The following is a 54,253-nucleotide window of genomic DNA, read 5'->3' as shown; positions in this document are numbered from 1 at the left end:
GGCGGTGGAAGTGGCGCCTGCGGTGCGTGGCTGATGGTCTGACCTGACGGCTTGACAAAAGCAGACGATCCCCTGGCGAATGCTGGGGGATTTTCTTGTTGTTTCCCTGGCGGCAACAGTGAAGTTGCATCCATAGCCGTTTCAGTTTAGGGCGAGATGCCTGGGCTGCCAAGAAAGGCCCCACGATCAGGTGCATTCAAGGCCTTAGGTGTGGGTAGAGCAGGCAGGGTACACCGGCCAGGTAGTGGGGTTGGATGTGGGTCTGGCCAGCTTCTACACCGACAGCAATGGGCAAGTGGTGTCACATCCCCTCGCGACAGCGGGACGGAGTCCTTGGTTTCCGCTCAAACTAGGACACTGCACCCGCACCCAAAACGTTGAATTCATAGAGCCAGAAGGCTTCTCTCAATGGCCTGGGCGTCTCACCCTAACCTGAAGCGACTATAACTCAATTATCCAGACTCCATTATCTAGGCAGACATACCCCAGTTGCTTGAGGATTTGCAACTACTAAAATGTAGTTGCCCCAATCCTGATCCCCGCCAGAATTGACCGCGTTCCCCTATCCTACACATAACGGCTAATGTCTTCCCCCCGTTCTGCCAGAAACGACAAAGCCCGGAAGCGCAGCCCTACCACCTGGTCGTAGAAGGGGTTAAGTTTGCACATGGGCGGAATATGCATCACCTTGTGGCCAAACAACACCACATCTCGCTCGAAGGGACAGCGGGCCGGGATCCACCGGCAAAGGAAGTGGGCCAAGCGGGGATCGCGGATGCTAAAGTTATCCATAGCCGATTGAATGGGACGCAACGGAGCCTGCAACCAGTCGCGCAGGCGACCCGTGGACTTGAAAAGCACAGAAGTCATGGAACCAGGCAGCTCCTGAGGAGCTTTGCGAGCACGTTGCCAAGAAATCGTTGTGGAACCCATAAGCTTTCACCTCAACCTTTGAAGAAGCAGCAGCCTTTGGTCGGTTACGGCGCGCAAAATTACTAGCCATCGACAATTCTCTGTGTCGAGCTTGTATTCAGGGAAACATTAGCCATCTCTCTTCCCTCTGTTAGTCTGCCTTCTCCAACGGAAAGCTTGCTTCTGTAAACAAGAATCTCTGCTCAACGTTGTAGAGCTACATGTTTTGTCTCCAAAAGTTAACATGTAACGAAAAATACAAAAACTCCTCTGCTCTTGTCCACCAGCCGATTCCCTGTCAGGATCCCTGAAGTTCCTCAGCTTGGGCTCTGGAGCCAGATGGGTATCCATCGCTCCTATTTCTAGGATGGAACAAGCCCTTTGGGCGGAGTAGAGGGATCCCCGTAATTGCAGTTGCCTTGTCGTGGTTGTTTTTCTTTTGATCGAGTTTGCCTTGAGAGCATCTGAGTTGGGAGTTAAGGACGATAACGGTCAAGGGATCCCGGCTGCTGGGCGTTCTACAATTCCAGGAGAGATGCCCAGCGGGTGCGCATCCGGCGGTGGATTGGGATCACCGATCTTGTCCTTGTCTTTTTTTATTTGATGAGAGGCTGCCCATGAAATTGGCCTACTGGATGTACGCTGGCCCTGCCCATATCGGCACGCTGCGGGTGGCCAGTTCTTTCAAAAATGTTCACAGCATCATGCACGCCCCCCTTGGGGACGACTACTTCAACGTGATGCGTTCCATGTTGGAGCGAGAGCGGGATTTTACTCCGGTAACCACCAGCGTCGTTGACCGGCAGGTGTTGGCGCGGGGATCCGACGAAAAGGTGATTCGCAACATCGTCCGCAAAGACGGCGAGGAGCAGCCGGATCTGATCGTCGTCACCCCCACCTGCACCTCTAGCATTTTGCAGGAAGATCTGCATCACTTTGTCCGGCAGGCCCAGTTGGCCAGTCGCTGCGATGTGGTGCTGGCAGATGTCAACCACTACCGGGTTAACGAATTGCAGGCAGCGGATCGCACCCTGCAGCAGATTGTGGAGTTCTATATCACCAAAGCTCGCAAAAGCGGGGAGTTAGACGGCCTGCCCCAAAAGACGGAGCGGCCTTCCTGTAACATCCTTGGCATTTCCACCCTAGGGTTTCACAATGCCCATGATCTGCGGGAGCTGAAGGTGCTGCTGCGGGATCTGGATATCGATCTCAATCTGGTGATCCCCCAGGGAGCCAGCGTCCACGATCTCAAGCACCTGGGGCGGGCCTGGTTTAATGTGGTGCCCTATCGGGAGCTGGGGCTGATGACAGCTCGCTACTTGCAGGAGGAGTTTGGCACGCCTTCCATCGAGATCACCCCGATGGGGGTGGTGGAAACGGCCCGCTTCATCCGCCAGATCCAGAAGATCCTGAATGAGCAAGGGATCCCTGTCGATTACGAAGCCTACATCCAGGAGCAAACCCTGCACATTTCCCAAGCGGCCTGGTTTTCCCGCTCCATCGACTGCCAAAACCTAACCGGCAAAAAAGCGGTGGTCTTCGGGGATTCCACCCACGCGGCGGCCATCACCAAAATCCTGGCCCGCGAGATGGGGATCCACGTGGTGTGGGCGGGCAGCTATTGCACCTACGATGGAGAGTGGTTCCAGGCAGAGGTGGGAGGGTATTGCGATCAGGTCTTGATGACGGAGGACCACACCCGCGTGGCGGATGCGATTGCCCAGGCGGAACCTGCTGCGATTTTCGGCACCCAGATGGAGCGGCATGTGGGCAAACGGCTGCGGATCCCTTGTGGGGTCATCTCGGCCCCCATCCACGTACAGGATTTCCCTATCGGCTACCGGCCCTTTTTGGGCTACGAGGGCGCCAACCAAATTGTGGACTTGATCTACAACTCCTTTACCCTGGGCATGGAAGATCACCTGTTGGAGATCTTCGGTGGCCACGACACCAAAGAGGCAATCCACAAGAGCCTGAGCGCCGATTCCGACCTCGTCTGGACGCGGGAAGCCCAGGCGGAGCTGAACAAGGTGCCCGGCTTTGTGCGCGGCAAGGTTAAACGCAACACCGAAAAATTTGCCCGCGAACGAGGCTTGACCGAGATCAGTGTGGAGGTCATGTACGCCGCCAAAGAAGCTTTTGGAGCTTGAAGGGATCCCGTTGACAACCTTTACCCTGGGTGGGATCTTCCATCTGACGTTTGCCTATGCGTCTCCTGGTTACCGGCGGGGCGGGCTACATCGGCAGCCACACCTGCAAAGCTCTGGCGGCCTCTGGCCATCTGCCCATCACTTACGACAACTTGGTTTACGGGCACCCCTGGGCAGTTCGCTGGGGGCCGTTGGAGATTGGGGATCTCGCCGACCGCCAGCGGCTTGATCAAGTCATCCAGCACTATCGCCCAGAAGGGGTGATTCACTTTGCTGCCTATGCCTATGTGGGCGAGTCGGTCAAGGATCCCGGCAAATACTACCGCAACAACGTGGCCGGATCCCTGAGTTTGTTGGAGGCCATGCGGGATCACGGGATCCCTTACATAGTGTTCTCCAGCACCTGTGCCACTTATGGGGTGCCAGAGCGGATTCCCATTCCCGAAAGTCATCCGCAACGTCCCATCAACCCCTACGGCCAGAGCAAGCTAATGGTGGAGCAGATCTTGCAAGATTTCCAGGTTGCCCACGGGATCCGATCCATTAGCCTGCGCTACTTCAATGCCGCCGGAGCCGATCCCGATGGTGAAATTGGGGAGGCCCATGACCCGGAAACCCACCTGATCCCCTTGGTGTTGGAGGCCGCCGGCGGCCAACGTCCTCACATCACGGTTTTTGGAGATGACTACGATACCCCCGATGGCACCTGTATCCGCGACTACATTCACGTCACCGACCTGGCTCAAGCCCACGTGTTGGCGGTAGAAGCGCTGGCCTCTGGCCGACCCGTACCAGCAGCCTACAACCTGGGCAATGGCCAAGGCTTTTCCGTCAAAGAGGTCATTGCCACCGCAGCAGCCGTGACCGGAAAGCGGATCCCGGTGCAAATGGGAGCACGTCGACCTGGGGATCCCCCGCGCTTGGTGGGCGATGCCGGCGCCATCCTTCGCGATCTCAACTGGAAACCTCTCTACACCGACCTGGCCGAGATCATTCAAACTGCCTGGCGCTGGCACCAGAAGCGGCCCTATTTCGGCAAATCTAGGCCCCCGTTGAGCTAGGAGCGTCTAACTTGGCGGGCGATAGGATAGGGAGGAACCGCTTGGTTAACCACTGCCCCGCATGGACGATAAGACCACACCCGATACCCTCGCGGTTGTCATGACCACAGTGGGATCCGAAGCCGAGGCCCATCGCTTGGCTCATACCTTGGTGGCCGAACGTTATGTGGCCTGTGCCCAGGTCTTGCCCGGGATCACGTCCTACTATCGTTGGCAGGGATCCCTGCAGGCCGATGCCGAGTTCCTCATCCTGCTCAAATTGCCCGCAACTGCCTACCCCCGCCTGGAACAACGGCTGCGAGAGCTGCACCCCTACGCTGAGCCCGAGATCCTGGCCCTGACGGCCAACTTGGTGAGCACAACCTATTTGGCGTGGGCCCGCGACCAGGTAGGCTAGGGAATAGTGCACAGTTGGCCATGATCGCCCTCTACCCCGGCAGCTTTGACCCCATTACCCTTGGGCATCTCGATGTTATCGAGCGGGCCAGCCGTCTTTTTTCCAAGGTAATCGTCGCCGTCTTGAAAAACCCCAACAAAACCCCTCTGTTCAGCCCCGAGCAGCGGCAGGCCCAGATTAGCCTGTCCACAGCCCATCTCAAAAATGTTGAAGTTGATACGTTTTCAGGTCTGACGGTGGCCTATGCCCGCCAACGGGGGGCAAAGGTGATCGTGCGCGGCTTGCGAGTCTTGTCGGACTTCGATGTGGAGCTGCAAATGGCCCACACCAACAAGCTTTTGGCTCCCGAACTGGAAACCTTGTTCCTTGCCACCGCCAGCGAGCACAGTTTTGTCAGCAGCAGCCTGGTGAAGGAAGTCGCCAAGCTGGGCGGCCCCATCGATCACCTGGTGCCCGCTCCGGTGATTCGAGATTTGCGGGAGCGCTTTCCCCCGGCCTGAGGGCTCAGGGATCCCCTCTCCTTCCCCAATCAAAATTCAAAGGGCTGCATCCCTGCCGTCACCGGATCAAACCCCACCGGGAAGCAGGTGCTGTGATTGTAGAGGGATCCCCTCAAATTGGCCCCTTCCAAGCAGGCTCCCTCAAGGTCGGCATAGCGCAGGTCGGCACAGCGCAGATCAGCCTTCGCCAGATTGCTGCCCCGCAGGTTGGCGTAGCGCAGGTTAGCCCCATGCAAATCGGATCCCTCGAGATTGGCCCCTCGCAGATCGGCCCCCCTCAAGAAGGCATACTCCAAGCAGGACTGGGGAAAATGGCGCTCTCCCTGCCGGTAGCGGCTGAGCAACTCTGAGGCCCCTTGTAGAGCACACTGGGCAATGGTTTGAGTCATGGTACTGCTCCCAAATCAGACTGGATGCCTTATCTCTATCCTCATCCCTATCATCGGGTTGACCAGGTTTTGATCATCCCTGCTTAACAAATAATTTCAGTTTTTGAGTGGATCGTTGCCCCCAAGTCTTTTTGATTGAAAAGATCTATCCTCAGAGATATCGAAGGCTTTCCTAATCGGCAGCTTGTGCGGCAATGTTTCTTAATTCTTTTTGTGAAGAATACTTAACGGCTGGGCTTGATCGCCAACCCCAAACCCCACCGGGAACGCAAGCTGACCTGATCTTGCTGGGCTGTATGGATCCCTCAATTTCTTCTTTTTCAGCACTCCCCCAACCAGAAGGTGTTTCTCCAGAGCTGATTGAACCAAGATAATTGGGATAATGATCGACTGGATCACATCCGTAGTTTGCGATTGAGTAGGGATTCTCTGCAAGCGATATAGACCCTTATCTCTGTTCAGGATGTTCACCTTTCTTTAACTAGAGCTCTATGCCCAAACGTAAGCGAATCGGGATCCTCACCAGCGGCGGCGATTGTGGCGGCCTCAACGCCGTGATTCGAGCGGTGGTGCGGCGGGCCCGCGACTACGACATGGAAGTTTATGGCATCAAAGATGCGACGGCAGGGCTCATGGCTCGACCGGTGGAGGCGGAGCTGCTGGATGTGAAGCGGGTTTCCGGCATTTTGCGCTACGGCGGCACCATCTTGGGTACCGTGAACAAAGGCAACCCCTTCGCCTACCCTATGCCCGATGGCAGCTTGGTGGATCGCTCGGCAGAGGTGATCACCGGCTACCACCGGCTTGGGTTGGATGCGCTGATCGGGGTGGGGGGGGATGGCAGCTTGGCCATTCTCCGGCAACTGGCCCTGCAGGGGGATTGGAACTTTGTCGGGATCCCCAAGACCATCGACAACGATGTCGGTGCCACCGAGTATTCGGTGGGGTTCAACACAGCTCTGAGCGTGGCTGTGGAAGCCCTAGATCAGCTCACCTACACGGCCATCAGCCACAGCCGAGTCATGGTCATGGAGGTGATGGGGCGGGATGCTGGCCACATTGCCATCAGCGCTGGCATTGCCGGGGGGGCGCATGTGATTTTGATCCCGGAAATTCCCTACAAGCTGGAGAATGTCTGCAAAAGAATCCGCGACCGCAAAGAGCGAGGCAATAACTTCAGCATTGTGGTGGTGGCAGAGGCGGTTCGCACCGAGTCGGGGGAGCCGGTGACCCACACCAACAGCCTGGGGCAGTCTCTCTACGGCGGCATTGGCCATTACATCGGCAATGAGATCGCCCTGCGCACCGGCATCGAAACCCGGGTTATGGTTTTGGGCCACCTGCAGCGGGGAGGTACGCCTTCTCCTCTGGATCGCCTGCTGGGAGCAGCCTTTGGGGTGGCTGCTGTGGACTTGATCGCCCAAGGCAAATACGACCGCATGGTGGCCTGGCAAAATCGGCGGGTGGTGGATGTGCCCCTGGCAGAGGCCATCTCCCAGTATCGGCGGGTGGAGGTGGATGGGGCTTTGATCGCCACGGCCATTGGGCTGAATACCTACGTGGGCGAGGTGGATCCGCAGCTTTTGCGCAGCATTTCCCCCTGATCTTCCGGCAAAAAGGACACGTGGGCAGAGACGATCTTCCAGCCGATATCGGGGAACCTGTACCACATCTGGCTTTGGCGGCCCAAGCGAGGGATCCCGTTCACCAGGCGGCGAAACTCTAGGGTGACCGAGCCGCAATCTTCCCCAAAGGTGACTACCTGCAAACGCAGCATCTCGCGGGCCAAATTCGTGGGAGGACGCCGTTGGCGAAAAGCCTTGATCTCGTCTCCCCCGTAGAGATTTTCCCCCACACCAAAGCGCACCACCTGGGGGCCATCCCAAAACAGGCGGTTCAGGGTGGGCACATCATTGCTCGTCAGGGCAGCTTCGTACTGATGGTAGAGTTCGGTTAGCTCTGCCACCACCTCGGGGCGATTGACCAGAGTCATGGGCCAGGCTCTTATGCAGTCGAAATGGGCCTTGCCATCTTATCGGCTCAAGGAGCAGCAGGAGGTTCTAAAAGAACAGCGGGATCCCCCACCTTGCTCTGTCAGACAGCAGACAGCGGCAAGACATCTCCGGGTAGTCGGATCCAAGTCTAGGGGCTGAGAACGGCTTGCAAAGACCGCACATCGCAGTAGTACACCTGATGGCGGTGGGCATACCCCTTCAGCTCCACAGCCTGATGGGAGAAGCAGGCGGCTGCCTGCCCCAGCTGTTTGGCCAAGCAGGTATAGGTGTCCTGGCTGACCGCCAGGTCGGCGTTGAGGGTGCGGGTAGCGCTCTCGATGCGAAAGGCCAAATTCACCGTATCTCCCAGAGCCGTATATTCTTGGCGGGTGTTGTTGCCCACCTGGCGCACGATTGCCGAGCCTGTGTTGACCCCTGCCCCCAGACGAATGGGAGAAGGCAGCGGAAACTCACCGTTCAGCTGCTCGGTCATTTGAAACAGCTTCGCTATGGCCTGCAAAACCGACTTCACATCGAGGTGAATTCCCGGCACTTCCGTGCCCAGAGAAGCAGTGTTGGCTTGGGGCACATGGAACCAAACGGCCATAATCGCATCGCCAATGTATTTATCGACAGTGCCCCCGTACTGCTGAATGATATCCCCACCCCGCCGGAACCAATCGCCCATCACCTGGGAAAGCAGGCGCTCGTCCAGTTGTTGAGTCAGTTGTCCGTAACCTCGCACATCCACCACCGCCACCGAGATCAGCCAGCGGGTTTGTAAAACCAGGGTGTCCGAAGGTTTGGCCGCAGGGCTGGGTTCCGAGCTGGCCAGGGATCCGCTGTGGAACTCCAGCTGGGATTGTCCAAGGGTGAGGTGATCCCCATCCTGCAGCAGGGTGGGAATGCTGACGCGGCGATTGTTGACAAACGAGCCGTTGCGGCTGCCCAGATCGATGAGATAGATGCTGTTGTTGTCGAGGTATTGCAGCAGGGCATGTTGGCGGGAAACGCTGGGATCGCTCAAGACGATGGCGTTGTCCTCATCACGGCCTAGGGTCCAAGCGGTCGCTCCCGAGAGAACGTGTTTTCTTTGGCTGCCATCCGGCTCTTTTAAGACTACATAGGGTGCGGCAGTGGCGGCAGATTCGCTCGTGACGCTCATGATGGGATAAGTTGTAGACGCGACCACACTTCAATAAATACGATACCCCGCTCCCCTTCGGTTGATCGGGAAGATGCCTGGGCTGGATTTCTAGGCTGTCTTCGTCGAGAGATGGAGGTCTGAGGATAGGCTTGGCGGGGGGCCAACCCGACCGATATCATTTTGTGTAGATACGTTAAGGTCTATGCTGGATCCCTTCCATCCCATTCCCGCTGAGCAACAGCCGCTCCGGCAATATGCAGAGCTGAGGGAAGCCTTTCCTTTTTCCTGGCCTGCTTTGGGGTGGATCCCTTACTTAAAACGAATCTTTGGGGTTTGGGGAGCTGTTGTGCTGGCGGTTTCCCCGCTGGTTTGGAGCAGCTTTGCCGGAGATTGGGGCCACTTTGTCTCTGGGTCGGTGCTGGGGGCCAATGTCTTGCTCGGCCTGGTGTTGCTCCATCTCTACTTGGGATGGGCTTATGTGCGGCGGCGCTTGGTACAAGCCCAGATTCCCTATGAAGAAAGTGGCTGGTACGATGGGGCGATGTATGCCAAGTCAGAAGAGGAGCTGGCTCAGCATCGGCTGATCGTCAGCTATCAGATCGACCCTGTGTTGCAGCGCCTGCGACGGAGCTTGTGGGGCGTGGTGGGCCTGAGTGGGTTGGTGGCCCTGCTGTGGCCTCTGGGGTAGGCAGTTGGTTGGCTGTTTTTAGGATCCCGGACAGTGCACATCACTTCTGATCTGGCTCAAACCTTGCGACCCACCGCTGTGGCCATCGGGAACTTCGATGGCTTGCATCTGGGCCATCAGAAGGTGCTGCAGCCGATTCGAGATTCTCTTCAGGGGGTACGTACTGTCCTCACCTTTCATCCCCATCCCCAGGAAGTCTTGACGAGGCGGCCTCAGCTGTTGCTCACTCCCCCTGCCGAAAAGCTGGATCTGTTGGCGCAAATGGGCTTTGAGCAGGTGGTACTGCTCCCCTTCACCCCTGCATTTGCCTGCCAGCCCCCCCAAGAGTTTATCCAAACGGTACTTGAACAGGGCCTGCGCGTTCGCCATCTCAGCGTCGGTTGGGATTTTTGCTTTGGTCACCGTCGCTCCGGCAACGCCCAAACGCTCCAGGCTTGGGGATCCGAGCGCTGCATTCCGGTGGAGGTGATCCCGGAGGCGAAACTGAACGGGGAACGGGTGAGCAGCTCTCGCATTCGAGCTGCCTTGGCGACTGGGGAGGTGTCCACCGCCGAAGCGCTCTTGGGTCGTCCTTACCGGCTAACGGGAGAAGTGGTGCAAGGGGATCAGCGGGGCCGACAACTGGGCTTTCCCACCGCCAACCTCCGCTTGCCTCCGGAGAAGTTTTTGCCCCGCGATGGGGTGTACAGCGTTTGGGTGGATGTGCCTGCTGCTGCGGCAGCTCTACCTGGGGTGATGAACATTGGCCATCGGCCCACGTTTGCCGGTTTACAGCACACCGTCGAGGTGCATCTATTGGATTGGACAGGAGATCTCTACGGGCAAGAGGTGCGGGTGGCGCTACGGGGCTTTATCCGCCCAGAGCGGAGATTTCCCACGGTGGCAGATTTGATTCAGCAAATTCAGCAAGATTGCCAAACAGCCCGCCAGCAATTGGGTTTGGCTGAGCAAGTGGGTATGGTGTAGGGGGATCTATGCCGAAGAGAGCTCGCAAGCGCCAAGGCTCACCCAGGCGCTGGTGCCATCTCGCCAGTATTCTTTTTTCCAGATGGGGGCGTTGTGCTTGAGGGTGTCGATGGCAAATTGGCAGGCAGCAAACCCTTCGGCCCGATGAGGGGTGCCCACCGCCACCAAGACGCTGATCTCGCCAATGCGCAGCTTGCCGATGCGGTGGTGGATGACCACACTGTTGGCATCTGGCCAGCGCTGCTGAATTTGTCGGGCAATATCGGCGAAGACCTTCAGAGCCATGGGCTCGTAGGCTTGGTATTCCAGGTAATCGACAGGGCGGCCATTGGTGTTGTCTCGAACAGTGCCGCTCATCACCACCACAGCTCCATTGCCCGGATGGGAGGCCTCTTGGTGGACACGGTCGATGGATAGGGGAGCCAGGGTAATCTGGAAGGAAGTCCTCAGGACGGTCAGGAGATTCATGATGGCCCGATGAGAGATCCCCACAGCAATGCTATCGCTTCTGACCATTCCACCGTAGCTCCGTAGGTATCGCCCGTGTGTCCTCCCAACTGGCGGTAGATCCAGTAGCCCACGGCCCAAGCCCCCAGAGCGGATCCCAGCGTCCAGAGCAGCAAAGGGGGCCAAGCCAAGAGCCCGACCCAGCCCAACCCCCCGGTGATGGCCAGCAAAAGCAGAGTGCCCGGCCACAGGGATCCCGGCAAGGAGGTGGAGTCCTTGAGGAAGCGGGCGGATCCCTGCTCGCGCAGGTAGGGGTACAGGGCAATGGCGAGCAACTGGCCCCAACGCCCCCAAGCAGGCACCAGCAGCAAGAGGGGCCAAGCTCGAACGCTGCTCAGGGCAGCAAATTTCAGCAGCAGCAGCAGCACCAAGGCCAGTACCCCATAGGCCCCGGTGTGGCTATCGCTCATCACCTGCAGACGGCGACGGGATCCCTGCAAGTCAGATTTTTGCCCATCCTCAGTTGACCGTTCCGGATCCCCTTTGTAAGGATTCTTGTGGACATTGATCGCCAAGCCATCGGCAGTATCGGCCACCCCGTCCAGGTGCAGTCCACCGGTCAAGAGAACCCACAGGGCCAAGAGCAAAGCGGCCCGCACCGGATTGGGGAAAACCTGCAGCAGGATCCCGGCCAGGGAGAGGATCCCGCCCAGCAACACACCTACCCCTGGCAGCCAGGCGGCAATGCCCTCAAACGGCAAGTCTCCGACCCACCCCAGAGGCAGGGCCGTGTAGAAAGTCAAGGCTGCCCAGAAGCGCCGCAATCGCTCAGTCCTTGAGTCTGTGTAAAGGGATCCGCCAATCCAGCCCTCTGGGAGAGAAAATAGGAATCCTTGCGAACGGTGCGCCCCACCACAATGGTGAGCTTGACAATGGTGAGCTTGGCCACCAAAGCTCCGATGGCGCCCACCGCGGCCAACACCAGAAAGAGGGCTGCTTTTTCAGAAAGACTGGGATCCGCGGAGTCTGGTTCGAGTTCATGCTGAAGATCCTCCATCGCGCGGGTTGGCAGTTCCAACTCAGTCTGCCTTAGGGGGCCGGGAACTCTCTTGGATCCCTTGCCCCGGCTCTCCCTGAGAGCTAGAAGGAATGGGCCCCAGAGTCACCGGATGTATTCCTTCAACACGCTGTTGCGGTTGGGGTGGCGCAGCTTGCGCAGGGCTTTGGCCTCGATCTGCCGGATCCGCTCGCGGGTGACATTAAAGATCTGGCCGATCTCCTCCAGCGTTTTCATGCGGCCATCATCCAAGCCGTAGCGCAACTTCAACACATCCCGTTCGCGAGCGGTGAGGGTTTCCAAAACGCTTTCCAGATCTTCTCTGAGCAAGACTTTGGCCACCCGATCCTCCGGCGTCTCCCCATCCGACTCGATAAAGTCTCCCAGCCGAGAATCCTCTTCCTTGCCGATGGGGGTTTCCAAAGAGATGGGAAGCTGGGCCGACTTGGCGATAAAGCGCAACTTCTCGATGGTGATCTCCATGCGGGTGGCGATCTCCTCTTCGGTGGGCTTGCGGCCCAATTCCTGGGAAAGCAACTTGGTTACCTTTTTGATGCGGGAGATCGTCTCGTAGAGGTGGACAGGCAGGCGAATGGTGCGGGATTGGTCGGCAATGGCGCGGGTGATGGCCTGTCGAATCCACCACGTCGCATAGGTGGAGAACTTGTAGCCCTTCTCGTGGTCGAATTTCTCGGCTGCCCGGATCAGGCCCAGGGATCCCTCCTGAATCAAATCCTGAAAAGACAGGCCCCGGTTCATGTACTTTTTGGCGATGGACACCACCAAACGCAGATTAGACTGCACCATCTTTTCTTTGGCCCGCCGCCCCCGATGCAACCGCCGCCGAAATTCCGGCAAGGACATCTTGACCTCTTCTGCCCAGAGGGTGTCCGGCACCTCTTCTGGGTCTGACCAGAGGCCCATACGCTGAAAAACGGCCTCGCGAGCGCGCTCTAGCTCCAGCAGATCGGCAATTTTTCGGGCTAGCTCGATTTCTTCATCGGCCCGCAGCAGCCGGATACGCCCAATTTCTTGCAAATAGACCCGGATAGAGTCGTCGGTGTAGGGCTTTTTCTTACTGGCCGCCTTGCGCTTTGAGCGACCTTTGGCACCGGCGGCGGCAGTCTCTCCATCCTCCTCTGCTGCCTCTTCGTCGTCGTCATCCTCATCAAAAGCATCAGTGTCACCGGTATCCAGTTCGCTCTCGAGGGTATCTGTCTCGGTGTCCAACTCCAGGGCGCTGGAAGGTGGATTTTCCAGATCCGATTCGAGAAGAGCTGTTTGACCAGATTTCACCAATTCCTTTGCTTGAGCCATGCTGAGTTCCTCGTGATCCTAATCACAGACAACTAAAGGTGACTAAGGGAGCTTAGACGCCAAAGGGAGAGGAGCAAGTTGCAGCCCTGCTGCATCCCACAACGCCAGAGTGAGGGAGCCGATATCCGCAAGCCAAAGCCTGAGTTGCCCTAGGCAAGCCTGCCCGCTTCTGGATAACCGATTGCTCGGGTCAATCTGGAAGCAGATATCGCTCATGGGGCTCAACTGAACTGGCGCAAGACCCGTCATCTTGGTGGGCGGAACCTCTCAAGATGGCGAGAGGTGGATCTTTCTCTTCGCCAATCCTGCGACGGGGTGCGAGGCACTTCACTGGGGGGGCGGAACATTCAGCACCTTAACCACTCCAACCCGCGAGGAGAAGATCGCTCTACAGCAGGCGGCAAGTGACCCTGGGAGGAACACTTGCGAGCAACTGTAGCCGTTCACACCAAAACGTCTTCCCTAAATTAGCCCGACCTGGGGGAAACAGCAACGGGGCAGGCAAAGAAAATGTTAAATTCACCTCAACAATGGCCAAGATGGGATCCCTGGCCCCTCGGTCTAGTCCGGGCAAATGGCTCGATGCTAACTTAAATCAGACTCTAGGTCGATGACACCCTGCCTGTCTTTGACTTCTATGACCCATCCCTTCCTGCACTGTCTCCAGGAACGTGTAATTGTCTTCGATGGGGCGATGGGATCCTCCCTCCAGGCCCAGAACCTGACGGCAGCGGATTTTGGTGGGCCGGAACTGGAGGGCTGCAATGAGATGCTGGTGCTGACCAAGCCGGAGGCGGTGGAACAGGTGCACCGGGGCTTTCTGGAGGTGGGGGCAGACGTCATCGAGACCAATACCTTTGGGGCTACCTCCATTGTTTTGGCCGAATATGGGATCCCGGAAAAAGCCTACGAGCTGAACGTGGCAGCAGCCCGTTTGGCCAAGCGGGTAGCAGCCGAGTTTTCGACGCCGGAAAAGCCCCGTTTCGTGGCCGGCTCCATCGGCCCCACCACCAAGCTGCCCACCCTGGGGCACATCAGCTTTGACGACATGCGCTCCAGCTTTGCCGAGCAGGTGCGGGGGTTGATCGACGGCGGGGTGGATCTGCTCATCATCGAGACCTGTCAGGACATTTTGCAGACCAAGGCGGCCCTGGTGGCCGTGCAGCAGGAGTTTGCCCGACGCGGGATCCGCCTGCCGGTGGTGGTGTCCCTGACCTTTGAGGTGCAGGGGACAATGCTGGTGGGCACGGAGATCGGGGCGGCCCTGGCCATCCTGGAGCCCTATCCCATCGATGTGCTGGGCCTCAACTGCGCCACCGGCCCCGACAAAATGGTGGACCACATCCGCTACCTCTCTCGGCATTCCCCCTTTCCCATCTCCTGCATTCCCAACGCCGGCCTGCCGGAAAACATCGGCGGCAAAGCCCACTACAAGCTCACGCCGGAGCAGTTGCGCTTCCACCTGGAGCACTTTGTGCGGGATCTGGGGGTGGCAGTGGTGGGAGGCTGCTGTGGCACCCGTCCGGAGCACATCGCCGCCTTGGTGGAAGCCGTGCAGGGGTTGCGGCCCAAACGTCGTAGCATCGAACGGATCCAGGCTGCTGCCTCGATTTATGCCCCTCAGCCCTACCTGCAGGAGAACTCTTTTTTGATCATCGGCGAGCGGCTGAATGCCAGCGGCTCCAAAAAGATGCGGGAGCTGCTTAATGCCGAAGACTGGGATGGCCTGGTGGCCCTGGCCCGCGAGCAGGTGCGGGAGGGATCCCATGTGTTGGATGTCAACGTGGACTATGTGGGCCGGGATGGGGTGCGGGATATGCGGGAGCTGGTGTCCCGGCTGGTCACCCAAATCCAAATCCCCCTGATGCTGGACTCCACCGATTGGCAAAAGATGGAGGCGGGCCTCAAGGTGGCGGGAGGCAAATGTCTGCTCAACTCCACCAACTACGAGGATGGGGAAGAACGTTTCCTAAAGGTGCTGGAGCTGGCCAAAACCTACGGCGCCGGGGTGGTCATCGGCACCATCGACGAAGAGGGCATGGCCCGCACCGCCGACAAGAAGTTCCAGATTGCCGAGCGGGCCTATCGCCAGGCGGTTGAGTACGGGATCCCGCCCTACGAGATTTTCTTTGACCCTTTGGCCTTGCCCATTTCCACCGGCATCGAGGAAGACCGTAGCAACGGAGCAGCCACCCTGGAAGGGATCCGCCGTATCCGCCAGGCTTTCCCGGAGACCCACATTCTCTTGGGCATTTCCAACATCTCCTTTGGGCTCTCGCCGGCAGCCCGCGTGGTGTTGAACTCGGTGTTTTTGCACGAGTGCCGCGAGGCCGGCCTGGATGCCGCTATCGTCAGTGCCGCCAAGATCCTGCCCCTGAACAAGATCCCCGAAGAGCAGCAGCAGGTGTGTCGGGATCTGATCTGGGATCGGCGGCAGTTTAACGCCGTTCGCGTTAGCGGGACGGAGTCCTCGGGCATTTGCACCTACGATCCTCTGGCGCGGCTGACGGAGCTGTTTGCGGGCGTTTCCGGGAAGGAACTGCGCTCTGGCGGATCTTTTGCAGATTTACCCCTGGAGGAGCGGCTGCGGCGGCACATCATCGACGGCGAGCGGATTGGCCTGGAAGAAACCTTGGCAGAGGCGCTGCAGAACTATCCCCCCCTGGAGATCATCAACACCTTTTTGCTGGATGGCATGAAAGAGGTGGGGGAGCTGTTCGGTGCCGGCAAGATGCAACTGCCCTTTGTGCTGCAATCGGCAGAAACCATGAAAGCGGCGGTGAAATACCTGGAGCCCTTCATGGAAAAGGTGGAGGGGGGAGTGTGCAAGGGCACCTTCTTGATCGCCACCGTCAAGGGGGATGTCCACGACATCGGCAAAAACTTGGTGGACATCATCCTCACCAACAACGGCTACAAAGTCATCAACCTGGGCATCAAGCAGCCGGTGGAGAACATCATCGAAGCCTATGAAAAGAGCAAGGCCGACTGCATTGCCATGAGCGGCCTGTTGGTAAAATCCACCGCCTTTATGAAGGAGAACTTGGAGGTGTTTAACGAGCGGGGCATCACGGTTCCCGTCATTTTGGGAGGGGCTGCCCTCACCCGCCGCTTTGTGGAAGAAGACTGCCGCAAGACCTACAAAGGCCAGGTGATCTATGGCCGCGACGCCTTCGTCGATCTCCACTTTATGGATCGGCTGATGCAGGCCAAAGCTGCCGGACGCTGGGACGACCGGCTGGGTTTTCTGGATGACTTGGAGCAGGGATCCCCCTCTGCCAATGGCCAGAAAGAGGCTTCTTGGGTTCCAGAGGAAACGGATCCCAGCCTGCCCCCTGCGGAGACCACCGTGGGAGCTGCTCCCGCCCTCACCCTCTCCGAGTCCCAAGACACCCGCCGCTCTGAAGCCGTTGCCCTGGAGACCGAGCGACCCATCCCGCCTTTCTGGGGATCCCAGGTTCTCACCTCAGATCAGATCCCTTGGCCGGAAGTCTTCTTCTACATCGACAAGCAAGCCCTGGTGGCCGGACAATGGCAGATTCGCAAGCCCCGCGACCAGTCGGCAGAGGAGTTTGCCGAGTTTATCGCCACCCAGGTGGATCCGGTGATCGAGCGCTGGAAAGAGCGGATCCTGGCAGAAGATCTGCTGCACCCCCAAGTGGTCTACGGCTATTTCCCGGCCCAGGCAGAGGGGAACACTTTGATCCTCTTCGACCCGGCCAGCTTCCCCGAGCTGTTTTCCCTGGAGCCAGGCTCCACCACCTATTTCCAACTGCCCACGGTGGAGCGCCCGCAACTCTCTCCAGGGGTGCGGGAATTGGCCCGCTTCACCTTCCCCCGCCAAAAAACCGGCCACCGCTACTGTATCGCTGACTTCTTTGCCGATCGCTCCACTGGCCTAGTAGATGTCTTCCCCATGCAGGCGGTCACGGTAGGGGCAGAAGCCACCGCCTATGCCCAGCGCCTCTTTGCCGAGGGCCAGTACACCGACTACCTGTATTTCCACGGCCTGGCTGTGACCCTGGCGGAAGCCCTGGCGGAATGGTGCCATGCCCGCATCCGGCGGGAGCTGGGGTTTGGCCACGAAGATAGCCCCGACATCCGCAAGATCCTGCATCAGGGCTATCGGGGATCCCGCTACAGCTTCGGCTATCCCGCCTGCCCCAACATCGCCGACCAACGGGTTCTGCTGCAGGTGCTCCAGGCCGAGCGCATTGGCCTCACCATGGACGAAAGCGATCAATTGGATCCGGAACAGTCCACCACCGCCATCGTTGCTTACCATCCGGCAGCCCGCTACTTCAACACTTAGGCTTAGGCCCTCATCTCCAACCTCTCTCAGGGGGAGAGGGGGAACTGTCGAGAACGGCTAGCGGGATCCCAGGCGGGAGCGGCTGTTCGCGTCAGCGGTGCGGAGCACTCCGCAGGGGGAAGCCCACGACCAAGATCAAGGTAACCAGAATGATCAAGGTGGAGAGGGCATTGATTTCCGGGGTAACTCCTCGTCGCGCCGTGCTGTAGATCAAAATTGGCAAGGTCAGGCTCTCCGGCCCACTGGTAAAAAAGGAGATGACAAAATCATCTATCGAAAGGGTAAAAGCCAGCAAAGCGGCAGCTTGGATCCCTGGCATGGCCAAGGGCAAGGTGACATAGCGTAGCTTTTGCCAGGTGTTTGCATAGAGGTCATAGGCGGCTTCCTCCAACGCAGGATCCAAAAGTTGGAGACGGCTGCGCACCACAATAGCCACAAAAGCAATCTGAAACGTAATGTGGGCCAAGATCATCGTCCCCAAGCCCAGCTCAAAGAGGCCCGTGTAAAAGCGCACAAACTGGTAGAACAGCAGCAGCGCGATGGCCATCACAATATCGGGGACGATCACCGGCAACAGCATCAGCCCCTGCAGGATCTTTTTACCGGGGAAGCGATAGCGATACAGCCCATAGCCCAGCAGGGATCCCAGCAGCGTGCTGACCAGCGTGCTGACCAACGCCAGGACGAGGGTATTTTGCGTGGCCTGCCAGACCAGGGCATTCTGAAACAGGGAAAGGTACCAATCGAAGGTAAAACCTGTCCACGCCAGCCCAAAGCGGGCGCGGTTAAAGGAATAGACCGCAATAAGCAGAATTGGCAGGTAGAGAAAACCATAGATGGCGTAGCTCACGCCCCGCAGCCAGCTAGGTATCCTTGCCAACATTCGCGTGTGCTATCTCAGTTGCGTCTATCCCACTGTAGAGCAGACCGCCAAAATTGCAGCAACTCCCTAGGCTTTATACACCCGCCTACAACCCTGTCCGTCACGCTAAAGTCCGTTATCAATGGGATATCAATGTGAGGTTATCTGTGGCTGGATTTGTTGAATTGATGATGGGATCCCTGAAGCTGTAAAGACGGCAATCAAAGAACGTGAGCCAAACGAAATGTTTTGCTGTTCGCGTTAGGGGGACGGAGTCCTTGCCTTATTCGGGCAACCCGATACCTGTGACTGGGAAATTGGCAGCACAGGCATTCCCCAACGCCGGCAGTGGGCACTTCCGCGAGGATTGCTAAACTTAGGCTCGGAGTGGTGTGAAAAAGCTGCAACCCATGCCCAAAAGCAGTTCTGGTCGTCTTCGAGAAAAACAAAATCCAGAGGAACCGCACGCGAAAACCAAGGGTATGTCTCGGCCTGTCGGTCGCGTCAGCGGGACGGAGTCCAAACCGTTGCGGTGGGGCAATACGGCCTACTGGGAGGCGGCTGGGCTGATGTTGCTAGGGATCCTGCTGATCGTCTATCGCTGGCGGGGCACCCTGCTGATGTTGATCAATCCCGGCTATGTGAATGTGGCGTTGTTGGCTGGGCTATGTCTGTTGGGCTTGGGGATTGGCCGTTGGCGAGGAGCCAAAGTTGCCTCTTCTGAAGTCCATGCCTCACTATTGGGGCCGCGGCTGGGCGCAGGACTGTTGATCCTGACGGCCCTGCTGGGGTTTTGGGTCGAGCCACGCCCGCTCTCCAGCCAAACTGCCCTCAACCGAGGGGTATCTCCCTATCTGGGGGTATCTCGTAGCCAGCCGCAGGCTTTTCGCCCCAAGCTCGACCCGCGTCAGCGTACTCTGCTGGACTGGGTGCGCACCTTGGATGTTTACCCGGATCCCTACACCTATGAAGACCAGCCGGTGCGGGTGCAGGGGTTCGTCATTCCCGACAAGCAACCCGACCATTTTGTTATTGCCCGGTTTTTGGTTAGCTGCTGTGCTGCCGATGCTTACCCTGTGGGCTTGCCGGTGCGCTGGCCAGAGGCAGAGCAGTTAACTGCCGACAGTTGGCTGCGTCTGGAGGGGCGCATGGCCGTGGAGCAGCGGGATGGCCAATCTCAGTTGGTAATCGCTGCCGAGCAGGTGGAGCCGATACCGGTGCCGGCCAATCCCTACGCCGACGAATAAGAGCAGGCGCTTAGATATCGGTTTAGATATCGGTTTCGCTCAGCTTGGCGCTCAGGTAATCGAAGGGCTCGGCCACAAAGCTGTAGTCTTCGCCAGAGCCAAGCAGCTCCAGGGTGCGGGTTTTCATGTTTTGGATCCCAATCACCGTCGGGGCGATGGGCACGCCGAGGGAGTTGTAGGTCTCCCGCAAGCCGGCCAAGACTCGCTCATCCAGAATGCTGTTATCGGCAGCCACCAGCGCGTAGGAAGCGTAGCGCAAGAAGTAGTCCATATCCCGCAAACAGGTGGCGTAGCGGCGGGTGGTGTAGGCGTTGCCTCCCGGACGAATGAGATCTGGCACCTGGGCGAACATGGCCGCAGCAGCCGTTTTGACGATATCCACCGAGTTGAGATTGATCACGTTCACGGCCTTGATGCGCCGCAGCCCCGAGTCATAAAAAGCCTTGAGCGCATCCATTGCCTCCCGATCCAAGTAGCGGCCCGTCAGGTCGTAGGTTTTGATCAGTGTGGTTACGGCATCCCGCATATCCCCAGCTCCATTCTTGTGACTTTATTTTGTAAAGTAGCTTGAGATGAAAAAATGAGAAGAGATTTTGCCGGACAACATCCAAAGGTCAACCTTGGAAAATCGAGCCAGAGCCCGGCAACGGCAACGCTTCAGGCTCCCCTTCGCCCTCAGAAGTTTAGCATGCGGGGGTTTCTTTCCCACTTCCCTCTGAGACAATGGCCAATGTTGTTACAAAAATGTAACCTTTCTGCAACACTCTAGGGATCCGGCGACAACACCCGCAGCGGCTTGAGCTGACCTGCCTGACTGTACCCCAAGCCCAAAAACTTGCCCTCCTCATCCAGCACCCGCAAAGTAGGGGCACCGATAATGGGCCGGTCGAGGGGAATGGCCTGACCCTGCAGCCACTGCTTCGCTTCGGCGGAAGAGAGCTGTACCGCACCCCAATCGGCAAATCCCCACTCAATGGGCAACAGGGCGGCAGCGGGATCCCCGGATCCCCGCCATTTCTCCAGGGGCAGGCTTTCTGCGATGCGAAAGGGGCCACTTTGCAGCCGTCGCAGCCGGCTCATCAGCCCTCCACAGCCCAATTTTTCCCCCACATCGCGGGCAAGGGCACGAATGTAGGTGCCGGGGCCACAGGCAACTTCCAGATCCACTTCCGGAAAGTCTCCGGCTCGCCAGCCCAGGATGCGCAGTTGCCGAATGACCACCCGCCGCGGCTCCAACTGGAGTTCCGCAGCCTCCACGCCGGCACGGGCCAACTGGTAGAGCTTTTTCCCCTGGCGCTTAAGGGCGCTGTAGAGGGGCGGCACCTGCCAGATCTCGCCGGTAAACTCCCGCAAGCACTGCTCTACCTGCTCGCGACTCAACCCAGGACAAGGGGATCCCACCCGGATCTGCCCTTCGGCATCGTCGGTGTCGCTGCGCTGTCCCAATCGGAAGGTTGCTTGATACACCTTATCCCCCGACAAAAACGACAAAAAGCGTGTTGCCCGTCCCACCGCAATCGGCAAAACCCCCGTTGCCGCCGGATCCAAGGTGCCCCCATGCCCCACCTTGCGGGTGCGCAAGACCCGCCGCACCACTGCCACACAGTCGTGGGAGGTGAGCCCCGCCGGCTTGTCCAGGTTGAGAAAGCCCTCCAGGGATTCCATGCCAGGCATAATATGCATCAACAGTTAAGATTTGTAACTGAGCTGCCCCAGCGCTTAACATGGGGTTAACTTCCGTCTCCAAGTTTGAAGCACCTATGGCTCAGTCTGACCTGTTCTTTCAGCCTATCTGGCAACGCCTCCTGATGATTGCCCCCTTTTTCCTGTGGGGCTCGGCGATGGTGGTGATGCGAGATGCCCTCTCCGAGACCACCCCCCTCTTCATTGCCATTCTGCGGTTGCTGCCGGCAGGGATCCTGGTTCTGGCCTTTCGGCTCTGGCAGGGGCGGGGTTCTGCGTCTCACGCATGGCATCCCAGAGGGCTGCGCGGCTGGCTATGGGTGTTGGCGTTTGCGCTGGTGGATGGCACATGTTTTCAGGGATTTTTGGCCCAAGGGCTGAAAGAGACAGGGGCGGGCCTGGGATCCGTGCTCATTGACTCGCAGCCGCTGGCGGTGGCTTTGATGGCCACCTGGTTTTACCGCGAGCGGATGGGATCCCTAGGCTGGCTGAGCCTGGGGCTGGGAGTTTTCGGCATTGGCCTCATCGGCCTATCCGGCGAGCGATCCCTGCAGTTGGGGGCCGGCGTCGTTTGGATGTTGATGGCCTCCCTGTCGATGGCCATCGGCACCGTGATGATGCCCAAGGTGGCGGAGGTGGCGGATCCGGTGCTGGCGACGGGCTGGCACATGGTGTTGGGCAGCCTGCCCTTGATCCTGCTGTCGGGACTGACGGAGACTCAGCAATGGCAACACCTGAGCGGAACCCACTGGCTGGGCCTTCTCTACGCTTCGGTGATGGGGAGCGCCTTGGCCTATGCCCTCTTCTTCTATTTCGCCTCCCAGGAAAACCTCACCGAGTTCAGTTCCCTGACCTTCCTCACCCCCATCTTTGCCCTGCTGTTTGGCAGCACCTTTCTGGGGGAATCGCTGACGCGGCTGCAATGGCTGGGAGTGGGCATCACTCTGGTCTGTGTGTACTTGATTAACCACCGGCAAGAATGGCAGGAGCGCCTGCGCCTGGGCTGGAAAGGGATCCTCTCGGAGCTGGGTTTAGACTGGCTGGTGAGCGCCTTCAGCACCGTCGAGATCCGCGATGGCAACCCCGACTGATCAAAGCTTGGGCAGGGATCCCTTAGGGGGGCAAGAACCCCATGGCCTCTCTCACCCTTTGTAGCGTTTGCTCGGCGATGGCCCGGGCCTTAGCGGCATTCTCCCGAATCAGAACGAGCAGGTGGTCGGGGTTGCTCCACAGTTCCCGGTAGCGCTGCTGAATGGGCTCCAGGGCAGCGATGATGCTGTCGGCGAGGAGGGGCTTGAACTGTCCCCACCCCATCTCGGCACACTCAGCCGCCACCGCCTCCTTGCTTTTGCCGGAGGTGAGCATGTAAATCGTCAACAAATTGTGGGCTTCGGGACGAGCCGGATCGTCAAAAGTAATGCCCCGAATGGGGTCGGTCTTGCATTTTTGGATCTTCTTGCGGATGGTATCTGGGTCATCCAGCAGATGGATACGGCTGAAATCCGAGGGATCCGACTTGGACATCTTGCGCGTACCATCGGTCAAGCTCATTACCCGCGCCCCCTCCGGACGAATCAGGGCCTCCGGGATCAGAAACACCTCTCCAAAACGGTCATTGAAGCGGCGGGCAATATCCCGACACAGCTCAATATGCTGCCGCTGATCCTCCCCCACCGGCACATACTTGGGCTGGTAGAGCAAAATATCCGCCGCCTGCAAAATCGGGTAGCTGAACAAGCCAACGCTGGTCTCCTCTCCCTGTTTTTCTTTCTTCTCCTTGTATTGGATCATGCGCTCCGCCCAGTTCATGGGGGTGATGGTGTTGAACAGCCAGGCCAGCTCCGTATGGGCAGGCACGTGGGACTGGACGAATAGCACGCAATGCTCCAGGCTGAGGCCGCAGGCCAAATAAAGGGCAAACAGCGAACGGGTTCGCTCCCTCAGCAGCTTAGGATCCTGAGGGACGGTGATGGCGTGTTGATCGACGATGCAAAAAAAGTTCTCGTAGTGCTCCTGCTCGGCCACCCAGTTTTTAATTGCCCCCAAGTAGTTGCCCAAATGCAGTTCGCCAGAGGGCTGAATGCCAGAGAGGGTGCGCGGCTTGGCCATAGGGAAAGCAAATCTCAAACGCCAACAAGACGGAGGACAAGAGCAAGGAAAGTCTTTTTCAGGATATCAAGAGAGGCGCAACCCGTTGGTTCATGATGGAAAAAAGACGCCCAACCCCACACCATGTTAGACTCAGAACCCGAACTGTTACGTGCTGCCAACCACTATGTGCTGCTGATCCCGGGCTTGCCGGAGCAATTTCTCAGCCCTGAGGAATTGCAGGAGTTTCTCGTGCGGCTGTTGCAGGAACATCCCCACCTGGTGGATGCAGATCTGGCCCGCTATCCCACCCCTCAAGCGCAGGCACAGCGGCTGATCGACACCGCCTGTGAGCTCGAGGTTTGCCCCGGCGAAACTGTGCAGTGGCATCCTGTGCGCCTGAGCAAGCGCTCTTCGACACAGTCTTGACAGGTCGGAAGTTCCTTGACAAGGCCGTTTGTGGCCTCGTCGCGACAGCGTTGCAGTTCCCCTGCCGTAGCCTGAGACAGAGCCCTCATGGAGTTGTGTTTCGGATCCCGCCTTGGGCGTGATACAACGCAAGAAAGAAATCCTGAGTTCTAAGTTCTAAAAGAGGTCAGCCATGCCGCGCAGCATGAAGAACGACAACTTCATTGACAAGACCTTCACCGTCATGGCCGATCTAATTCTGAAACTGCTGCCAGGGGTGAGTTCCGAGGAAAAGAAAGCCTTTGCCTACTACCGGGATGGCATGGCCGCTCAGAGCGAAGGAGAATACGCCGAGGCCCTAGAAAACTACAGAGAAGCCCTCGCCCTCGAGCAAGGGGAAGAAGACCGCAGCTACATCCTCTACAACATGGGCCTGATCTACCAGAGCAACGGCGAACTGGACAAGGCTCTGGAGTACTATCACCAAGCTCTGGAGTTGAACCCAAGACTTTGCTCTGCCCTGAACAACATTGCCGTATTGCTGCACCACAAGGGCGAGCTGAGCCTGCAAGCCGGGGATGAGGAAACAGCAGAGTCCCTGTTCGACGAGGCTGCCCAGTACTGGATTCGGGCCATTCGCATTGCCCCCAACAACTACATCGAGGCCCAAAACTGGCTGAAAACCACCGGGCGCGCCAACCTGGAAGTGTACTGAGCCTTCCTGCAGAAGGACTCCGTTCTGTTAACGCGAACGGTTGATCTCGGCTACCCTGGGCTAAGTCAAGTCGATAATCTGGGAGCCAGAGGAGAGGATGCTGAAACGGGAAGAAGTCCAACATGTTGCTCACTTGGCTCGTCTGGAGCTGACCGAGGAGGAAGAGATCCAGTTCACAGAGCAGCTAGCAGACATCTTGGCCTACGTGGAGCAACTGAAGGAGCTGGACACGGAGGGGGTAGAGCCCACCTTTCACGTCCTGGACATGGAACTGCCCACCCGCCCCGATGAAGTCGAGCCCTACCCGGATATCGAAGGGATCCTGGCCAACGCCCCTGACCGGGCAGACATGTTCTTCAAGGTGCCCCGCATTTTGGAAGGGGAAGACTGACATGGGTCGGCAGGGATTCGAACCCTGGGCCAATCGGTTAAAAGCCGAGTGCTCTACCGCTGAGCTACCGACCCAAGTTTGCAGCTTTGTCATATTAGCAAAGCTTCTGTCACATTCGCAAAGGTTCTGGCCGTATCCCCAAAAATCTTGCTATGCTGGACTCAAGTCAACCCTGGGGCTGTAACGGTTTCGACGGGGTGGCGAACATGGGTTCATGAGGCAGGTCGGGATTGAGCTTATCCCGTTACCACCAGGCTCAAAAAAGTACGTGCGAACAACGTCGTACCCTTTGCTCGTAAAGCGGCTGCTTTGGCTGCCTAAGGCTCAGTAACCGAAAACTTACTCTGAGCTCGAGGATCTGCTCACGACCCCGTTAAGTGGGCGGATCACAACCCCAACGGGTGCAGCTCTCTACTCCGGCTCCGTCGAGGGAGAGACCAAGATCAGGCGGAGAACTCCCATCGCCGGGATCCAAACGGCGATCCCCGCCTCGAGGGTCAAAGAGGCTAAACCTGTGAATGAGTGATCCCTCAGTACCCATCTCGGACACGGGTTCGACTCCCGTCAGCTCCATTTCCCAAAGTTGAACAATGCCCAGAAGTTCCTACACAGCAAGGCTTCTGGGCTTTTTGATATTCTTGACAGCCCACCCAAATCCGTTGGATCCCGATTCGGTCAGCGCGATGAGGGACAGGGGGTGGATATGGCGCTCACTGCTGGTTGGAATGACTCAAGCTGCAGCAGCCTTTGATCTTTGGCGGAGGCGGGGGCACATCCAAAGCCGGGTTGCACTCAAAGAAGCCTAGGGGCTTGAGCATAAAGCCGATGTAGCTAACCGGCATCACCGGCCAGTCTTCGGTGCGGGGGAAGTGATTGCAGCCAAAGCTATACCAGAGCACCAGACGGGTGTTTTCCAGGGATCGGTTCGCTTGCGTCCATTTCACCAGCCCTTCGCCACCGGGGTGTTGGTTGGGGTAGTCCCCTGCTGGGAACTTCTCGCCGGGATGGTAGGGCGTGGCCCAGAGGTGGTGGGCCAGATAGCCCGCCCGTCGGTGCAGCCAAGAGTTGGGGTGGGCCAAAAGCTGGACATTGTCCCCCGGCATCAGTTTGTAGGCCACCGGCTGTCCCAGGCGGTTGTGGCGATTGGGGTTGACAATCTTCCAGTAGCGACCTCGCAAGGGATCCACCGTTTGCTTAGCCTCCTGCTCGGTTTTGAGCAGGGTGGAGCGGGCGCGAAAGGCGTTGCCATGGGGGTTATCTGGCCCCAGAGGCAGAGGTTCTGCATGCACTTCGTAGAGGGAATTGCACGGCCCATCCACTGCCATATCCAGGCGAACGGTGAAAAAGTGCTGGTGGTTGAGGCCGAACAATTGGGGTGCCACCAAGACGCCGAACTCCGGCTCTTCCCCCGGCAACGTAGCGCAAGTGTTGATAATGCCGGTGAGCTTGGCTTCAAACTCCAGCGTGCCGTCTTGGTAGAAATACCAGAAAAAGCCGTAGTCGTAGTTGCCAATGGTGGTGAAAAAGGAAAGCACCAGCCGCCGCGAGCGCCGCACCTGCGCCCGTTCCGTGCGCCAGTCGGTGTGCTTCCAAAGGATGCCAAAATCCTCCTCGTGCATGCAGACGGCATTTTTCAAAAGCATGGGCTCACCGCTGTTGGTGGGCAGCCAGGCATCGAAGTAGTAGATTTCCCCCAGACAGTCGCAGCCCAGCCGCAGGGAGTTGGCCTGCATGCCAATGCCGTATTCCCCCACATCGAAGGCATTTTTGCGGAAGTGGGGATCCCGCGGATCCCCGTAGGGCACCACCATCTCGGCTACCGAGGCGCGGTAGAGAATGGGGCGAAGGCGGCCTTGATCCTCGTAGCTCACCTGGTGGAGGACGAGCCCCTCTCGCGGGTTAAAGCTGATGCGCAGATCCCACTTCTGCCAGCGGATGTGGTGGCCGTCCACCTGGAAGCTCACCCCTTGGGGCTGAGTGATTTCTAGCGGCTTCAAGTCTTGGCGAAAATCTTTGAAAAACAGCTCGTCGAAGTTACCGGACTCCGGCGGCAAGGGCCACAGACCCCGATCCTCCACCTTGACAACTTGCATGCGGTTGAGGTCAATCCAGGGGTAGAGCCCCTCGATGGGGCGGGCATAGCCGTTGTCGCAAGGGGAAGTACGTAGGAAACAAAAGCCTCGCACCAGCCGCCGCCCTTCTTCTTCCGGGATCCCGAAGTAGCCCACCGTCCAGTAGTCCACCATCACCAAATCCACATCGGCAATCCCCCGCCGCTGCAGAGCCGCCAAAAATTGGGGATCCTCCTTGAGCAGGCGGTCGCAGGCGTACACCTCATCGTCGAGCAGAGGGGGCTGCACGCCCGGAACGAGCTGCCAAGAGCGCACCTGCTGTGTTGACAGAGAGACCACGGCTTCGTAGGTGTTGCCACTGGCCGGATCCAACAGCACCACGAAAGCCTGCCGATCCCACGGCTGCCCCGGCTGCCACGCTTCCATCCAAGGCCGCTCCGGCTCTTGTAGCTGGATGGTTACAAAGCGCCACTGAGAACTGAGGGGCCGTTGCCGGCGCAGGATCTGCACCACCTGCCGCATTTCCTCGGCGCTAAGGGGATCCAAGGGGTGGCCTTGGGGCAATGAAGCCTGGCCAAGCAAAGCAGATTCACTCGACTGGCTATGTCGATCCAAACTGGGAGAAACTTTACAAACCACAGCAATAACCTTGAATTCTTCGGTTGGAAAATGATTGAGTTGAGCTAGGAAAAAATAGGGAGAAGTCTGCTGAGAAAGGTCAAAGGGATCCCTTCGCTCGCCATGCCGCGGGCCAGCCCATCAACCCAACTCAGAGAATCCAGAAAACCTAACAGCAGGCTAAACAGACTATCCTGTTGCCATCGCCAACATCGGGCAACTTTGCAAGAGATACCCGGGGAAAGGAAAACTTAAGCCAAAGCCCAAGGAAGTGAAGACAACCTCGGCCCTGCTAATTGTCCAGATCTAGCAATCTTCTGTTTCCCCGTCCGCTAACCAAATGAAGAGGGCAACGGCACCTTGAGAAGCCGCGCCAGGGCGAACAGGAAACCGTCAACCCATCGGGAAAATCTGAATACAGGTCTTACTACAGATAAACCCAAACTCGAGAGCAGGAGAAGTTTTCTGTGATTAAACGTCAGGCTTAACGTTGCACAGGAAAGCATAAAAAAGAGAAAACGCTTCACGCAGGCTAAGGGCAGGATCACACCGAGAAAGCTCAACGCAACGTCAACTCTCGCAAGAGCGCAAAGACATCTTGAAGCCTGCCCTGACCCTACCTGCCAGGGGGATCCCACCACTTGGGATCCGAAATGCAACTGACGATACTATAGCAGAGGCACCCCCCTTTCCCACAAGCCCGGCCCAAAGCCTCCCGGTCGCATCAGCAGGGTGTGACCCTAGGCCTTCTCCCCGTGAAGTTGAAGTCCAGCTCAAGTTGAAGGTTTGGTGTCGGAGAACACATGTCTAAGAGTTACCCTGGAGCCATGCTTAAGGTTAGGAATTTCTAACAGTTCGAATAGTAGGATCCCTCACGTCTCCTGAAAATCGTCCACAATGAGGCAGGGCTCATAGAATCTGGTGAGGGAGATGGCTTCAACTCGATACCGCCTGGTGCCGGTGCGGCCAGGAGACGGCAGCTTTTATCCAGAGCATCTCTATTTGGCCTTAGAAGCCACCCAACTGGGCTATTGGCAACTGGATTTGCGCACCTGGGAGTTGATTGCCTCTCCCCAATGCAAGGCCAAATACGGGCTGGATCCCGGCCAAGATTTCACCCTGGAAGTGTTTTTGCAGCACGTTCACCCGGAAGATCGCCAAAGGGTGAAAGAAGCTTTGCAGACGGCTGGGCCCAGGGCGGTAGAGGGGGATCCCAACTTTTCGGTGGAATATCGGGTTTACCAGGCCGACAGCCAGATGCGCTGGCAGCTTTCCCAGGGGATTGTGCTCTTGGGGCCGAAAGGGGATCCCGGCCAGGTTGTCGGCGTGACCCTGGACATCAGCGAGCGCAAGCAATTAGAGATCACCTTGGCCGAGCGAGAGCGTCGCCATCGCCAGCTCCTGGAAGCCCTGCCCGACATGCTGCTTCGTCTGGATCGCCAGGGCCGATGTCTGGAGTTCAAGCCGCCCAGCCATTTTTCTGTCCCCCATCCCCCTGCCTACTATTTGGGCAAAACCCTTGAAGAGCTGTTTCCTGAGGTCGCCTGCGCCGGTGCGGCAGAGCCCACAGCCCAAGCCATTCGCGAGCATCTGGAGCTGGCCCTAGCAACCCGGCAAGCTCAAGAGATCGAGTACCCCTGCCCAGAGGGATCCCCTCAGCCCCAATATCGGCAGGCTCGCATCGTCCCCTATGGGGAAGATCAAGTCCTGATGATCATTAGAAACATCACCCCTCGTAAGCAAGCTGAGCTGAAACTGCAGCGGCAATTGCAGCGAGAAAGACTGTTTAATCAGCTCATTCAGGCCATCAACACCTCTCTGGACTTACCCACCCTATTTGATGTGGCGGTGCGGGAAGTGGGGGCAGTGTTACAGGCAGCACGGGTTACCCTTTACCAGTACCTGCCGGCTGAGGCTGTATGGTTAGGTGTTGCCAGCTACGTCCAATCGCCTGATCTGCCCACTGCCCTTCACCTGCACATCCCGGATAGTCCAGACATTGTGGCCATCCAATACTTGAAGCAGCTGCAAGTTTTTCATGCGCCGGATCCCGAGCAAGTTTTGGATCCCTTTGCTATCCATGAAAAGCGAGAATACCACCTGGGCCCTTGGTTGGTGATCCCAGTGGCTTGCCAGGGAAAAGTGTGGGGTGCCCTGTCCCTGGGGCGCCTGACCTCAGATCCGGATTGGCAAACCGATGAGATCGAGTTGGCCAAGGCCATTGGGGATCACCTGGCGGTGGCCATTCAGCAGGCAGAGCTTTATCAAAAGCTGCAACAGACCAATGCCGAATTGGATTACCAAGTACGGGTGCGCAATGCAGAACTCCGGCAAGCCTATGACTACGAAGCTCTGTTGCAGCTTATCACCGAAGAAATTCGATCCACCTTGGACGAACAAAAAATCTTGGAAACGGTGGCCCGAGAATTGGCCCTCAGCTTGAACCTATCCAATTGCGCCATTGCCCTGTATGACCCAGAGCGGCAGGTCAGCGTTTTGGCGGTGGACTATTTGGCCGGAGAAGGGATCCGGCGCTTCCCCCTGGAGGTTTCGTTTGCGGATTTCGCCCATGTGCTTCGTCAGCTCCAGCGCGGACAGCTCTGCCAATTGAGCAACTTCCATCACCCCTGCTGGCCCAACCACGACCGCTACACCCTGATCATCGCTCCCATTTGCGACAAAAGGGATCTGACAGCTCAACACGAGGAACTGCTTGTTTTGGGGAATATTTGTGGATCCCGTCCACCGGGGCAGATATTTACCGAGCGGGAACAACAGCTCATCCAACGGGTAGCCGGCCAATGTGCCATCGCCATTCGCCAAGCACGTCTTTATCAAACGATCCAGCGTCAGGTGCAGCAGTTGCAGGAGCTCAACCAACTCAAAGATGAGTTTCTGCACATGGTCTCCCACGAAATGCGCACACCTCTCACCAACATGAAGCTGGCTATTGGGTTTCTATCTAAAGCCAACCTAACTGAGCGGGAAAGGCGCTACTTTCAAATTTTGGAGATGGAGACCAACCGCGAGCTGGAGTTGATCAACGACTTATTGGAATTGCAAGCCATCGAGTCCGGAAACAAAGTCCTCAGACTTACCTGTTTATCTCCCCAGGAATGGATCCCCAATCTTGCCGAGCCCTTCCGGCTGCGAGCTGCCCAACAGGGCCAACAGTTTCAGGTGGAATGGGATCCCGACCTTTGGCCCCTCTGCACGGATGAGAGCCTCTTGTCGCGGGTGGTCAGCGAGCTTTTAAACAATGCGTGTAAGTACACCCCCACTGGGGAAAGCATCTATTTGAGTGTGAGCCAGGCTAACTCCAATGGCCGTCCCGGCTGGCTGATCACGGTGCGCAATACAGGGGTAGAAATCCCTGCAGAAGCGTTGCCCCGCCTTTTTGAAAAGTTCTATCGCCTCCCCCAGTTGGATTGCCGCAACGCCGGGGGAACGGGCTTGGGTCTATCGCTGGTTCAAAAGGCAGTGGAGCTGCTGCAGGGATCCCTGCGGGTAGAAAGCCACTCTCGGCAGGTGATGGTTCAGATGTGGTGCCCCCATCAGGGCAGCTTGTCGGAAACCCCAAGCAAGGCTTAGAGGGCAAGGCCAGCGCCTTGCGCAGGACTCGAACCTGCAACCATCGACTTAGAAGGTCGGTGCTCTATCCTTTGAGCTAGCAAGGCCGAAGAAAAGGGTGCAGAGCCATTATATCCCCGACCCAGTTCCCATTCTCTGACCCCGACCAACCTGCCTCTGACCTTGAGTTCTGCATTGTTGCTTGGGCAAATTGCGCGGTTTGACTTAGGGAGCCAGGGCGGGACCCTTCACCATGGGAATGTTGGTTTTCGCTCAGGATATGAACGTCAAAGAGATCGTCTGCCAAGCTCTTGGAACGGGACGTCTGGGCGTCTCTCAGGAAACTTGACTGTACGGATAAGGAAGACTTGCAGACGGCAGATGCTTTGAGCAGATGCTTTGATCAGTGCCTTTTTGGATGGCGCTGTGCAGCGGGAGAGCCACAACTGGGCTCCCTGTGCATCGATCCCTTAAAATGGGCGAGCCGAAAGCAGAAAAGTACTCGTTTGAGTTCGAGGATCCCATGCAACCGAGCTATTGCGTCGGAGATAAGTCCAAAATGGGTGTTGAGGTGTCGAAAATTGGGATCCCCATGCCCTTGCTCCCTGATCCTGGCTCAGCTGCGGAAAAGAAAGCTGCCTCTGGCACTCAAGCTCTGTCTCCGGCAGCCAAGCGCCTGTTGCGCCTCTACCACGGCGGTAGCTTCATCTTTCTGGGCCTGCTGTGGCTGGTAGTCGGGATCCCTAGCCTTTGGGCTTTGCGAGCGGATATAGCCCGCCTGTGGGATTACTTTACTTGGACGGGCCTGCGATATGCCTTGTTTCACCGCCCAGGATGGCCGACTTTGGGGTTGTTGCTCTGTGTCAGCTTCACGATGGGGATCCTGATTGCCCAAAGCCGCTATGAGCTGTTCGGCCTGTATCCGGTGGAGCGTCTCATGCTGGAGCAGCAATCCCGCTGGATCCTATCCTTGCCGGTGTGGCATCCGCTGCGGCGCTGGTTGGTGCACAGGTTGGATACTCAAGATTAGGTTTTGGCTGCTACTTGGGATCCCTGCCGGCACCGAGGCAAAATCTCGTTTGCGTGCGGCTGAAATCCCGCACAAGCACCACTTCCGAAGCAGCAGGAGAAGTCAATCACGCCCACCCAAAGCCTCAGCCTGGGATTTTTCCGAGGAAGCCACGGATAGCTTCACAATCCGGGCCAGCCGAGCCTTACGACGAGCGGCTGTGTTTTTGTGCAGAACGCCGGTTTTGGCAGCTTTATCAATGCGGCTGAAAGCAGCACTCATAGCCGCCTGGATTTCCTGCAGAGTTTCTTGCTGTGGGTTGGCAGCGTAGGCAGCCGAGAGGGAGATCACTTTCTTCATCAGAGCGCGCACCATTGCTTTGGTGGCTTTGTTGCGCAGCCGATTCCGCTCTGCGATCTGAACGCGCTTGATGGCAGATTTGATGCGTGGCATGGTTGAAGGGGAAGTTCCAGCGAAGATCCAGCATACCATCAGAGCTGGAAGCTCCACCAGTTCCTATTGTTCTCCGATGGGATCCCCATGTTCCAAGATTGCAGCTCGCAGATCCGCTTTAACCCACCTGCCCTTTTCTACGGGGTTGCCGCTTGCGATTTGGATCGGGATGGGGCCTTTGAGCTGTTTGTGTGCGGGTTCCGCGGCTCCAATCGAGTCTTGAAGTGGGATGGGCAAGCCCTGGTGGATCAAGCAGACGACACCCTGGCCGATGCAGGGCGCATGGCAATTGGGGTGGCTGCTGCCGACTTTGACGGGGACGGGCAGGAAGAACTTTATGTCTTGAACACCGATACCTTCGGCGGGCGCAAGCGCTTTGGGGATCGCCTCTTCGACTGGCAGGGATCTCGCTGGGTGGACCTGTTCTCCCTGCCGCAAAACCAAGATGCCCTCAACTTGACGGCAGGTCGCTCTGTAGCTTGTGTGGATCGTCTTGGCCAGGGGAGCTATGGATTTTTCGTAGCCAACTACGGCGGCCCTATGCGCCTCTACGAGTTGGGCCCTAACCAAATGATCGCCGATGTGGCGCCAGAAGCGAGACTCAATCGGGTGACGGGCGGGCGGGGGTTGGTGGCCGTGCCCTTGGTCTCGCAGCGGATGGACATTTTTGCCGTCAATGAGCAGGGACCTAACTTTCTGTTTCGCAACCGGGGAGATGGCACCTTTGAAGAGATTGCCGCTGAGGTGGGCCTAGCAGATCCCGACGAGCATGGGCGCGGCGTGGCAGCGGTGGATCTGGATGGGGATGGACGGCTGGATTTGCTCTATGGCAACTGGGAAGGCCCCCATCGCCTCTGGATCCAGACCCCCAGCGGTTTTTTTAAGGATGTAGCCCCCCCGGAGTTGGCTAGGCCCTCCCGCATTCGCACAGTCATCGCTGCCGACTTCGACAACGACGGCTACCCAGAGCTGTTTTTCAACAACATCGGCGAGCCCAACCGTCTGTTTGCATGGCGCTCAGGCCGTTGGCAAGCCATTGACATTGGAGATGCTGCCGAGCCGCAGGGATTGGGGACAGGAGCAGCGGTGGCCGATGTGGATGGGGATGGTCGTCTGGAATTGTTGATTGCCCATGGGGAGTCTGGCGCCCAGCCTCTCAGCTTCTATCGCCCTCAGGCCAATGCCAACAACTGGCTGAGAGTTCTGCCCCTCACCCGCCAGGGAGCCCCGGCCCGCGGCGCGTTGGTAAGGCTGCTCACCTCCACCCGTACCCAGATCCAGGCCATCGACGCCGGCAGCGGCTACCTCTGTCAGATGGAGCCGGTGGCCCACTTTGGCCTGGGATCCGAAACAGGGGTCAAGGAAATCCAGATCCAGTGGCCGGATGGGAAACAGTTGCAGGTGGCCCACCCACCGGTCAACCAGCTTTTGCGGATCCCTTATCCCCGCTAGCCGCCAATCTGAGACATGGTGCGCCGGTAGGATCCCTGGCTGCCGGTGTCCCGTCCTTTGAAGTTGATGTCCGGCTTGATGTCCAGCAGTTCTCGCACCTGCTGTCTTAGCCTTTCGGCAGGGATCCCAGCTCGCAGCGGATCCCGCAGGTTGATTTGGCCGGATTCGTTGAGCAGGCAAGGGCGCAGCCAACCGTCGCTGGATAGCCGCATGCGGTTGCATCGATCACAAAAGCACTCCGACATCTGGCTGATAAAGCCCAAGGTGCCTTTTGCCCCCGGGATTCGAAACACATCCGCCGGCCCATTGCCGGCCACAAACCCAGGTTCCAGGCCAAAGCGAGCGCGAATTCGCTGTCGCAGCACCTCAGACTCCACCCAGCCGGCCTGCTGAAAGAGGGCGGCATTGCCAATGGGCATAAACTCGATGAAGCGCACATGCCATTGCCGCTCCAGGGTAAGGGCAGCCAGATCTTCCACTTCCGATTCGTTGAGCCCAGGGATCACCACCACATTCAACTTGAGGGGATCAAACCCCACTTGGTGGGCAACTTGGATCCCGGCCCAGACCTGCTGCCAGCGATCCCGCCCTGTGATCAGCCGAAAGGTCTCGGGGTTGAGGGAATCGAAGCTGATGTTGATGCGGCGCAGCCCCGCTTCATAGAGGAGTTGGGCCTTTTGGCTGAGGTTGAAGCCGTTGGTGGTAAGGGCCACATCTCTCACCCCAGGCAGGCTGCATAGAGCCCGGATGAGGTGCTCCAGCCCCGGCCTCAGCAGGGGTTCGCCGCCGGTGAGGCGAAAGCAATCGATCCCCAAGGGCAAAAACACCTCTCGAACCAACGTGAGGATTTCCTCATCCGTTAAACGCTCTGGGGCTTGCAGCCACGTCAACTCCGCCTCGTCAGGCATGCAGTACTGGCAGCGGAAATTGCAGCGATCGATCAAGCTGATGCGCAGATAGTTAACGGTCGGCATGGCAAGCTGGGCCAGGAAAAAAATGGCAACCTTTCCCCTCAAGGGCACTTTCCGTCGCTTTTGGAAAACCTCCCAGAGTCTTCATCCGTGAAGGCAGCGAGAACCGTCTTGAGATTTTAGCTGGCGGGGGCAACACCTCCAGTTTGCAGGATACTGCGAGGATTGAGGTGCAAATCTCTACCCAGATTCATTGCAGTGCTTCGCGTGCAGCAGGGGTGGTGAAGCAGCGAGCCAGCAGAAAGAACAATCCCTCCATCTCCGCTGGCTGCTCAGCCTATGGCTTTTGTGTGATGACCGACAAAGGCGCACCGCCACAGGAAGGCAGGCAGCAGGTGGTGATACACAACGCGCCCATCACAACCCTGACCATGAGTCCACCCTCAAGGCGCAGGGTGCTGGGCAAGCCTATGGTGGAGGCCGGTCATGGGCAGTTCCTGAACTCGGCGCTGCCCTGGGTTGGGTTCAAGCGGGGCAAGGCTGGAGCCAGAGAGAGGGCGGCAGGCACCTCTCAGGAGTGTCCGGCGTGGGGTGAGGCGCTGAGAACCCGCTGGTATGAGTGCTCTTGTGGCTGTTGGCTGCCCAGGGATGTTGCCGGTGGGATGGTGCTGCGGGATCGGGTTGGGGAGCGCGGTGAGGTGCTCGCCAGGGGGACGAAGTCCTCAAAGGCCCCTGGAGAGGTTCTGGCGGGGATGTCCTCTAGGGCATCGGGTCAAGACTCGGTGAAGGGGGAATCTCCTGCTACTTGGTTTGCGTTAGCGGGATGAGCGTCAAAACTGGGCTTGGATGCGGTCAAACAAGGCCCCATCGGCAAAAAAGCGGTTTTGGACAACCTCCCAGCCTCCCAGGTCGGCGACGGTAACCAGCTTCTCAACAGGAGGGTACCGCCAGGCAAACTCTTGGGCCACCGTCGGCTCCACCGGGCGAAAGCCCACCTCGGCAAAGGCCCGCTGCGCTTCTGGGGTGAATAGGTAGTCCACAAAGGCTTCGGCCACGGCACGGGTACCTTTGCGATCCACATTGGCATCCACCACGGCTACGGGGTTGTCGATGGAAATGTTGGGGTCGGGCACCACATAGGACAGGGATTGGCCGCGCAAGCCCGCCAGGATCACCTCATGTTCGTAGGTAATCAGGGCATCCCCTTGCCCTTTCTGGAAAAAAACATCGGTGGCCTCCCGCGAGTCCCGCGGCAAAATACGGACATTTTTGTAGACCTGGGTGGTGAAGGCCAGAGCCTGGGGTTCAGGGACAGCGCTCCAGAGGGCTAAAAAGTTCCAGCGGGCGCCCCCTGAGGTCTTGGGGTTGGCGGTAACCACCTGCAAGCCGGGCCGAGCCAGATCTTGCCAAGAGCGGATCCCCTGGGGGTTGCCCTCCCGCGTCACAATCACCGCCACCGAGCGGGTGACGATCCCTTGGTTGGGGGTGCGGGCTTCCCACCCCGGCTGAATGAGACCGGCAGCCACGATGCGCTCCACATCCAGGGCCAGAGCCAAGGCCACCACATCGGCATCCAGCCCGTTGATGACCGCCCGCGATTGCGTTGCTGAGCCGCCGTAGCTGCTTTCTACGCGCACCCGTTGCCCCGTTTTCGCCAGCCAATCGGCCTCAAAAGCAGGGATGATCTGCCGGTAGGCATCCCGCGTCACCGCAAAAGAAGCGAGGAGGATCCTGACTTCCCCCTGCAATCCCCCCCCTCGGCCACAGCCGCCAAGGCCAAGCAGAAGGCAGAGCAGCAGGGATCCCATCCCCAGCCACCGTCCCCCGCTCGCCAGCAGCCTCTGGATCCCGCCTGTCTTTGTAACCTCCATAGCCGTCCTCAAAACCTCGGGCCGCCCTCGCCCCCAGCCTCTCTCCGACAGAGGGGCTCCGCTTGCTGTAGGCGGAAGGAGCAGGCCCTTGTTCCTATTCTACGGTAAGCCGGTCGGCAAACCGTTTTTATTTAAGGATCCCTAGGCAGGACAGGGGGTGGGGATCGCCGCATCGACAGCGAGATCCAGCGTGGCCTTGAGAATGCCAGGATCCTCTGGAGAAGGGTGCAACTGGAACCCCAGCCGCTGACACAGGCGGCGCATCGCCTCGTTTTCGCCAAGAACCTCGCCGGTGAGGCGCTGGATCCCTTCGCAGCGGGCCACCTGGATGAGGCGGGTCAACAGCTCCGTGCCAATCCCCTGTCTTTGATAGGGATCCGCCACCAGCATGGCAAACTCTGCTTCTTGGGGAAAGCCATGTTTTCTGGAGAGGCGGCTGATGCCGAGGATTAAGGACTTCGTCCCGCTGACGCGATTGGCCTCTGGCTCCTGTTTTTCTGCTACTAAGGCAATCTCGCGGTCGTAATCGTTAAAGCAAATGCGGGTAAGGCGCTCGTGGGCGATGCGGGCGCTGTATTTGATCGGGTGGAAGTAGCGCAGATAGACGCTGTAATCGGAGACGTGGCGGTGAAAATCGATCACCAGAGGCTCATCTTCGGGGCGGATGGGGCGGATGGTGATGCCGTCCCGGAAGGGCCAGATGTACTGGGTGGGGTAGGGGCGGATGGCCAAAGGCACCTGGGGATCCTGCTCCGTTCGCAAAATAACGCGGGCATCGAGGGCCACCAACCCCTTGGCAGAAGCCAGCAGCGGGTTGATGTCAATTTCTCGGATGTCCTGCTGTTCGGCCACCAGTTGGCTAAAGCGCACCAAGAGCTGTTCCAGGGCCTCCAGATCGACAGCTGGGCGTCCGCGTACCCCCCTGAGGGCCTTGTAGATGAGGGTGTTTTCCATCAGGCGCCGCGCCAAGGTGGTGTTGAGGGGGGGAAGGCCAATGGAGCGATCTTGAAACACCTCCACCAGTTGTCCGCCACTGCCAAACAGCAACACCGGCCCAAATTGGGGATCCTGGCTGCTGCCCAAGATCAGCTCGTAGCCATCCGTGCCCACCAAAGGACTTTGTCCCGCTGCCACAAAGGGCTGCACCGTGACCCCCTGGAAGTGCTCGGGCCCCGCTTTTTCGGTAACGTTGCGGTAAATTTGCCCAAAAGCCCGCCGCACCACCTCGGCATCGGGCAGGTTGAGCTGCACGCCACCCACCTCGGTCTTGTGGGTGAGGGTGTGGGAGTAGAGTTTCACCACCACCGGGTAGCCCATAGCCTCGGCAGCTTCCACCGCCGCTTCGGGACTCTCAGCCACCCGCGTCGGCACCACCGGGATCCCGTAGGCGGCCAGGATCTCTTTGGACTCCGCCTCGGTTAGAAGCGTTCGACCTTCCCGCCGAGCTTGGCTAAAGGTTTGCTGCACCTTGTCGCGCTCTACCGCTGTTGAAGGGGGCAGAGTGGGGGTCTCGTAGAGGGCCTTGAGGTTGTAGCTAAATCGCCACAAATAGCCGAACACCCGCGCCGCTTGATCCGGGTAGCGATAGGTAGGGATCCCGGCCTGGTTGAGGATCTGCTCGCCGACATCCACGCCAGCTCCCCCCATCCAACTGGCCAGAATGGGCTGCCGGGATCCGCTGCGCCGCCAGGTCTCCACCACTTTCTCAGCCGTGCGGGTGGGATCCGTCATGGCTTGGGGGGTGAGGATGACCAGACAGCCCTGGCTGCCGGGATCCCGCAACACCACTTCCAAAACTTGGGCAAAGCGCTCCGGATCTGCGTCCCCCAAAATATCAATGGGATTGCCGTGGCTCCAGTGGGGGGGCAAGAGCTGGTTAAGCTGCTCCAGGGTTTGGGGGGAGAGCTGGGCCAGGGATCCCCCGGCGCGGATGAGGGCATCGGTGGCCAGCACCCCTGGCCCGCCGGCATTGGTGAGGATGGTCAGGTGAGGGCCCTGAGGACGGGGCTGTTTGGCCAGCACCTCCGCCAGGTCGAAGAGATCTTCAATGTGATCCACCCGCAGCACGCCGCAACGGCGGAAGGCCGCATCCAACACTGCGTCGCTGCCGGTGAGGGAGCCCGTGTGGGAAGCGGCTGCTTGGGCTGCCGCCTGGGTGCGCCCCGCCTTGATGACAATGATGGGCTTGCTCAGGGCCACCTCTCGGGCCGCGGACAGAAAAGAGCGGGCATCCCCGATGGATTCCATGTACAAGACAATGCTGTGGGTATGGGGATCCTCGCCCAAGTAGTCGATTAAGTCTCCCCAGCCCACATCCAGCATCGATCCCAGAGAGATAAAGGCACTGAAGCCCACATTTTCCTGCAGGCTCCAGTCCAGGATCGAGGTGCACAGGGCCCCACTTTGGCTGATGAAGCCCACATTGCCGGGCCGGGCCATCTGGGCAGCAAAGGTGGCGTTTAAGCCCGTGTGGGGGTTTTGGATCCCTAGGCAGTTGGGGCCAATCAAGCGCAGCTTCCCAAGGACTCCGTCCCGCTGACGCGATTGGATAGTCTGCTGAATTTGCTTCTCCAGCTCCCAGCCAGCAGGGCCCGTTTCCTTGAAGCCTGCCGAGAGGATGATGGCACCCTTGACCCCCACTTCCACACACTCTTGCACCACCTCGGGCACTCCCGCTGCCGGAATGGCAATAATAGCCAGATCCACTGGCTCCGGCAAAGCGGAAAGCCGCTCATAGGCCCGGATCCCCAACACCTGGTGCCGCTTGGGATTGACGGGGTAGACCGTGCCGCCAAAGGGGTGGCTGATGAGGTTCCACAACACCGTCCGCCCCACACTGCCCTCCCGCTCCGTGGCCCCCACCACCGCCACCGAACGGGGCAGAAAAATGGGATTCAGGGGATGGGATCGGGCCCTCCAGATATCCACACTGGGATCCAGTCGTTGCCACATACCCTACTCCTTAGGCCAACACTGGTTCCGGCTGGTGGTAGAGAGCAGAATCCACCCGGCAGCCCTGATAGGCCAGGACGTACAGCTCCTTCATGTCCTGAATGAGGGGATAGCGGGGGTTGGCGCCGGTGCACTGGTCGTCAAAGGCTTGCTCCGCCATGGTCTCCAGACGGTCGTAGAACTCCCGCTCCTTCTCGCCCAGGGCCTCGCGAATGGTGGCCGGGATCTCCAGTTTCCGCTTGAGCTCTTCGATGGCCTCAATCAGGCGCATGACCTTTTCATCGTCATCCGCCCCGCCCAACTGTAGGTAATCGGCAATTTCCGCGTAGCGGTGCTTGGCGTTGGGATAGCGGTATTGGGGAAAGATGGCCTGCTTAAAGGGGGCGTCGGTGGCGTTGTAGCGGATGACGTGGGTGATCATCAGGGCGTTGGCCAGTCCGTGGGGCAGATGGAAGGTGGATCCCAGCTTGTGGGCCAGGGAGTGGCACACCCCCAAAAAGGCGTTGGCAAAGGCCATGCCGGCAATGGTGGCGGCGTAGTGGACTTTTTCCCGCGCTTCGGGATCCTCGGCGCCCTTCTCGTAGGCCCGCGGCAGGTAGGTCATCAGGAGCTTGATGGCCTGCAGGGCCAGCCCATCGGTAAAATCGCTGGCCATCACCGACACATAGGCTTCCAGAGCGTGGGTGAGGGCATCGATACCCCCGTAAGCCGTCAGCTTCTTGGGCATCTTGAGGGTGAGATCCGGATCCACAATGGCCATGGTGGGGGTGAGGGCGTAGTCCGCCAGCGGGTATTTGATCCCCACCCGGTCATCGGTCACCACGGCAAAGGGCGTCACCTCGGAGCCGGTGCCGGAAGTGGTGGGGATGCAGATGAGCTGAGCTTTTTGTCCCAGTGGGGGCAGCTCGTAAACCCGCTTGCGGATGTCCATAAAGCGCATCGCCAAGCCATCAAACTCCACCTGGGGCTGCTCGTACATCAGCCACATCACCTTGGCCGCATCCATCGGGGATCCCCCGCCGACCGCAATAATCACATCCGGTTGAAACTGGCGCAACTGCTCCAGACCGCGATTGACGTTGCTGAGGGTGGGATCCGGCTCTACATCGTGGTACACATCCCAGCTCACGCGAATCTCATCCAAAACCTGGGTGATGGGATGCAACATGCCCAGTTCAAAGAGCGGCTTATCGGTCACCAAAAAGGCGCGTTTTTTGCCGGCCAATTCCCGCAGAGCAATGGGTAGACATCCGGGCTTGAAGTAAATCTTGGGCGGGATCCGAAACCAGAGCATGTTTTCCCGGCGTTGGGTCACGGTTTTGAGGTTGAGCAGGTGATGCGGCCCCACATTGTCGGAGACAGAGTTGCCCCCCCAAGTGCCACAGCCCAAGGTCAGAGAGGGATCCAGCTTGAAGTTGTAGAGATCCCCGATTGCCCCCTGGGAAGAGGGAGTATTGATCAACACTCGCGCCGTTTGTAGGGCATTCTCAAAGTAGGCAATATCGTCTCGATTGGCGGGATCTGTGTACAAAACAGAGGTATGCCCCCTGCCCCCGAAATTGACCAGTTGAACGGCCACTTCCACAGCAGCGTGAAAATCCTTGGCTCGGTAGAGGGCCAAGATGGGGGCCAATTTTTCGTAGGAGAAGGGCTCCTCAGGCCCCACCTTCTCCACTTCCCCGATCAACAGCTTGGCACCTTCGGGAACCTGGATCCCGGCCAGGGTGGCGATGGTTTGCACCGGTTGGCCCACAATGGCCGGATTGAGGCGACCGTCTTTGAGAAGGATGCGGCGCACTGCTTCGGTTTGTTCCAGATCCAAAATGTAGGCCCCCCGATGGCGAAACTCGGCCTTGACCTGCTCGTAGATGGCATCCACCACCACCACTGCCTGTTCTGAGGCACAGATCATGCCGTTGTCGAAGGTCTTGCTCAACAGAATCGAGCTGACGGCTGTGGGGATGTCGGCACTGGCATCGATCACTGCCGGGGTATTGCCCGCTCCCACCCCCAAAGACGGGTGGCCCGAAGAATAGGCCGCTTTGACCATGCCAGGCCCGCCGGTAGCCAAGATCAGCTTCACCTCAGGATGCTGCATTAAGGCCTGAGAAAGCTCGATGGTGGGCTCGTCGATCCAGCCGATCAACCCCACAGGAGCGCCCGCTGCCTCGGCAGCTTCTCTGACCACTTTGGCCGCGGCAATGGTGCATTGTTTAGCCCGCGGGTGGGGAGAAAAGATAATGCCGTTGCGGGTTTTGAGGGTGATCAGAGCCTTGAAAATTGTCGTCGAGGTAGGGTTGGTTACCGGCACAATACCTGCCAAAAGACCCACCGGTTCAGCAATTCTCTCGTAGCCAAAGCTCTCATCCCGCTCGATAACCCCGCAGGTTTTCTCGTGTTTGTATTTGTTGTAAATGTATTCCGAGGCAAAGTGATTTTTGATCACCTTGTCTTCCACAATGCCCATGCCGGTTTCCTGTACCGCCAGCTTGGCCAACGGGATCCGTTCGTTGTTGGCAGCCAGAGCGGCTTTGTGAAAAATCCGGTCTACCTGTTCTTGGGTGAAAGTTGCATATTCAGCTTGGGCAGCCTTCACCTGCTGGATCAAGGTTTCCAGCTCGGCTAGATTGGTTACTGGCATCGGTGGATCCCTCCAAAACTCATCAAGACTTAGACGATAGGAACAATTGACAATCGGATAGTTGGAAATAGTCGAATAACCCGAATGGCAATCTAGGCGCCAACAGGAGCAGGAACTTGGATTTCGGTGGTCAGGGTGGGGGGATGGGTGAGCGTATTGTGAATGATGCAGGCATCAACTGCTTTTTCCAGCCCCTTTTGATGCCTTCCGTCCAGCGGGATCCCAGTTTTTACACGAATGTGAATGTTGTCTAGGCGAGCCGGATGCTCAACTTTCTCCGCCGTGACCACCACCTCTAGTCCACTGGGATCCAACTGCCGAGCTTCCAGATATTTGACGGCATAAAAACCAACACAGGCGCCCAGAGAAGCCAGAAACCATTCCGGCGGCGTCATTCCCTGATCTCGACCGTGATTGTCCAAAGGCTGGTCGCTGAGAATGCGGTGCCCTCGGCTTTCCGCTTGGAACTGAACACCATCGCGGTAGGTGACGCAAACTTCCATTGGGGATCCCTCCTCTTGGGGTATTCTTCAGTTCACATAGAGTCCGTAAAGTTAGCCTGGGGATCAACTTGGATTCCAGTCAGCTCAGGGCCAATCTGGAGACGGTGCAGAGATTTTAGAGATTAACTGTGAATCACTTCGGATCTAAGCGTGACCTGGCTATGCTGACCCAAGCCGCAACTGCAGAATTGTCAAATAGCTACCAGTCCTTGATCCCGAAAGATTTGTAAGGCGTGATTCACCTGTTCGGGTGTGGGTGGATCGACATCGGCAAGGGTGTAAGGCAATCCCAATTGCTGCCATTTGTATTCCCCCATCTTGTGAAAGGGCAAAACTTCTACCCGCTCAACGTTAGAAAGCGTCGCCACAAACTGAGCCAAACCCTTTATGTTTTCTTCGGGATCCGTCAAGCCGGGAACCAGCACAAAACGAATCCAGGTAGGCTTGTGGATCTGGTCTAAATAGCGGGCCAGATTAAGAGTGGGTTCTAGCGAAACACCGGTGACCTTTCGATACAGCTCCGGCAGATAAGACTTGATATCGAGCAACACCAAATCTGTATGCTCCAACACAGGCTTGGCTGCTTCCAGTTGCCCATAGCCAGAAGTATCCAAAGCCGTGTGCAAGCCCAACTCATGACAGCGACGGAAGATCTCAGCTACAAAGGTGGGTTGCAGCAAAGGCTCTCCCCCGGTAGCCGTAACTCCCCCCTCTCGCAAGTAATTCTTGTAACGTTGGATCTCGGCAATTAAAGACTCAACCGTAACAAGCTGTCCCGCCTCCGGATCCCGACAGTCAGGGTTGTGGCAATACAAACAGCGAAGTGGACAACCCTGTGTAAAAATTACGAAGCGGATTCCTGGCCCATCGACGGTGCCACAGGTTTCCACCGAGTGAATGCGCCCAGCAATTGGTGTCAGGGGGTTCATAACGGTATCCATACTTTTATCCTGGATGACTTTTGCAAAATATCAATCAATCTTGAGGTTTTCTTCCAGATTGCTAACTCAGGTTAAATAGAACACAGTTTCCATTTCTCTTTGGATTAGGTTGGGACTAGATTTTTTTAGATCCCTAGGGTCTTTTAGCTAGACCGCTGCTATCCTGGCTGGAAGGGAGAAAGGGGGATAAAAAGCCGAAAGGGCAGCTTGGGGATCCCACCCAGCTCAGACCGATGGGTTACGTGGGCCCTGCACAGAAGTATCCACCGCGATGCCGTGTAGGCGATGGGCCTTGGGATCAAAATCCTTCGGGAAATGGGTATAGGCATCGACATCTGCGTGATCCAGCAGGGCGCCTTCTAAGAGGGCCTCTCGAAAATCGCTGCCAAAGAGGAGACATCCCCGCAGATCGGCTCCCAATAGGTTGGCTCCGCTGAAGTCGGCAAAACTGAGATCGCACCCCCGCAAATTAGCCCCCGCCAAGTTGGCTCCGCCGAAGTCGGCATAGCTGAGATCGGCACCGGCCAAATGGATCCCCTGCAGGTTAGCCCCTTGCAAATCGATCTCCCGAAAATCGCGCCGTCCTGAGGCATACTGGCTGACCAGATCCGCAGCGCTACAAACAGTCATCGTCATCGGGCCTCCTCGGTTATCGATGGGGGATCCCTTCCATCGACCCCGGTATGGGCGGACTTCAGGGATCCCCAGGCTGGTCTTTTAGCAGTGTTGATGGAACGTGCGGTTAATGACATCCAGTTGCTGCTCGCGGGTGAGCTTGATGAAGTTCACCGCATAGCCGGAAACCCGGATGGTGAGCTGTGGGTAGAGCTCCGGGTGCTCCATGGCATGCAGCAGGGTCTCGCGGTTGAGAACATTGACGTTGAGGTGGAAACCGCCATCCCGCATGTAGCCATCCAGCAGCCCCACTAGATTGGCAACCCGCTCCTCCGCTGTGCGACCTAGGGCCGCCGGCACAATCGAGAAGGTGTTGGAGATCCCATCCAGAGCGTCGTCGTAGGGCAGCTTGGCCACCGAAGCCAGCGACGCCACCGCCCCCTTGGTGTCCCGGCCGTGCATGGGGTTGGCCCCTGGGGCAAAGGGTTCGCCCGCTCGCCGCCCATCGGGAGTATTGCCGGTTTTCTTGCCGTAGACCACGTTGGAGGTGATGGTGAGGATGGACTGGGTGGGCACCGCATTGCGGTAGGTCTTGTGCTTGCGCAGCTCCGCCATGAAGGTCTGCACCAGTTGCACCGCAATGGAGTCAACTCGGTCGTCGTTGTTGCCGTATTTGGGGAAGTCGCCCTCCACCGCGTAATCCACCACTAGGCCCCGCTCATCCCGGATGGCCCGTACCCGCGCGTATTTGATGGCAGACAGGGAGTCGGCAGTTACCGACAGGCCGGCCAGCCCAAAGGCCATCGTGCGCAGGATGTCCCGGTCGTGGAGGGCCATCTCCAGGCGCTCGTAGCAGTACTTGTCGTGCATGTAGTGGATGATGTTCATGGTGTTGACGTAGGTCTTGGCCAGCCAGGCCATCATCTGCGCCATGCGCGGCCACACCTCGTCGTACTCCAGCACGTCGGCGGTGATGGGGGCATAGGCCGGGGCCACCTGCTCGCCGGAGATCTCGTCCCGACCGCCGTTGATGGCGTAGAGCAGGCACTTGGCCAAGTTCACCCGCGCCCCAAAGAACTGCATTTGCTTGCCGATGCGCATGGCCGACACGCAGCAGGCAATGCCGTAGTCATCTCCCCAGTAGGGGCGCATCAAGTCGTCGTTTTCGTACTGGATGGAGCTGGTTTCGATGGAGACCTTGGCGCAGTAGCGCTTGAAGGCTTCCGGCAGCCGCTCCGACCAAAGCACGGTCAAGTTGGGCTCTGGCGCCGGCCCCAGGTTGTAAAGGGTGTGCAGCATGCGGAAGCTGGTTTTGGTAACCAAAGGCCGCCCATCCAGGCCCATGCCGCCGATGCACTCGGTAACCCAGGTGGGATCCCCGCTGAACAGCTCGTTGTATTCAGGGGTGCGCAAAAACCGCACCATGCGCAGCTTCATGACGAAGTGGTCGATGAGCTCCTGCGCTTCTTCTTCGGTGAGGATCCCGGCCTGCAGATCCCGCTCGATGTAGATGTCCAAGAAGGTGGACACCCGCCCCAAGGACATGGCTGCCCCGTTTTGCTCCTTGACCGCTGCCAAGTAGGCCAGGTACAGCCATTGGATGGCTTCGCGGGCGTTGGCCGCCGGACGGCCCAGGTCAAACCCGTAGCGGGATCCCATCTCTTTCAGCTCTTGCAGGGCTTTGATCTGCTCGGAGAGCTCCTCCCGCAGGCGGATGGTCTCTTCGTCCATCGTGTCCAGGTCTAGGCTGGCTTTTTGGGCCTGCTTGTCTTCGATGAGCCGATCCACCCCGTAGAGGGCCACCCGCCGGTAGTCCCCGATGATGCGACCCCGACCGTAGGCATCCGGCAGGCCGGTGATGATCCCAGAGCGGCGGCAGCGGCGCATCTCTTCGGTGTAGGCATCGAAAACGCCGTCGTTGTGGGTTTTGCGGTACTGGGTGAAGATTTCCTTGGTGCGCGGATCCAGCTCATAGCCATAGGCTTTGAGGGAAGACTCCACCACGCGGATGCCGCCAAAGGGCAGGATGGCCCGCTTTAGAGGCTTGTCCGTCTGCAGCCCCACAATCTGTTCCAACTCTGGGTCGATGTAGCCAGGGGCGTGGCTGGTGATGGTAGAGGGAACGGCGGTATCGGCGTCCAGGATCCCTCGCTCTCGCTCCAGAGCCATCAAATCCTTGACCTTGGCCCACAGCCGCTGGGTGCGCTCGGTGGCTGCAGCTAAAAAGGTTTCATCGCCGGTGTAGGGGGTGTAATTCCGTTGAATAAAGTCTCTGACATCGATGCAGCGCTGCCAGGATCCCGGCGCAAAATCGCTCAAAATTCTTTGACCGTCTGCGTTGGATCCCGTCCTTGGTTGCGCCTTCAATTCTGTAGGTGATGCTACAGAACGCTGCACACTGGCAACCATAACCATCCTCCCGGCTGTTACGCCTGATAATCTATCGACAAGGCGAGGTGACACCTCGGCAGTTGCCCCACGCAGGCTTAAAAAAGAGCCAAAGAACTACCCAATCTCTGCAAGGCTTCCAGGGATCCTACGAAGGGCTTTTAGCAACTCTTCTGTTTCTTTTTTAGGCGTTCTAAATACACCTCGCCTAATCCAATTTTAGTCCCTTGCGCTCTGAGGATATTTTCGGTCGCGTGGTTTTTTAATCTTATTTTTATCCTATTTTTTAACACTGTCTTAATGCCTTCTTAATGTTGTTTTACGCTTTTCCATCGGCAAATGGCGGGCCTATGCTGAGGTAGGGCGGCCCAGGTCGCCTGTTGCCGTGAGAACGTCAGGACACTCGACGTTCGCGTTAGCAGTGCTTTGCTCTATGAACCAGTCCAATCGAATCGTCCAAGGGATCCACCACCTGCACTTCTATCTTTGGGATCTGCCCCGTTGGCAGGAACACTTTTGTCAGGTTTGGGGCTTCCGGGTGGAAGGACAGCTCGGCAGCACCCTCTGTCTGCGTCAGGGATCCCTGCGCTTGCGCCTGTCTCAGCCTGCTTGCCCTGGGGATGAGGTGGATCGCTATTTACAGCAACATTCCCCTGGCGTGGTGGATGTGGCCTTAGCGGTGGGGGAGCAAGAGCTGTCGGGCTTGGCAGAGCTTTTGCAGAGGCGAGGAGCCCAAGTGGAGTGGATCCCGGCAGAAGACGAAGGCTGCCCTGCTCTGTGCCTGCGCACTCCTTATGGACTCAGGCATTCTTTGATCCCCAGCTCAGGGATCCTCGATTCAGCTCCCGCCGAGGAGAACTTGTTTTCCCACTGGGATCATGTGGTGTTGAATGTGGAGCGGGGATCCCTGCAGGCGGCAGCGGATTGGTATGGGCAGGTGCTGGGTTGGCGGCCTTTGTATCGCTACAGCATCCGCACCGACAACTCCGGCCTAGAAAGTGTGGTGGTGGGAGATCCTGAAGCAGGGATCCAATTGGCCATCAACGAGCCCACCTGTGCCGCTTCCCAGATTCAAGAGTTTTTGGATGCCCATCGTGGCCCCGGCCTGCAACATGCGGCGTTGCATAGCTCGGATATCGTTGCCGGTGTGCGCCGGCTGCGACAGGGGGGCGTAAACTTTCTGCAGGTGCCGTCGGAGTATTACACAAACCTGGCAAGGGAGCTGGCTTCTGGAGCAATACTCCGTTCTGGTGGGTTGCCCCCCGCCATCTCCTGGCACGACTTGGTGGAGCAGCAGCTCCTTTTGGATGCCACCTTGCCTGCTTCTGATTCCCCACACCCCCCCCTGTTGTTGCAAACCTTCACTCAGCCTCTGTTTGGTCGGCCCACGTTTTTTTTCGAGGTCATCCAACGATTGGGTGGAGCCACAGGCTTTGGCGAAGCCAATTTTCAAGCCCTGTTTGAAGCTCTAGAACGCCAACAGCGACAACGGCAGAAGGCTCGGGCCTGTTAACACCCTCGTCAACGCTCTGGGGATCCGGTGGGAGCACTAGGGGAATGTCTCCAGTTCAATCAACACAACTGCACCCAGAGTTTCCAGCCGACCGTTCGGGTATGCGGAAGGCGGTCAACTCAAGACAATTGGGCAGCAACGGCTTTCAACAGGTGTTTTTGGTCAACGGGCTTCGTCAAATAGGCATCGGAGCCAAAGCATAACCCCTGTTCAATCTCTTCGGGAGAGATTTTCGAGGAGAGAAAGACAAAGGGGATGTGAGCCGTGGACTGATCCCATCTCAGAGCATCCAGCACCCCATAGCCGTTCAGCTTGGGCATCACCACATCGCACAACACCAAGTCCGGCATCAGCGTGCGCACCATCTGCAAACCCTCCTCTCCATCGGTGGCCGCCACCGCGTCGTACCCCGCTCTTTGCAACACCTTCTGCAGGTAGGTACGGATAGAGGGTTCGTCTTCAATCACCAGGATGCGTTTGGACATAACTTTGTAAAAAATTAAACAAAGACCTGGCCCAACCTGTCGGGCCTACTGTCCGCCTTCCCGGAGCCAGAGAGATCCGAGTTGATGCAAGAACAAGTCGAAGAACTACAGCTGCAGCATAGGGAAACTCTGGAAAAAAAACTCCGCCAAATCGCTCATTCTGGGATCCCACGGCTCTGCAAAAATCCTGATAGAGTGCGGAACAACTTTCCTCATCCGTAGATTTGCGGTTATGCCAGGTAGCCCAAACTCCTCTCCTCCTTTGGGAGAGGGGCCGGGGGGGAGGGCAGCCTATTCTGAGGTCAGTTGTCGTTCCATCAGGCGGGCGAGAGCGGCGGTGGGAGTGGTCTGCCCTTGCAGCAACTGGTGAACCTCTTGAGTAATGGGCACGGGGATCCCGTGTTGGGCGGCAATTTTTACAACGACCGGAGCTGTGTAAACGCCCTCGGCAGTACCCTCCATTTCGGCCAAAATCTGCGACAAAGGCTTGCCCTGGCCCAGCCCGTAGCCCACCCGGTAGTTGCGACTGAGGGAACTGTGACAGGTGGCCAGCAGATCCCCCAACCCCGACAGGCCGTTGAAGGTTTCTGCCCGTGCCCCCAGCTTGGATCCCACCCGGATCATCTCTGCCAGGCCGCGGGTAACCAGAGCCGCACGAGCATTGGCCCCCAGTTGCAAGCCATCACACACGCCAACAGCGATGGCGATAACATTTTTCAGGGTGCCGCCTAGCTCCACTCCCAGCGGATCGCTGCTGGTATAGAGGCGGAACCGCTCCGAGGAAAGGGCATACTGCACCTGCACAGCGGCCCAGGGATCCCGGCTGGCCACCACTGCTGCTGCCGGCAAGCCTTGGCGGATCTCCGCCGAAAGATTAGGCCCCGAGAGCACCACCAGGGGCTGCTCCGGGAAGGTGGCCCCCCAAATTTGGGTAGGGGTCAGAAGCTGCAGTGGATCCAACCCTTTGGTGGCCGAGACCAAAATTGCCTGCGGTGGGATCCCCACCTGGCGCACTGCTTCCACCACAGGGCGCACCCCCGCCATAGAGACGGCTGAGATGAGAATTTGGGATCCCTGGAGCACCTCTGCCAAATCCAGGCCCTTGCGGCGATCCCAAACCCGCACCCGGTGCCCTTGCCCCTGAGCCAGCATTGCCAGGGTACTTCCCCAAGCCCCGGCTCCCAAAATAGCAACGCTTTGAGGAGATGTTGGGCTTTGGCCTTCTGCGCTAGTGTTCATCTAATCTGTTCACCCGCAGACTTTCTCTTAAGCTTTCTTCGTAGGATGCCTCTCAAAAAACCTGCACCGGCGAAGGGAAGACCAACGGCAAAGGTTAGTATGGGTGGATACCAAATCATGGGTTAGCTCGAGAGCAGACGACATGGCAGAAGCAGGGATCCCCCGTCTTCCTCCTGAGGTAGCCGCCAAGATGGGAACCTGGCAGCACGGCTATGCCCTTACCAATGGCATTCAACTGCACTATGTCACCCAAGGGGAAGGGGAGCTGGCGATCTTGTTGCACGGTTTCCCGGAGTTTTGGTACTCCTGGCGGCATCAGATTCCGGTGTTGGCGCAGCGGTTTCGCGTGGTGGCACCCGATATGCGCGGCTACAACGATTCCGACAAACCGGATCACGGCTATGACCTGGATACCCTTACCGAGGATATCCGCGGCTTGCTAAGCCACTTTGGGGCCCGAAGAGCGGTGGTCGTAGCCCACGATTGGGGGGGAGCCATTGCCTGGCACTGGGCGCAATTTTTCCCTGAGGAGATTCGCAAGCTGGCCGTCCTCAATTCTCCCCATCCGGCCTGCTTCCGGCGGGAGTTCTTGAGCAACTTGGATCAACTGCGCCGCAGTTGGTACTTGTTCTTTTTTCAGTTGCCTTGGCTGCCAGAGTGGGTGCTGCAATGGGACTTGGGAGATTGGGTGCGCCGCATTTTCCAGGAAACTTCGGTGCGCAAAAGCGCCTTCACCCGCCACGACCTCAAGCTCTACCAAGAGGCCCTCTCCAAACCCAAGGTTCTCACCTCTGCCCTCAACTACTACCGCCAGCTTTTTAACCTGCCCACTTTGCAGAACCTGTTTTTGCAGCCCATGCGGCAAATCCTCGCCCCCACCCTGCTGATTTGGGGAGAAGAAGACTTTGCCCTCAGCCGCGAGCTAACCGAGGGGATGGATCCCTTTTTCCCCAACGGCCTGCGCAAGGAGTACATCCCCGAATGCGGCCATTGGGCGCAGCAGGAAGCTCCGCAAACGGTCAATCGGCTGCTGATGGAGTTTCTCTAGCGGGCCGGGCTTGGGATCCGCTCTTTACCATCTTCAAGGGTTGACCCTAGAATAATCCACTGAATTCTACGGGAGAACCGGCATGGCCCTGGAGTATCCATCCCATCTGCGCTACGTGGACACCCACGAGTACATCCATGTTGAGGATGATATTGCGGTGATTGGGATCACAGCTTATGCCGTCGATCAACTGGGGGATATCGTTTTCGTGGGCTTGCCCGAAGAAGGGACAGAGATTGAAAAAGGGGAAAGCTTTGGCTCGGTGGAATCGGTCAAAGCCGTCGAAGATCTCTATGCCCCTCTTTCTGGAGAGGTGGTGGCCGTGAATACAGCGGTGGTGGAGAGCCCCGAAAGCCTTGCTGACGATCCCTATGGCGATGGCTGGCTGATCAAGGTGCGCATTGCCAACCCCGAAGACTTGGAAGACACCATGAGTGCCGAAGCCTACGCCAGTTTGGTGGAGGGATCCTGAACCCCAACAGGTGGCCTCGAGCTACAGGAAAGTCTCTCGGTTACCACCCTCAGCTTTGGCCCGGTAGAGGGCTTTGTCGGCAGCAGCCAGCAGACTTTGTGGGTCAGTTCCTTCTTCCAGCTCCAGCAGAGAGGCGATGCCCACGCTGCAGCTCAGGGAGATGATCTCCGCTTCCACCTGCACCGACAGGGACTGGACGGCCTGCCGCAAGCGTTCTGTCAGCCCCAAGATTTGCGGGTTTGGGATCCCACGCACCAATAGGGCAAACTCATCGCCCCCCAAGCGGGCCACCAGATCATCTTGGCGAACGTGAGCTTGCAATCGCCGCGCCACCTGGATTAAGGTTTGATCCCCAACCCAGTGCCCCCAGCGGTCGTTGATTTGCTTAAACCCATCCAAATCCAGGTAGAGCACGTGGAGAGGAATTTGATGGCGAAGAGCAAAGGGGATCTCCAGCTCCAGTTGCTTCAGGAAAAAACGTCGGTTATACAGACCGGTTAGCGGGTCATAGAGGGCAGCAGTGGCCATTTGCAAAAAGAAGGCTTCTTCTGCCGCGTTGTAGTAGGCAAACTTGAGGGTGCTGGCCCCCACTTGAATGTAATCTCCATCCTTCAGGAGAACGCGGCTGACGCGCTCGCCGTTAACATATGTGCCGTTGAGGCTCTCCAGGTCGGTGAGGACATAACCTTCATCTTCTCTCTCCAGCCGACAGTGCTGCCGGGAGACGGCGTGATCCAAGAGCTGAATGTCCGCGCGGTGGCTGCGCCCCAAAACCCCACCCCTTGCCAAGGGAAACGTCATGCCCACATTGGCGCCGCTGAGCACCGTTAGAAAGGCCGCAGTTGCCTCAGGCTGGGGTCTGCGCTCGTAAAACTCCAAGGGGATCTGAGTGGTTGGCTCCTCTGGCAACTGAGAGAGAGGGTCGAGAGGCATGGAGAGGTCCAACGAATTGTGCGGGTTAGCAGTAAGCACTCGTTATATCCGTATTATGCCGGTTTTCCCAAGGGCGCATTTGGGTAGATGGGGGTCGTCTTGCCGGTTCTGATCTGTAAACCTGCGGAACTCTGGAGTTTATCGTATACCATCGCACGCGGTGAGGCCCTCAGTTGAGAGCTACGCGAGGATTCCATCCCGCCTGCGCGGTTGTATCGGCCAGCTGTGGGAAGAAGCTCAATGGCAAACCCCAATTTCCCCAGGATCCCAAGTATTTTTCGGGATAACTCAAAAAACGGGTTCGGTTTGCCCCTCGTTCCCTGATTTCGAGAAGAGGCTCTCTCCTCTATGTCCTACAGATCCTCTGACTTCTGAAGAGTTGCCGAGGCGGCCTAGAATGGGTCTGGGATCCCTGAGAGGAGGAGTGGGGCATGATCAGGCCCAATTCTGCCCATCTATTGACTCCGGATTTTCGCCTCAGCCTGTCGGTGTTGGCTTTGGCGGTACCGTTGTTCTGGCTTTCGCTTTGGGCGGGGCTGGGGGTGGGTCTGTTCGGCCTGTTTTTGATGGTGCAGACCTCTCTGATCGGGCTGGCCTTTACCAGGACGGCGCTGCAGGTCTACAGCGGCTCCAAGCGCATCCGCGAGTTTCCCTACAGCGAGTGGCAGGATTGGCAAATTTTCTGGCCGCCGCTGCCGGTGTTGTTCTTTTTCCGAGAAACCAAAAGCATTCATTTTTTGCCGATGCTGTTTAACCCTGCTGAGCTGAAGATGTGTTTGGAAGAGCGGGTGGGTCATCTCCACGCCCAACATCGGTCTCAAGGATCCCCGCCGATTGCTGGTCCGGGTAGCTCCCGCCGATGAGTGGCTCCGCCTTGTGGGTTTGGCAGCAGGCAGAGAGATGGCGCTGGCTGGAGTGTCAGCTTTTGGCGGAGTGGCCTCACGCTTTTGGCTCTCGCCAAGGTCATCCCCATCCCCCATCTCAGTTGGCCGCTCGGCTGCAACTGCCCCCTGAACGGGCCGCGTGGGGCCATCAGGTGCATGGCTGCAACTGGGTTTGGGCAGATGGGATCACGGAAACCCTTGGACAGAAGGGAGAGCAGGACTGCTCTGTTGGTCAAGGGATCTCTACCCGTTCTCAGGCGGATGCGGTCATTGCCCGCCGCCAAGGGGATTCTGCCTGGGTCTGCACCGCTGACTGTGTGCCGATTTTGGTGGCCAGTCGAGAATGGGTGGCGGCCATTCACGCCGGGTGGAGAGGCACTGCTGCGGGGATTTTGCCCAAGGTGCTGCAGGAGTTTCTCCGGGCGGGGATCCCTGCTGCTGGGATCCGCGTGGCCATCGGGCCTTCCATTTCGGGGTCGGTCTATCAGGTGTCAGAGGAGGTGGCGGAGCAGGTGCTGCAAAGCCTACCCCTAGGGCTGGATGCCCGCGCTGCTCTCTTGCCCGATCCTCTGCCTGGCAAGGTTCGCCTGGATCTGCGCTGGGTCAACGGTGCCCAAGCCCAAGCCAAAGGGATCCCCCCTGAACACATTGCCGTCAGCCCCCATTGCACCCTCAGCCAGCCCCAAGATTTCTTTTCCTATCGCCGCGATGGATCCCTGAAGGATGAGCAGGGCCGTCATTGCGTGCAGTGGTCGGGAATCGGCCTGCGGCCGTAGGCAGACTTGACCCAGTTCTGCCCGGAGGAACGGGAAGTAGTGGCTATAATTGCGCTCAAGACAGGGCTGATACATTTACGCTGAACACTGCTGAACATCACTGTTCAACTATGCAGCGATAGCATTCTGTTTGTTTCCAAACAGAATGGCGGTATCCCGCAAAGCTTTGAGTAGAA

Annotated in this window: 47 protein-coding genes, 2 tRNA genes and 1 other RNA gene; 23 read left to right on the top strand and 27 right to left on the bottom strand. The window is 58.2% G+C overall.

Features of this window, described 5'->3' with window-relative positions:
- Positions 1-567: 567 nt before the first annotated feature.
- The gene (locus tag NW849_RS02455) at positions 568-870 is read right to left on the bottom strand and encodes a Mo-dependent nitrogenase C-terminal domain-containing protein (protein ID WP_414355755.1); all 303 of its coding nucleotides are present in this window, start codon (positions 868-870) and stop codon (positions 568-570) included.
- A 659-nt stretch (positions 871-1,529) separates the two neighbouring features.
- Here NW849_RS02455 and bchB point away from each other — a divergent pair.
- From bchB to coaD, 4 genes are all read left to right on the top strand, one after another.
- Positions 1,530-3,062: a ferredoxin:protochlorophyllide reductase (ATP-dependent) subunit B gene (gene bchB, locus NW849_RS02450; RefSeq protein WP_414355754.1), complete on the top strand. Its 1,533-nt coding sequence runs from the start codon at positions 1,530-1,532 to the stop codon at positions 3,060-3,062.
- A gap of 56 nt (positions 3,063-3,118) precedes the next feature.
- Complete coding sequence (galE, locus tag NW849_RS02445; RefSeq protein ID WP_414355760.1) at positions 3,119-4,123, top strand: UDP-glucose 4-epimerase GalE; 1,005 nt, start codon at positions 3,119-3,121, stop codon at positions 4,121-4,123.
- Positions 4,124-4,184: 61 nt separating this feature from the next.
- Positions 4,185-4,520 (top strand): divalent-cation tolerance protein CutA, encoded by a 336-nt coding sequence (cutA, locus tag NW849_RS02440; protein ID WP_414355753.1) that lies wholly within the window; start codon positions 4,185-4,187, stop codon positions 4,518-4,520.
- A gap of 20 nt (positions 4,521-4,540) precedes the next feature.
- Entirely contained in the window at positions 4,541-5,020 is a 480-nt protein-coding gene (gene coaD / locus NW849_RS02435) for a pantetheine-phosphate adenylyltransferase (RefSeq protein ID WP_414355759.1), read from the top strand.
- A 29-nt stretch (positions 5,021-5,049) separates the two neighbouring features.
- On the opposite strand, the gene NW849_RS02430 is transcribed toward coaD, so the two are convergent.
- Entirely contained in the window at positions 5,050-5,409 is a 360-nt protein-coding gene (locus tag NW849_RS02430; RefSeq protein ID WP_414355752.1) for a pentapeptide repeat-containing protein, read from the bottom strand.
- Between the two features lie 491 nt (positions 5,410-5,900).
- Here NW849_RS02430 and NW849_RS02425 point away from each other — a divergent pair, with 491 nt between their 5' ends.
- Positions 5,901-7,013 carry an ATP-dependent 6-phosphofructokinase gene (locus NW849_RS02425; protein ID WP_414332294.1) on the top strand — a complete coding sequence of 371 codons (1,113 nt, stop codon included), beginning with the start codon at positions 5,901-5,903 and terminating at the stop codon, positions 7,011-7,013.
- On the opposite strand, the gene hpxZ is transcribed toward NW849_RS02425, so the two are convergent.
- Both hpxZ and NW849_RS02415 read right to left on the bottom strand, forming a co-directional pair.
- Complete coding sequence (gene hpxZ / locus NW849_RS02420) at positions 6,965-7,402, bottom strand: oxalurate catabolism protein HpxZ (RefSeq protein WP_414355751.1); 438 nt, start codon at positions 7,400-7,402, stop codon at positions 6,965-6,967. The genes NW849_RS02425 and hpxZ overlap by 49 nt on opposite strands.
- A 149-nt stretch (positions 7,403-7,551) precedes the next feature.
- Positions 7,552-8,568 carry an FHA domain-containing protein gene (locus tag NW849_RS02415; protein WP_414355750.1) on the bottom strand — a complete coding sequence of 339 codons (1,017 nt, stop codon included), beginning with the start codon at positions 8,566-8,568 and terminating at the stop codon, positions 7,552-7,554.
- 184 nt (positions 8,569-8,752) lie between these two features.
- On the opposite strand from NW849_RS02415, the gene NW849_RS02410 reads away from it, so the two are divergent.
- Together NW849_RS02410 and NW849_RS02405 are read left to right on the top strand one after the other, a co-directional pair.
- On the top strand, positions 8,753-9,238 hold the full coding sequence (locus tag NW849_RS02410) for a CGLD27 family protein (protein WP_414355749.1): 486 nt from the start codon (positions 8,753-8,755) through the stop codon (positions 9,236-9,238).
- 33 nt (positions 9,239-9,271) lie between these two features.
- A complete protein-coding gene (locus tag NW849_RS02405) occupies positions 9,272-10,204 on the top strand; it encodes a bifunctional riboflavin kinase/FAD synthetase (RefSeq protein ID WP_414355748.1) in 933 nt (310 codons plus the stop codon).
- A 6-nt stretch (positions 10,205-10,210) separates the two neighbouring features.
- Here the strand turns inward: NW849_RS02405 and NW849_RS02400 are convergent, their stop codons facing one another.
- The 4 genes from NW849_RS02400 to rpoD all read right to left on the bottom strand — a co-directional run bounded on the left by NW849_RS02400 (position 10,211) and on the right by rpoD (position 13,025).
- Complete coding sequence (locus NW849_RS02400) at positions 10,211-10,672, bottom strand: molybdenum cofactor biosynthesis protein MoaE (protein ID WP_414355758.1); 462 nt, start codon at positions 10,670-10,672, stop codon at positions 10,211-10,213.
- Positions 10,669-11,475 carry an adenosylcobinamide-GDP ribazoletransferase gene (locus NW849_RS02395; RefSeq protein WP_414355747.1) on the bottom strand — a complete coding sequence of 269 codons (807 nt, stop codon included), beginning with the start codon at positions 11,473-11,475 and terminating at the stop codon, positions 10,669-10,671. Before NW849_RS02395 ends, NW849_RS02400 begins: the two co-directional genes overlap by 4 nt.
- Positions 11,451-11,729, bottom strand: a complete 279-nt coding sequence (locus NW849_RS02390) for a hypothetical protein (protein WP_011433785.1) — start codon at positions 11,727-11,729, stop codon at positions 11,451-11,453. The genes NW849_RS02395 and NW849_RS02390 overlap by 25 nt, the downstream gene beginning before the upstream one ends.
- Before the next feature lie 84 nt (positions 11,730-11,813).
- Positions 11,814-13,025, bottom strand: a complete 1,212-nt coding sequence (gene rpoD, locus NW849_RS02385) for an RNA polymerase sigma factor RpoD (RefSeq protein ID WP_414355746.1) — start codon at positions 13,023-13,025, stop codon at positions 11,814-11,816.
- A gap of 637 nt (positions 13,026-13,662) precedes the next feature.
- Here rpoD and metH point away from each other — a divergent pair.
- Entirely contained in the window at positions 13,663-17,337 is a 3,675-nt protein-coding gene (gene metH, locus NW849_RS02380) for a methionine synthase (RefSeq protein ID WP_414355745.1), read from the top strand.
- A gap of 91 nt (positions 17,338-17,428) precedes the next feature.
- Here metH and NW849_RS02375 read toward each other — a convergent pair whose 3' ends face one another.
- Entirely contained in the window at positions 17,429-18,220 is a 792-nt protein-coding gene (locus NW849_RS02375; RefSeq protein WP_414355744.1) for an ABC transporter permease, read from the bottom strand.
- Between the two features lie 461 nt (positions 18,221-18,681).
- Between NW849_RS02375 and NW849_RS02370 the strand changes: the two genes are divergently transcribed.
- Positions 18,682-19,446 carry a TIGR03943 family putative permease subunit gene (locus NW849_RS02370; protein ID WP_414355743.1) on the top strand — a complete coding sequence of 255 codons (765 nt, stop codon included), beginning with the start codon at positions 18,682-18,684 and terminating at the stop codon, positions 19,444-19,446.
- 22 nt (positions 19,447-19,468) lie between these two features.
- Here NW849_RS02370 and apcB read toward each other — a convergent pair whose 3' ends face one another.
- Both apcB and truB read right to left on the bottom strand, forming a co-directional pair.
- Positions 19,469-19,972, bottom strand: a complete 504-nt coding sequence (gene apcB / locus NW849_RS02365) for an allophycocyanin subunit beta (RefSeq protein WP_011433791.1) — start codon at positions 19,970-19,972, stop codon at positions 19,469-19,471.
- A 239-nt stretch (positions 19,973-20,211) separates the two neighbouring features.
- Positions 20,212-21,111, bottom strand: coding sequence for a tRNA pseudouridine(55) synthase TruB (gene truB / locus NW849_RS02360; RefSeq protein WP_414355757.1), 900 nt, complete (start codon positions 21,109-21,111; stop codon positions 20,212-20,214).
- Positions 21,112-21,206: 95 nt separating this feature from the next.
- On the opposite strand from truB, the gene NW849_RS02355 reads away from it, so the two are divergent.
- Positions 21,207-22,220, top strand: a complete 1,014-nt coding sequence (locus NW849_RS02355) for a DMT family transporter (RefSeq protein ID WP_414355742.1) — start codon at positions 21,207-21,209, stop codon at positions 22,218-22,220.
- A 22-nt stretch (positions 22,221-22,242) separates the two neighbouring features.
- On the opposite strand, the gene trpS is transcribed toward NW849_RS02355, so the two are convergent.
- The gene (trpS, locus tag NW849_RS02350; protein ID WP_414355741.1) at positions 22,243-23,238 is read right to left on the bottom strand and encodes a tryptophan--tRNA ligase; all 996 of its coding nucleotides are present in this window, start codon (positions 23,236-23,238) and stop codon (positions 22,243-22,245) included.
- Between the two features lie 123 nt (positions 23,239-23,361).
- Between trpS and NW849_RS02345 the strand changes: the two genes are divergently transcribed.
- The 3 genes from NW849_RS02345 to gatC all read left to right on the top strand — a co-directional run bounded on the left by NW849_RS02345 (position 23,362) and on the right by gatC (position 24,731).
- Positions 23,362-23,646 carry a chlororespiratory reduction protein 7 gene (locus NW849_RS02345; RefSeq protein ID WP_414355740.1) on the top strand — a complete coding sequence of 95 codons (285 nt, stop codon included), beginning with the start codon at positions 23,362-23,364 and terminating at the stop codon, positions 23,644-23,646.
- Positions 23,647-23,818: 172 nt separating this feature from the next.
- On the top strand, positions 23,819-24,340 hold the full coding sequence (locus NW849_RS02340) for a photosystem I assembly protein Ycf3 (RefSeq protein WP_414330387.1): 522 nt from the start codon (positions 23,819-23,821) through the stop codon (positions 24,338-24,340).
- Positions 24,341-24,437: 97 nt separating this feature from the next.
- A complete protein-coding gene (gene gatC, locus NW849_RS02335) occupies positions 24,438-24,731 on the top strand; it encodes an Asp-tRNA(Asn)/Glu-tRNA(Gln) amidotransferase subunit GatC (protein WP_414350806.1) in 294 nt (97 codons plus the stop codon).
- Positions 24,732-24,733: 2 nt separating this feature from the next.
- Here the strand turns inward: gatC and NW849_RS02330 are convergent.
- Positions 24,734-24,805: transfer RNA gene (locus NW849_RS02330), tRNA-Lys, on the bottom strand.
- A gap of 100 nt (positions 24,806-24,905) precedes the next feature.
- Between NW849_RS02330 and ssrA the strand changes: the two genes are divergently transcribed.
- Positions 24,906-25,307: a transfer-messenger RNA gene (gene ssrA / locus NW849_RS02325) on the top strand.
- 134 nt (positions 25,308-25,441) lie between these two features.
- Here ssrA and NW849_RS02320 read toward each other — a convergent pair.
- Entirely contained in the window at positions 25,442-27,385 is a 1,944-nt protein-coding gene (locus NW849_RS02320; protein WP_414355739.1) for a primary-amine oxidase, read from the bottom strand.
- Positions 27,386-28,351: 966 nt separating this feature from the next.
- Here NW849_RS02320 and NW849_RS02315 point away from each other — a divergent pair.
- Entirely contained in the window at positions 28,352-31,012 is a 2,661-nt protein-coding gene (locus tag NW849_RS02315; protein WP_414355738.1) for a GAF domain-containing protein, read from the top strand.
- A 13-nt stretch (positions 31,013-31,025) separates the two neighbouring features.
- Here the strand turns inward: NW849_RS02315 and NW849_RS02310 are convergent.
- Positions 31,026-31,098 (bottom strand) — tRNA-Arg (locus tag NW849_RS02310).
- Positions 31,099-31,583: 485 nt separating this feature from the next.
- Between NW849_RS02310 and NW849_RS02305 the strand changes: the two genes are divergently transcribed.
- Complete coding sequence (locus NW849_RS02305; protein WP_414355737.1) at positions 31,584-32,021, top strand: hypothetical protein; 438 nt, start codon at positions 31,584-31,586, stop codon at positions 32,019-32,021.
- 102 nt (positions 32,022-32,123) lie between these two features.
- On the opposite strand, the gene rpsT is transcribed toward NW849_RS02305, so the two are convergent.
- A complete protein-coding gene (rpsT, locus tag NW849_RS02300; protein WP_414355736.1) occupies positions 32,124-32,453 on the bottom strand; it encodes a 30S ribosomal protein S20 in 330 nt (109 codons plus the stop codon).
- Positions 32,454-32,540: 87 nt separating this feature from the next.
- Here rpsT and NW849_RS02295 point away from each other — a divergent pair, with 87 nt between their 5' ends.
- Entirely contained in the window at positions 32,541-33,905 is a 1,365-nt protein-coding gene (locus NW849_RS02295) for a CRTAC1 family protein (protein ID WP_414355735.1), read from the top strand.
- Here the strand turns inward: NW849_RS02295 and moaA are convergent.
- Positions 33,902-34,879 carry a GTP 3',8-cyclase MoaA gene (gene moaA / locus NW849_RS02290; protein WP_414355756.1) on the bottom strand — a complete coding sequence of 326 codons (978 nt, stop codon included), beginning with the start codon at positions 34,877-34,879 and terminating at the stop codon, positions 33,902-33,904. The two genes, NW849_RS02295 and moaA, sit on opposite strands and share 4 nt — an antisense overlap.
- Before the next feature lie 290 nt (positions 34,880-35,169).
- On the opposite strand from moaA, the gene NW849_RS02285 reads away from it, so the two are divergent.
- A complete protein-coding gene (locus NW849_RS02285) occupies positions 35,170-35,643 on the top strand; it encodes a hypothetical protein (protein ID WP_414355734.1) in 474 nt (157 codons plus the stop codon).
- Positions 35,644-35,646: 3 nt separating this feature from the next.
- Here NW849_RS02285 and NW849_RS02280 read toward each other — a convergent pair whose 3' ends face one another.
- The 7 genes from NW849_RS02280 to pflB form a co-directional block, all read right to left on the bottom strand.
- Positions 35,647-36,687 (bottom strand): sulfate ABC transporter substrate-binding protein, encoded by a 1,041-nt coding sequence (locus NW849_RS02280; protein ID WP_414355733.1) that lies wholly within the window; start codon positions 36,685-36,687, stop codon positions 35,647-35,649.
- Positions 36,688-36,828: 141 nt separating this feature from the next.
- Positions 36,829-39,639 carry a GNAT family N-acetyltransferase gene (locus NW849_RS02275; RefSeq protein ID WP_414355732.1) on the bottom strand — a complete coding sequence of 937 codons (2,811 nt, stop codon included), beginning with the start codon at positions 39,637-39,639 and terminating at the stop codon, positions 36,829-36,831.
- A 10-nt stretch (positions 39,640-39,649) separates the two neighbouring features.
- Entirely contained in the window at positions 39,650-42,280 is a 2,631-nt protein-coding gene (gene adhE, locus NW849_RS02270) for a bifunctional acetaldehyde-CoA/alcohol dehydrogenase (protein WP_414355731.1), read from the bottom strand.
- Between the two features lie 92 nt (positions 42,281-42,372).
- Complete coding sequence (locus tag NW849_RS02265; RefSeq protein WP_414343934.1) at positions 42,373-42,783, bottom strand: OsmC family protein; 411 nt, start codon at positions 42,781-42,783, stop codon at positions 42,373-42,375.
- Between the two features lie 191 nt (positions 42,784-42,974).
- Entirely contained in the window at positions 42,975-43,724 is a 750-nt protein-coding gene (gene pflA / locus NW849_RS02260) for a pyruvate formate-lyase-activating protein (RefSeq protein ID WP_414355730.1), read from the bottom strand.
- 225 nt (positions 43,725-43,949) lie between these two features.
- The gene (locus tag NW849_RS02255; protein ID WP_414355729.1) at positions 43,950-44,360 is read right to left on the bottom strand and encodes a pentapeptide repeat-containing protein; all 411 of its coding nucleotides are present in this window, start codon (positions 44,358-44,360) and stop codon (positions 43,950-43,952) included.
- 81 nt (positions 44,361-44,441) lie between these two features.
- A complete protein-coding gene (gene pflB, locus NW849_RS02250; RefSeq protein ID WP_414355728.1) occupies positions 44,442-46,748 on the bottom strand; it encodes a formate C-acetyltransferase in 2,307 nt (768 codons plus the stop codon).
- Positions 46,749-47,160: 412 nt separating this feature from the next.
- Between pflB and NW849_RS02245 the strand changes: the two genes are divergently transcribed.
- Positions 47,161-48,240 (top strand): VOC family protein, encoded by a 1,080-nt coding sequence (locus tag NW849_RS02245; protein ID WP_414355727.1) that lies wholly within the window; start codon positions 47,161-47,163, stop codon positions 48,238-48,240.
- 119 nt (positions 48,241-48,359) lie between these two features.
- Here the strand turns inward: NW849_RS02245 and NW849_RS02240 are convergent, their stop codons facing one another.
- Both NW849_RS02240 and NW849_RS02235 read right to left on the bottom strand, forming a co-directional pair.
- Positions 48,360-48,725, bottom strand: a complete 366-nt coding sequence (locus tag NW849_RS02240; protein WP_414355726.1) for a response regulator — start codon at positions 48,723-48,725, stop codon at positions 48,360-48,362.
- Between the two features lie 291 nt (positions 48,726-49,016).
- Positions 49,017-49,964, bottom strand: a complete 948-nt coding sequence (locus NW849_RS02235; RefSeq protein ID WP_414355725.1) for an NAD(P)H-dependent glycerol-3-phosphate dehydrogenase — start codon at positions 49,962-49,964, stop codon at positions 49,017-49,019.
- A 142-nt stretch (positions 49,965-50,106) separates the two neighbouring features.
- On the opposite strand from NW849_RS02235, the gene NW849_RS02230 reads away from it, so the two are divergent.
- Entirely contained in the window at positions 50,107-51,012 is a 906-nt protein-coding gene (locus tag NW849_RS02230; RefSeq protein ID WP_011432014.1) for an alpha/beta fold hydrolase, read from the top strand.
- Between the two features lie 82 nt (positions 51,013-51,094).
- Positions 51,095-51,484: a glycine cleavage system protein GcvH gene (gcvH, locus tag NW849_RS02225; RefSeq protein WP_011432013.1), complete on the top strand. Its 390-nt coding sequence runs from the start codon at positions 51,095-51,097 to the stop codon at positions 51,482-51,484.
- A 21-nt stretch (positions 51,485-51,505) separates the two neighbouring features.
- Here gcvH and NW849_RS02220 read toward each other — a convergent pair whose 3' ends face one another.
- Entirely contained in the window at positions 51,506-52,417 is a 912-nt protein-coding gene (locus tag NW849_RS02220) for a diguanylate cyclase domain-containing protein (protein WP_414355724.1), read from the bottom strand.
- Positions 52,418-52,848: 431 nt separating this feature from the next.
- Between NW849_RS02220 and NW849_RS02215 the strand changes: the two genes are divergently transcribed.
- On the top strand, positions 52,849-53,280 hold the full coding sequence (locus tag NW849_RS02215) for a DUF3119 family protein (protein ID WP_414355723.1): 432 nt from the start codon (positions 52,849-52,851) through the stop codon (positions 53,278-53,280).
- Positions 53,277-54,077, top strand: coding sequence for a peptidoglycan editing factor PgeF (gene pgeF, locus NW849_RS02210; protein WP_414355722.1), 801 nt, complete (start codon positions 53,277-53,279; stop codon positions 54,075-54,077). The genes NW849_RS02215 and pgeF overlap by 4 nt, the downstream gene beginning before the upstream one ends.
- Positions 54,078-54,253 lie beyond the last annotated feature (176 nt).

Source organism: Synechococcus sp. R55.3 (assembly GCF_047461975.1).
Taxonomy (GTDB): domain Bacteria; phylum Cyanobacteriota; class Cyanobacteriia; order Thermostichales; family Thermostichaceae; genus Thermostichus.
The sequence above is the reverse complement of the archived record's forward strand: the minus strand, read 5'-3'. Positions and strand labels throughout refer to the sequence as shown.

Excerpts from the sequence above, each read along its gene's own strand:
- NW849_RS02295 (WP_414355735.1), top strand. The coding sequence starts at position 32,541 with ATGTTCCAAGATTGCAGCTCGCAGATCCGCTTTAACCCACCTGCCCTT.
- NW849_RS02430 (WP_414355752.1), bottom strand. The coding sequence starts at position 5,409 with ATGACTCAAACCATTGCCCAGTGTGCTCTACAAGGGGCCTCAGAGTTG.
- NW849_RS02255 (WP_414355729.1), bottom strand. The coding sequence starts at position 44,360 with ATGACGATGACTGTTTGTAGCGCTGCGGATCTGGTCAGCCAGTATGCC.
- trpS (WP_414355741.1), bottom strand. The coding sequence starts at position 23,238 with ATGGCCAAGCCGCGCACCCTCTCTGGCATTCAGCCCTCTGGCGAACTG.
- NW849_RS02275 (WP_414355732.1), bottom strand. The coding sequence starts at position 39,639 with ATGTGGCAACGACTGGATCCCAGTGTGGATATCTGGAGGGCCCGATCC.
- NW849_RS02355 (WP_414355742.1), top strand. The coding sequence starts at position 21,207 with ATGGCTCAGTCTGACCTGTTCTTTCAGCCTATCTGGCAACGCCTCCTG.
- metH (WP_414355745.1), top strand. The coding sequence starts at position 13,663 with ATGACCCATCCCTTCCTGCACTGTCTCCAGGAACGTGTAATTGTCTTC.
- galE (WP_414355760.1), top strand. The coding sequence starts at position 3,119 with ATGCGTCTCCTGGTTACCGGCGGGGCGGGCTACATCGGCAGCCACACC.
- truB (WP_414355757.1), bottom strand. The coding sequence starts at position 21,111 with ATGGAATCCCTGGAGGGCTTTCTCAACCTGGACAAGCCGGCGGGGCTC.
- NW849_RS02455 (WP_414355755.1), bottom strand. The coding sequence starts at position 870 with ATGACTTCTGTGCTTTTCAAGTCCACGGGTCGCCTGCGCGACTGGTTG.
- NW849_RS02220 (WP_414355724.1), bottom strand. The coding sequence starts at position 52,417 with ATGCCTCTCGACCCTCTCTCTCAGTTGCCAGAGGAGCCAACCACTCAG.
- NW849_RS02305 (WP_414355737.1), top strand. The coding sequence starts at position 31,584 with ATGCCCTTGCTCCCTGATCCTGGCTCAGCTGCGGAAAAGAAAGCTGCC.
- gcvH (WP_011432013.1), top strand. The coding sequence starts at position 51,095 with ATGGCCCTGGAGTATCCATCCCATCTGCGCTACGTGGACACCCACGAG.
- pgeF (WP_414355722.1), top strand. The coding sequence starts at position 53,277 with ATGAGTGGCTCCGCCTTGTGGGTTTGGCAGCAGGCAGAGAGATGGCGC.
- bchB (WP_414355754.1), top strand. The coding sequence starts at position 1,530 with ATGAAATTGGCCTACTGGATGTACGCTGGCCCTGCCCATATCGGCACG.
- NW849_RS02375 (WP_414355744.1), bottom strand. The coding sequence starts at position 18,220 with ATGTTGGCAAGGATACCTAGCTGGCTGCGGGGCGTGAGCTACGCCATC.
- NW849_RS02285 (WP_414355734.1), top strand. The coding sequence starts at position 35,170 with ATGACCGACAAAGGCGCACCGCCACAGGAAGGCAGGCAGCAGGTGGTG.
- pflB (WP_414355728.1), bottom strand. The coding sequence starts at position 46,748 with ATGGTTGCCAGTGTGCAGCGTTCTGTAGCATCACCTACAGAATTGAAG.
- NW849_RS02235 (WP_414355725.1), bottom strand. The coding sequence starts at position 49,964 with ATGAACACTAGCGCAGAAGGCCAAAGCCCAACATCTCCTCAAAGCGTT.
- NW849_RS02340 (WP_414330387.1), top strand. The coding sequence starts at position 23,819 with ATGCCGCGCAGCATGAAGAACGACAACTTCATTGACAAGACCTTCACC.
- NW849_RS02415 (WP_414355750.1), bottom strand. The coding sequence starts at position 8,568 with ATGAGCGTCACGAGCGAATCTGCCGCCACTGCCGCACCCTATGTAGTC.
- apcB (WP_011433791.1), bottom strand. The coding sequence starts at position 19,972 with ATGCGGGATGCCGTAACCACACTGATCAAAACCTACGACCTGACGGGC.
- NW849_RS02400 (WP_414355758.1), bottom strand. The coding sequence starts at position 10,672 with ATGAATCTCCTGACCGTCCTGAGGACTTCCTTCCAGATTACCCTGGCT.
- moaA (WP_414355756.1), bottom strand. The coding sequence starts at position 34,879 with ATGCCGACCGTTAACTATCTGCGCATCAGCTTGATCGATCGCTGCAAT.
- NW849_RS02410 (WP_414355749.1), top strand. The coding sequence starts at position 8,753 with ATGCTGGATCCCTTCCATCCCATTCCCGCTGAGCAACAGCCGCTCCGG.
- NW849_RS02245 (WP_414355727.1), top strand. The coding sequence starts at position 47,161 with ATGAACCAGTCCAATCGAATCGTCCAAGGGATCCACCACCTGCACTTC.
- adhE (WP_414355731.1), bottom strand. The coding sequence starts at position 42,280 with ATGCCAGTAACCAATCTAGCCGAGCTGGAAACCTTGATCCAGCAGGTG.
- NW849_RS02345 (WP_414355740.1), top strand. The coding sequence starts at position 23,362 with ATGTTAGACTCAGAACCCGAACTGTTACGTGCTGCCAACCACTATGTG.
- NW849_RS02215 (WP_414355723.1), top strand. The coding sequence starts at position 52,849 with ATGATCAGGCCCAATTCTGCCCATCTATTGACTCCGGATTTTCGCCTC.
- NW849_RS02230 (WP_011432014.1), top strand. The coding sequence starts at position 50,107 with ATGGCAGAAGCAGGGATCCCCCGTCTTCCTCCTGAGGTAGCCGCCAAG.
- NW849_RS02265 (WP_414343934.1), bottom strand. The coding sequence starts at position 42,783 with ATGGAAGTTTGCGTCACCTACCGCGATGGTGTTCAGTTCCAAGCGGAA.
- NW849_RS02240 (WP_414355726.1), bottom strand. The coding sequence starts at position 48,725 with ATGTCCAAACGCATCCTGGTGATTGAAGACGAACCCTCTATCCGTACC.
- NW849_RS02425 (WP_414332294.1), top strand. The coding sequence starts at position 5,901 with ATGCCCAAACGTAAGCGAATCGGGATCCTCACCAGCGGCGGCGATTGT.
- NW849_RS02370 (WP_414355743.1), top strand. The coding sequence starts at position 18,682 with ATGTCTCGGCCTGTCGGTCGCGTCAGCGGGACGGAGTCCAAACCGTTG.
- gatC (WP_414350806.1), top strand. The coding sequence starts at position 24,438 with ATGCTGAAACGGGAAGAAGTCCAACATGTTGCTCACTTGGCTCGTCTG.
- pflA (WP_414355730.1), bottom strand. The coding sequence starts at position 43,724 with ATGGATACCGTTATGAACCCCCTGACACCAATTGCTGGGCGCATTCAC.
- hpxZ (WP_414355751.1), bottom strand. The coding sequence starts at position 7,402 with ATGACTCTGGTCAATCGCCCCGAGGTGGTGGCAGAGCTAACCGAACTC.
- NW849_RS02315 (WP_414355738.1), top strand. The coding sequence starts at position 28,352 with ATGGCTTCAACTCGATACCGCCTGGTGCCGGTGCGGCCAGGAGACGGC.
- rpoD (WP_414355746.1), bottom strand. The coding sequence starts at position 13,025 with ATGGCTCAAGCAAAGGAATTGGTGAAATCTGGTCAAACAGCTCTTCTC.
- cutA (WP_414355753.1), top strand. The coding sequence starts at position 4,185 with ATGGACGATAAGACCACACCCGATACCCTCGCGGTTGTCATGACCACA.
- coaD (WP_414355759.1), top strand. The coding sequence starts at position 4,541 with ATGATCGCCCTCTACCCCGGCAGCTTTGACCCCATTACCCTTGGGCAT.
- NW849_RS02280 (WP_414355733.1), bottom strand. The coding sequence starts at position 36,687 with ATGGAGGTTACAAAGACAGGCGGGATCCAGAGGCTGCTGGCGAGCGGG.
- rpsT (WP_414355736.1), bottom strand. The coding sequence starts at position 32,453 with ATGCCACGCATCAAATCTGCCATCAAGCGCGTTCAGATCGCAGAGCGG.